General features: G+C 35.6%; 57 protein-coding genes and 1 CRISPR repeat array (1 of these 58 cut by a window edge). Of the genes, 22 read left to right on the top strand and 35 right to left on the bottom strand.

Annotated elements, in window-relative coordinates; genetic code table 11:
• The 5 genes from BLR62_RS09120 to BLR62_RS09100 all read left to right on the top strand — a co-directional run.
• A protein-coding gene (locus BLR62_RS09120) for a DUF1659 domain-containing protein (protein WP_090796077.1) crosses the window boundary here: on the top strand, nt 1-221 show its 3' portion. Its footprint begins 4 nt before the window's first position; the window shows 221 of its 225 coding nt (coding positions 5-225); its start codon lies off the left edge, out of view; its stop codon occupies nt 219-221.
• A 32-nt stretch (nt 222-253) separates the two neighbouring features.
• A complete protein-coding gene (locus BLR62_RS09115; protein WP_090796074.1) occupies nt 254-466 on the top strand; it encodes a DUF2922 domain-containing protein in 213 nt (70 codons plus the stop codon).
• Between the two features lie 71 nt (nt 467-537).
• A complete protein-coding gene (locus BLR62_RS09110) occupies nt 538-675 on the top strand; it encodes a YvrJ family protein (protein ID WP_090796073.1) in 138 nt (45 codons plus the stop codon).
• A gap of 104 nt (nt 676-779) precedes the next feature.
• Nucleotides 780-1,685 carry a homoserine O-acetyltransferase MetA gene (gene metA, locus BLR62_RS09105; RefSeq protein WP_090796071.1) on the top strand — a complete coding sequence of 302 codons (906 nt, stop codon included), beginning with the start codon at nt 780-782 and terminating at the stop codon, nt 1,683-1,685.
• Between the two features lie 179 nt (nt 1,686-1,864).
• Nucleotides 1,865-2,128 (top strand): hypothetical protein, encoded by a 264-nt coding sequence (locus tag BLR62_RS09100; RefSeq protein ID WP_090796069.1) that lies wholly within the window; start codon nt 1,865-1,867, stop codon nt 2,126-2,128.
• Nucleotides 2,129-2,179: 51 nt separating this feature from the next.
• Here BLR62_RS09100 and BLR62_RS09095 read toward each other — a convergent pair whose 3' ends face one another.
• Together BLR62_RS09095 and BLR62_RS09090 are read right to left on the bottom strand one after the other, a co-directional pair.
• Nucleotides 2,180-3,847 carry a glycoside hydrolase family 13 protein gene (locus BLR62_RS09095; protein WP_090796067.1) on the bottom strand — a complete coding sequence of 556 codons (1,668 nt, stop codon included), beginning with the start codon at nt 3,845-3,847 and terminating at the stop codon, nt 2,180-2,182.
• Nucleotides 3,848-3,862: 15 nt separating this feature from the next.
• The gene (locus BLR62_RS09090; protein WP_090796065.1) at nt 3,863-5,545 is read right to left on the bottom strand and encodes a glycoside hydrolase family 13 protein; all 1,683 of its coding nucleotides are present in this window, start codon (nt 5,543-5,545) and stop codon (nt 3,863-3,865) included.
• Between the two features lie 349 nt (nt 5,546-5,894).
• Here BLR62_RS09090 and BLR62_RS09085 point away from each other — a divergent pair, with 349 nt between their 5' ends.
• Nucleotides 5,895-7,181: a lysine N(6)-hydroxylase/L-ornithine N(5)-oxygenase family protein gene (locus BLR62_RS09085; protein ID WP_090796062.1), complete on the top strand. Its 1,287-nt coding sequence runs from the start codon at nt 5,895-5,897 to the stop codon at nt 7,179-7,181.
• Nucleotides 7,182-7,229: 48 nt separating this feature from the next.
• Here BLR62_RS09085 and BLR62_RS09080 read toward each other — a convergent pair whose 3' ends face one another.
• From BLR62_RS09080 to rlmN, 3 genes are all read right to left on the bottom strand, one after another.
• A complete protein-coding gene (locus BLR62_RS09080; RefSeq protein WP_090796059.1) occupies nt 7,230-7,748 on the bottom strand; it encodes a permease in 519 nt (172 codons plus the stop codon).
• On the bottom strand, nt 7,748-8,227 hold the full coding sequence (locus BLR62_RS09075) for a hypothetical protein (protein WP_090796058.1): 480 nt from the start codon (nt 8,225-8,227) through the stop codon (nt 7,748-7,750). The genes BLR62_RS09080 and BLR62_RS09075 overlap by 1 nt, the downstream gene beginning before the upstream one ends.
• A 137-nt stretch (nt 8,228-8,364) precedes the next feature.
• On the bottom strand, nt 8,365-9,429 hold the full coding sequence (gene rlmN / locus BLR62_RS09070; protein WP_090796055.1) for a dual-specificity RNA methyltransferase RlmN: 1,065 nt from the start codon (nt 9,427-9,429) through the stop codon (nt 8,365-8,367).
• A gap of 307 nt (nt 9,430-9,736) precedes the next feature.
• Here rlmN and BLR62_RS09065 point away from each other — a divergent pair, with 307 nt between their 5' ends.
• Nucleotides 9,737-9,937 carry a cold-shock protein gene (locus BLR62_RS09065; RefSeq protein ID WP_090796054.1) on the top strand — a complete coding sequence of 67 codons (201 nt, stop codon included), beginning with the start codon at nt 9,737-9,739 and terminating at the stop codon, nt 9,935-9,937.
• A 54-nt stretch (nt 9,938-9,991) separates the two neighbouring features.
• On the opposite strand, the gene BLR62_RS09060 is transcribed toward BLR62_RS09065, so the two are convergent.
• The gene (locus tag BLR62_RS09060) at nt 9,992-10,216 is read right to left on the bottom strand and encodes a hypothetical protein (RefSeq protein ID WP_090796051.1); all 225 of its coding nucleotides are present in this window, start codon (nt 10,214-10,216) and stop codon (nt 9,992-9,994) included.
• Between the two features lie 27 nt (nt 10,217-10,243).
• Nucleotides 10,244-11,218: a DUF4003 family protein gene (locus tag BLR62_RS09055; protein WP_090796050.1), complete on the bottom strand. Its 975-nt coding sequence runs from the start codon at nt 11,216-11,218 to the stop codon at nt 10,244-10,246.
• 118 nt (nt 11,219-11,336) lie between these two features.
• Here BLR62_RS09055 and BLR62_RS09050 point away from each other — a divergent pair, with 118 nt between their 5' ends.
• From BLR62_RS09050 to BLR62_RS09035, 4 genes are all read left to right on the top strand, one after another.
• Entirely contained in the window at nt 11,337-12,125 is a 789-nt protein-coding gene (locus tag BLR62_RS09050) for a Cof-type HAD-IIB family hydrolase (protein ID WP_090796047.1), read from the top strand.
• A gap of 15 nt (nt 12,126-12,140) precedes the next feature.
• A complete protein-coding gene (locus tag BLR62_RS09045; RefSeq protein WP_090796046.1) occupies nt 12,141-13,001 on the top strand; it encodes a Cof-type HAD-IIB family hydrolase in 861 nt (286 codons plus the stop codon).
• 86 nt (nt 13,002-13,087) lie between these two features.
• Entirely contained in the window at nt 13,088-13,192 is a 105-nt protein-coding gene (locus BLR62_RS09040; RefSeq protein WP_090796043.1) for a YjcZ family sporulation protein, read from the top strand.
• A 154-nt stretch (nt 13,193-13,346) separates the two neighbouring features.
• On the top strand, nt 13,347-13,721 hold the full coding sequence (locus BLR62_RS09035; RefSeq protein ID WP_090796042.1) for a response regulator: 375 nt from the start codon (nt 13,347-13,349) through the stop codon (nt 13,719-13,721).
• Between the two features lie 21 nt (nt 13,722-13,742).
• Here BLR62_RS09035 and BLR62_RS09030 read toward each other — a convergent pair whose 3' ends face one another.
• Nucleotides 13,743-14,192: a Dps family protein gene (locus BLR62_RS09030; protein ID WP_090796039.1), complete on the bottom strand. Its 450-nt coding sequence runs from the start codon at nt 14,190-14,192 to the stop codon at nt 13,743-13,745.
• Between the two features lie 259 nt (nt 14,193-14,451).
• Here BLR62_RS09030 and BLR62_RS09025 point away from each other — a divergent pair, with 259 nt between their 5' ends.
• Nucleotides 14,452-15,174 (top strand): ABC transporter ATP-binding protein, encoded by a 723-nt coding sequence (locus BLR62_RS09025; RefSeq protein ID WP_090796038.1) that lies wholly within the window; start codon nt 14,452-14,454, stop codon nt 15,172-15,174.
• Nucleotides 15,171-15,926, top strand: coding sequence for an ABC transporter permease (locus BLR62_RS09020; RefSeq protein WP_090796035.1), 756 nt, complete (start codon nt 15,171-15,173; stop codon nt 15,924-15,926). Before BLR62_RS09025 ends, BLR62_RS09020 begins: the two co-directional genes overlap by 4 nt.
• A gap of 32 nt (nt 15,927-15,958) precedes the next feature.
• On the opposite strand, the gene BLR62_RS09015 is transcribed toward BLR62_RS09020, so the two are convergent.
• From BLR62_RS09015 to BLR62_RS08980, 8 genes are all read right to left on the bottom strand, one after another.
• On the bottom strand, nt 15,959-16,534 hold the full coding sequence (locus BLR62_RS09015; protein ID WP_090796033.1) for a redoxin domain-containing protein: 576 nt from the start codon (nt 16,532-16,534) through the stop codon (nt 15,959-15,961).
• Nucleotides 16,535-16,546: 12 nt separating this feature from the next.
• Nucleotides 16,547-17,290 (bottom strand): cytochrome c biogenesis CcdA family protein, encoded by a 744-nt coding sequence (locus tag BLR62_RS09010; RefSeq protein WP_090796031.1) that lies wholly within the window; start codon nt 17,288-17,290, stop codon nt 16,547-16,549.
• Between the two features lie 28 nt (nt 17,291-17,318).
• Complete coding sequence (locus BLR62_RS09005) at nt 17,319-17,972, bottom strand: hypothetical protein (RefSeq protein ID WP_090796028.1); 654 nt, start codon at nt 17,970-17,972, stop codon at nt 17,319-17,321.
• 143 nt (nt 17,973-18,115) lie between these two features.
• The gene (locus BLR62_RS09000; protein WP_090796025.1) at nt 18,116-18,742 is read right to left on the bottom strand and encodes a class I SAM-dependent methyltransferase; all 627 of its coding nucleotides are present in this window, start codon (nt 18,740-18,742) and stop codon (nt 18,116-18,118) included.
• A 117-nt stretch (nt 18,743-18,859) separates the two neighbouring features.
• Nucleotides 18,860-19,243, bottom strand: coding sequence for a DUF302 domain-containing protein (locus BLR62_RS08995; RefSeq protein ID WP_090796023.1), 384 nt, complete (start codon nt 19,241-19,243; stop codon nt 18,860-18,862).
• Nucleotides 19,244-19,262: 19 nt separating this feature from the next.
• A complete protein-coding gene (locus BLR62_RS08990) occupies nt 19,263-19,562 on the bottom strand; it encodes a rhodanese-like domain-containing protein (protein ID WP_090796021.1) in 300 nt (99 codons plus the stop codon).
• A gap of 20 nt (nt 19,563-19,582) precedes the next feature.
• Nucleotides 19,583-19,846 carry a metal-sensitive transcriptional regulator gene (locus tag BLR62_RS08985; RefSeq protein ID WP_176759265.1) on the bottom strand — a complete coding sequence of 88 codons (264 nt, stop codon included), beginning with the start codon at nt 19,844-19,846 and terminating at the stop codon, nt 19,583-19,585.
• A 109-nt stretch (nt 19,847-19,955) separates the two neighbouring features.
• Nucleotides 19,956-22,709 (bottom strand): EAL domain-containing protein, encoded by a 2,754-nt coding sequence (locus BLR62_RS08980; protein WP_090796016.1) that lies wholly within the window; start codon nt 22,707-22,709, stop codon nt 19,956-19,958.
• A gap of 164 nt (nt 22,710-22,873) precedes the next feature.
• Between BLR62_RS08980 and BLR62_RS08975 the strand changes: the two genes are divergently transcribed.
• Nucleotides 22,874-23,209: a thioredoxin family protein gene (locus tag BLR62_RS08975; protein ID WP_090796014.1), complete on the top strand. Its 336-nt coding sequence runs from the start codon at nt 22,874-22,876 to the stop codon at nt 23,207-23,209.
• 442 nt (nt 23,210-23,651) lie between these two features.
• On the opposite strand, the gene BLR62_RS08970 is transcribed toward BLR62_RS08975, so the two are convergent.
• Complete coding sequence (locus tag BLR62_RS08970) at nt 23,652-24,350, bottom strand: CBS domain-containing protein (RefSeq protein WP_090796012.1); 699 nt, start codon at nt 24,348-24,350, stop codon at nt 23,652-23,654.
• A 27-nt stretch (nt 24,351-24,377) separates the two neighbouring features.
• Entirely contained in the window at nt 24,378-26,063 is a 1,686-nt protein-coding gene (locus tag BLR62_RS08965) for a methyl-accepting chemotaxis protein (RefSeq protein WP_090796010.1), read from the bottom strand.
• 199 nt (nt 26,064-26,262) lie between these two features.
• Between BLR62_RS08965 and BLR62_RS08960 the strand changes: the two genes are divergently transcribed.
• Together BLR62_RS08960 and BLR62_RS08955 are read left to right on the top strand one after the other, a co-directional pair.
• Nucleotides 26,263-26,742, top strand: a complete 480-nt coding sequence (locus BLR62_RS08960) for a PH domain-containing protein (protein ID WP_090796008.1) — start codon at nt 26,263-26,265, stop codon at nt 26,740-26,742.
• Nucleotides 26,732-28,219 carry a PH domain-containing protein gene (locus BLR62_RS08955; RefSeq protein ID WP_090796006.1) on the top strand — a complete coding sequence of 496 codons (1,488 nt, stop codon included), beginning with the start codon at nt 26,732-26,734 and terminating at the stop codon, nt 28,217-28,219. The genes BLR62_RS08960 and BLR62_RS08955 overlap by 11 nt, the downstream gene beginning before the upstream one ends.
• 40 nt (nt 28,220-28,259) lie before the next feature.
• Here BLR62_RS08955 and BLR62_RS08950 read toward each other — a convergent pair whose 3' ends face one another.
• Nucleotides 28,260-29,468: an EAL domain-containing protein gene (locus tag BLR62_RS08950; protein ID WP_090796004.1), complete on the bottom strand. Its 1,209-nt coding sequence runs from the start codon at nt 29,466-29,468 to the stop codon at nt 28,260-28,262.
• Nucleotides 29,469-29,636: 168 nt separating this feature from the next.
• Between BLR62_RS08950 and BLR62_RS08945 the strand changes: the two genes are divergently transcribed.
• Nucleotides 29,637-32,066: a bifunctional diguanylate cyclase/phosphodiesterase gene (locus BLR62_RS08945; RefSeq protein ID WP_090796001.1), complete on the top strand. Its 2,430-nt coding sequence runs from the start codon at nt 29,637-29,639 to the stop codon at nt 32,064-32,066.
• Nucleotides 32,067-32,423: 357 nt separating this feature from the next.
• On the opposite strand, the gene BLR62_RS08935 is transcribed toward BLR62_RS08945, so the two are convergent.
• The 9 genes from BLR62_RS08935 to BLR62_RS08895 all read right to left on the bottom strand — a co-directional run bounded on the left by BLR62_RS08935 (nt 32,424) and on the right by BLR62_RS08895 (nt 40,757).
• Nucleotides 32,424-33,053, bottom strand: coding sequence for a YczE/YyaS/YitT family protein (locus BLR62_RS08935; RefSeq protein WP_090795997.1), 630 nt, complete (start codon nt 33,051-33,053; stop codon nt 32,424-32,426).
• A 71-nt stretch (nt 33,054-33,124) separates the two neighbouring features.
• Nucleotides 33,125-34,546, bottom strand: a complete 1,422-nt coding sequence (locus BLR62_RS08930; RefSeq protein ID WP_090795995.1) for a 6-phospho-beta-glucosidase — start codon at nt 34,544-34,546, stop codon at nt 33,125-33,127.
• Nucleotides 34,547-34,631: 85 nt separating this feature from the next.
• Nucleotides 34,632-35,894 (bottom strand): PTS sugar transporter subunit IIC, encoded by a 1,263-nt coding sequence (locus tag BLR62_RS08925; protein WP_090795994.1) that lies wholly within the window; start codon nt 35,892-35,894, stop codon nt 34,632-34,634.
• A gap of 22 nt (nt 35,895-35,916) precedes the next feature.
• A complete protein-coding gene (locus BLR62_RS08920; protein ID WP_090796104.1) occupies nt 35,917-36,231 on the bottom strand; it encodes a PTS sugar transporter subunit IIB in 315 nt (104 codons plus the stop codon).
• A gap of 2 nt (nt 36,232-36,233) precedes the next feature.
• On the bottom strand, nt 36,234-36,557 hold the full coding sequence (locus BLR62_RS08915; protein WP_090795991.1) for a PTS lactose/cellobiose transporter subunit IIA: 324 nt from the start codon (nt 36,555-36,557) through the stop codon (nt 36,234-36,236).
• A gap of 214 nt (nt 36,558-36,771) precedes the next feature.
• On the bottom strand, nt 36,772-38,034 hold the full coding sequence (locus tag BLR62_RS08910; protein ID WP_090795990.1) for a PTS sugar transporter subunit IIC: 1,263 nt from the start codon (nt 38,032-38,034) through the stop codon (nt 36,772-36,774).
• Between the two features lie 22 nt (nt 38,035-38,056).
• A complete protein-coding gene (locus tag BLR62_RS08905; RefSeq protein ID WP_090796102.1) occupies nt 38,057-38,365 on the bottom strand; it encodes a PTS sugar transporter subunit IIB in 309 nt (102 codons plus the stop codon).
• Between the two features lie 2 nt (nt 38,366-38,367).
• The gene (locus BLR62_RS08900) at nt 38,368-38,691 is read right to left on the bottom strand and encodes a PTS lactose/cellobiose transporter subunit IIA (protein ID WP_176759264.1); all 324 of its coding nucleotides are present in this window, start codon (nt 38,689-38,691) and stop codon (nt 38,368-38,370) included.
• Nucleotides 38,692-38,834: 143 nt separating this feature from the next.
• On the bottom strand, nt 38,835-40,757 hold the full coding sequence (locus BLR62_RS08895; protein WP_090795986.1) for a BglG family transcription antiterminator: 1,923 nt from the start codon (nt 40,755-40,757) through the stop codon (nt 38,835-38,837).
• A 209-nt stretch (nt 40,758-40,966) separates the two neighbouring features.
• Between BLR62_RS08895 and guaC the strand changes: the two genes are divergently transcribed.
• Entirely contained in the window at nt 40,967-41,950 is a 984-nt protein-coding gene (guaC, locus tag BLR62_RS08890; RefSeq protein ID WP_090795983.1) for a GMP reductase, read from the top strand.
• Between the two features lie 32 nt (nt 41,951-41,982).
• Here guaC and BLR62_RS08885 read toward each other — a convergent pair whose 3' ends face one another.
• On the bottom strand, nt 41,983-43,467 hold the full coding sequence (locus BLR62_RS08885; RefSeq protein WP_090795982.1) for a methyl-accepting chemotaxis protein: 1,485 nt from the start codon (nt 43,465-43,467) through the stop codon (nt 41,983-41,985).
• Between the two features lie 215 nt (nt 43,468-43,682).
• On the opposite strand from BLR62_RS08885, the gene BLR62_RS08880 reads away from it, so the two are divergent.
• Both BLR62_RS08880 and BLR62_RS08875 read left to right on the top strand, forming a co-directional pair.
• The gene (locus BLR62_RS08880) at nt 43,683-44,348 is read left to right on the top strand and encodes a potassium channel family protein (protein WP_090795979.1); all 666 of its coding nucleotides are present in this window, start codon (nt 43,683-43,685) and stop codon (nt 44,346-44,348) included.
• 17 nt (nt 44,349-44,365) lie between these two features.
• The gene (locus tag BLR62_RS08875) at nt 44,366-45,679 is read left to right on the top strand and encodes a TrkH family potassium uptake protein (RefSeq protein WP_245719442.1); all 1,314 of its coding nucleotides are present in this window, start codon (nt 44,366-44,368) and stop codon (nt 45,677-45,679) included.
• 43 nt (nt 45,680-45,722) lie between these two features.
• On the opposite strand, the gene BLR62_RS08870 is transcribed toward BLR62_RS08875, so the two are convergent.
• The 6 genes from BLR62_RS08870 to cas9 all read right to left on the bottom strand — a co-directional run bounded on the left by BLR62_RS08870 (nt 45,723) and on the right by cas9 (nt 55,484).
• On the bottom strand, nt 45,723-46,454 hold the full coding sequence (locus tag BLR62_RS08870; RefSeq protein WP_090795975.1) for a YkgJ family cysteine cluster protein: 732 nt from the start codon (nt 46,452-46,454) through the stop codon (nt 45,723-45,725).
• 26 nt (nt 46,455-46,480) lie between these two features.
• The gene (locus BLR62_RS08865) at nt 46,481-47,074 is read right to left on the bottom strand and encodes a flavin reductase family protein (RefSeq protein WP_090796100.1); all 594 of its coding nucleotides are present in this window, start codon (nt 47,072-47,074) and stop codon (nt 46,481-46,483) included.
• A 540-nt stretch (nt 47,075-47,614) separates the two neighbouring features.
• A CRISPR array of direct repeats spans nt 47,615-50,028; the repeat unit is 36 nt; unit sequence GTCTCATTAATACCTAAAATCACAGAGTACTAAAAC.
• 16 nt (nt 50,029-50,044) lie between these two features.
• Nucleotides 50,045-51,061, bottom strand: a complete 1,017-nt coding sequence (locus tag BLR62_RS08860) for a hypothetical protein (RefSeq protein ID WP_090795972.1) — start codon at nt 51,059-51,061, stop codon at nt 50,045-50,047.
• A gap of 22 nt (nt 51,062-51,083) precedes the next feature.
• Nucleotides 51,084-51,377: a CRISPR-associated endonuclease Cas2 gene (cas2, locus tag BLR62_RS08855; RefSeq protein ID WP_090795969.1), complete on the bottom strand. Its 294-nt coding sequence runs from the start codon at nt 51,375-51,377 to the stop codon at nt 51,084-51,086.
• Nucleotides 51,378-51,396: 19 nt separating this feature from the next.
• Nucleotides 51,397-52,302 carry a type II CRISPR-associated endonuclease Cas1 gene (gene cas1, locus BLR62_RS08850; protein ID WP_090795967.1) on the bottom strand — a complete coding sequence of 302 codons (906 nt, stop codon included), beginning with the start codon at nt 52,300-52,302 and terminating at the stop codon, nt 51,397-51,399.
• 14 nt (nt 52,303-52,316) lie between these two features.
• Nucleotides 52,317-55,484: a type II CRISPR RNA-guided endonuclease Cas9 gene (gene cas9 / locus BLR62_RS08845; RefSeq protein ID WP_090795965.1), complete on the bottom strand. Its 3,168-nt coding sequence runs from the start codon at nt 55,482-55,484 to the stop codon at nt 52,317-52,319.
• 389 nt (nt 55,485-55,873) lie between these two features.
• Here cas9 and BLR62_RS08840 point away from each other — a divergent pair, with 389 nt between their 5' ends.
• Both BLR62_RS08840 and panF read left to right on the top strand, forming a co-directional pair.
• A complete protein-coding gene (locus BLR62_RS08840; RefSeq protein ID WP_090795962.1) occupies nt 55,874-56,146 on the top strand; it encodes a YhdT family protein in 273 nt (90 codons plus the stop codon).
• Nucleotides 56,143-57,576, top strand: coding sequence for a sodium/pantothenate symporter (gene panF / locus BLR62_RS08835; RefSeq protein ID WP_090795961.1), 1,434 nt, complete (start codon nt 56,143-56,145; stop codon nt 57,574-57,576). Before BLR62_RS08840 ends, panF begins: the two co-directional genes overlap by 4 nt.
• The last annotated feature ends 95 nt before the right edge of the window (nt 57,577-57,671 follow it).

Here is a 57,671-nt window from a genome sequence, read left to right as displayed (position 1 = left end):
CAACAGCACAACGTATTAATTCACGTTTACAATTAATTTTTTATGTCGGAACAGACGATGAAACGGGCGAGGCAATAACACAGACACGTTCATTCAACAATATCAAAACAGACGCCACAGCTAGTGATTTAATTCATGTCGCAACGATGCTTGTTTCTCTTCAGCAGCATCCGCTTCATGAGCTGCGACGAAATGATGTTGAGTTATTGACTGTTTCCTAATGTAAAAATCATTTTAAAATGGAGGTGAATAAATGAAAACACTAGAATTAAAATTTACAAATGAAGATAATCGAGTTGTTACAATTTCTTTACAAGACCCGGTTGAATCCATTGATCCTGAAACCATTCGTCAAGTCATGGATGACATGATAGAAGCGAATACATTCTTCTCTAATGGCGGAGACCTCGTTGAAAAACATAGCGCACGTATTGTTGAACGTTATGTAGAAGATATTGAATGGTAGGAATAAGGGGGCTCTTTTGCTCCCTTTTTCTATTTTTCTAAAACAAAGATCTTAAGAAAGGAGTTAGTATAATGGAAGAACATTGGATCGGTTTGTTAACAGATGTTGGATTCCCGGTGGTCGTTACCTTTTATTTACTCCACCGAATTGAAACCAAGCTTAATACATTAATTGCTTCAATCGTTGCCCTACCAGATAAGCTAAAATAAACATACCTCCATATTGTCAGAATAATCTTAATTTACATTGCTGGATTGAATCAAGAAGTCTATAATAGACGTTAAGATTATTTTGCCATTGGGGGGATCTATTCATGCCAATTAATGTACCAAAAACATTACCTGCTCGCTCTATTTTAGAAAGAGAGAATATATTTTTAATGGAAGAAAAACGTGCGACGACTCAAGACATTCGTCCACTCAATATATTAATATTGAATTTAATGCCAAATAAACAAGCAACCGAAACACAATTACTAAGACTGCTTAGTAATTCACCCCTGCAGGTGTCTGTTGATTTCATTCATACAGAAAGTTATCAACCTAAAAATGTTCCTAAAACTCACCTCGAGCAATTTTATTTAACATTTACAGATGTTAAGCACAAACGTTATGACGGCTTTATTATCACAGGTGCGCCTGTCGAACAGATGGAATTTGAAGATGTAGACTACTGGGATGAGTTAACAGAAATTATGGATTGGTCGAATCGTCATGTGACTTCCACACTTCATATTTGCTGGGGGGCTCAAGCAGCGCTTTATCATCATTACAATATTACAAAATCCGAGCGGGCTGATAAAATAAGCGGACTCTTTACACATGAATTAGTTGAGGCAACGAATAAGCTCGTTAGAGGGATTGATGATGAGTTTACCGTTCCACACTCAAGGCATACGGATGCTGATTACCAGTCCGTTGCCGATCATCCCGATTTACTCATACTCGATCATTCAGATGAGGCCGGTCCTTTTATTATTACTTCAAAAGATGAAAGGCATATTATGATTACAGGCCATATTGAATATGACGCTGATACTTTAGCCAAAGAGTATCAACGCGACCGTGATCGTGGACTAGATGTTCACATGCCGACAGATTATTTCCCGGAAAATAATTGCGATAATATCCCTAAGAATCGTTGGCGTTCAGAAGCTTATTTATTATTCTCGAATTGGCTGAATTACTTCGTTTATCAAGAGACACCATTTAAATGGTAGTCAAACAGCGCGAATATTAAACGATTTAAAAGCAATTCAAACCTTTTGACGATAGAGCTCTTATCATGTTTAAAAACCCTTATAAAACCGCTCTTTTACGCCTTTACACACACATATTCATATGCTATTTTTATAGTGGTATTTAAAGATGAGATAAAAAACATCAAAGTCAAGCTTTGATGACAAGGGAGGCAGTTAATATTTCTATTGAATTAGCTCCAAAAGGTGAAGGGTGTCGTTTAGTCGCAGCACAAGAAGCTGAAGGTGAGATTCAGTTAACCATACTAGATGAAAATTCAGGATTTGTTTATTTTCCTCTTGATCAATTAAATAAACAATCTGATTGTATTCAGCGTTATATCCATCCATTAATCCCAGATATAAAAAATGGACACTACCAGACCAAACTTGTTGATATGCAAGATGAAGAAATTTGCTGTTAATGTAATGTAAAAGGCTCGTCTCTTATAAGAGGCGAGCCTTTTTGTATCCATTTATTTTTCTGTAACGTGATACACTCTTGATTCATATGGTCGTAGTGATAGTTTAGGATCAAGTGCGTCATGTACTTGATAATTGCTCATTTTTAGATCCGTCAATTCAAATTGATCAGTTAAATCAAGTGTCGTATTCGTTCTAAACATATTCACAACAATTAAATACGTATCATTTTCAAATTGACGCGTATACGCAAACACCGTTTCATGATCTTTTTCAACAATATCATACTTTCCATAAACAAGTGTCTTCGTCTCTTTGCGAAGTGCAATCATTTGCTTATAATAATGATAAATCGAATCTGGATCATTTAAATTTTGTTCAACGTTAATATCAGGATAATTTGAATTCACCATAAGCCACGGATTACCTGTTGTAAAACCTGCTTGCGGCTCACTTGTCCACTGCATAGGAGTCCGTGAGTTATCTCGTGAATTTTTCCAAATGATTTTCATCACTTGGTCGTGTGATTTGCCTTTATTTATTTCTTTATGGTACATGTTTTTCGTCGCCACGTCATTATAATCATCAATTGAATCATAGCGAACATTCGTCATACCAATTTCTTGCCCTTGATAAATAAATGGCGTTCCTTGCATGAAGAAATACAAGGTTCCAAGCGCTTTAGCAGATGTCTTACGTAACTCTGCATCATTTCCCCAAGTTGAAACGGAACGAGGCTGATCATGGTTTTCTAAGAATAGAGCATTCCACCCTTTTCCTTCTAAACCTTTTTGCCATTTTGTTAACGCTTTTTTCAATGCATTAAGATCAATTCCACCATCTAAACTTGATCCCCATAAATCTAAGTGATCAAATTGGAAGACCATATCAAAATAGCCACCCTCTTCTCCGACCCACTCCTCGGCATCATCAACCGTCACGCCATTTGCTTCACCAACTGTCATTACATCGTAATTTTTAATCGTTTCATTCGCAAACTCAGTCAGAAACTCTCCTATACCTTCTTGATTCATATGGCCATCAAAAGACTCAACATAGTCCTCATTATTCGGGTTTGGCATATCTGGAAAACCGTCACGCTTTTTAATATGGGAAATTGCATCTACTCTAAAGCCATCAATCCCTTTATCTAACCACCAATTCACCATATCATACAAATCACGTCTCACATCTGGATTTTCCCAATTTAAATCCGGCTGTTTTTTTGAAAATACATGTAAATAATATTCACCTGTTTTTTCATCATATTGCCAAGCTGAACCGTTGAAAATTGACTCCCAATTATTCGGCTCTTTTCCATCTTTCCCTGGGTGCCAAATGTAATAATCACGATATGGATTGTCTTTTGATGAACGGGATTCAATAAACCACTCATGTTCATCTGATGTATGATTAATGACGAGGTCCATAATCAATTTCATGCCTCGATTATGTGTTTCTTCTAATAATCGATCAAAGTCTTCCATCGTCCCAAAATCAGGCATAATATCTTTGTAATCACTAATATCATAACCATTATCATCATTTGGCGACTGATAAATCGGACTCATCCAAATGACATCAATACCTAAATCTTTCAAATAATCTAACTTTTCGATAACACCATTGATATCTCCAATTCCGTCACCACTTGAGTCTTTAAAACTTCTTGGATAAACTTGATAAGCTACTGCTTCTTTCCACCATTTTTGTTTTGTCATGTTCTCATCCCCCGCTTACTTCTGTATTAAATACACTGATGCCTGGTAAGGCTCTAATTGATAGGTTTGATCACTCTGGATGATTGGCGTCGAGTCATTTGTAATCAATGGCTCTTCAGTTAGCTCAATCGATTCAGGTAATTCAAATTCAACTCGGTTGTCTGTAAAGTTACAAAGCACAACGAGCTCCTGTTCTTTATATACTCGCTTATAACAAAACAGCGATTCATGATCCTTTAATAAGTCTTCATACGTTCCCTCTACAATAATCTCGTGTTCTTTACGTAATTGTATCAGTTTTTGATAATAATAAAAGATTGAATCCGGTTGGTCTAAAACGAGATCAGCATTAATCGTTGTATAATTCGGATTGACTGGAATCCAAGGTGTACCTTCAGTAAAGCCCCCATTTTTATCATTCGACCAATGCATCGGTGTCCTTGCATTATCTCTTCCACGTTGATAGATCGCTTCCATCATTTCATTCTCTGTTAGCAATTTTCGAGACAATAAATCGTCATAGGCATTAAGTGTCTCAAGATCACGATAATCCTGAATGGAGTCAAAACGAACATTTGTCATCCCTAATTCTTCACCTTGGAAAATATATGGCGTGCCTTTTAACATGTGAAGGCATGTCGCAAGCATTTTTCCTGATTTCACGCGATAACGCTCGCGTTCATCACCAAAACGTGAAATCGCACGCGGCTGATCGTGATTGCTCCAATACAAACTATTCCACCCAACTTGATCAAGCCCTTTTTGCCATGAAGAAAAAATCTCTTTAAGTTCTGTCAATCGCCACTCTTCAGGTGAGAATTTTCCAAGCTCTCCTTCACCGAGGCCAACATGTTCAAAATGAAAGACCATGTCGAGCTCATCTCGGTCTTTTCCGGTATAGAGCTTCGCTTGTTCAACATTAGCTCCTGGCATCTCACCCACCGTAATGGTCTCATGTTTTGATAACACTTCTCGATTCATTTCTTGTAAGTAATCGTGTACTTTAGGACCATTTAAATAAAAAGGTGCACCATCACCGAAACCTGTTGCTTGAAGTTCACCATCAGGATATTCGGGATCTTTTGAAATCATATTAATAACGTCCATTCTAAAACCAGCGACGCCTTTATCTAACCAAAAGAGCATCATGTCATAAATGTCACGTCTTAATGATTCATTCTCCCAATTAAGATCAGGTTGTTTTTTACTAAACAAATGTAAATAATATTGTTCAGTTTGTTCATCATATTCCCATGTACTCCCTCCAAAGTGTGCGCCCCAATTTGTTGGCGGCTCACCATTTGGTTTAGGATCTTTCCATATATAATAATCACGATATGGATTATTTTTTGATGACTTAGATTCTATAAACCATTTATGCTCATCAGATGTATGATTCACAACAAGATCCATCATAATTTTAATGTTGAACTGATCTGCCACGTTAAGCATCTCATGAAAATCGTCCATTGTTCCAAAGTCATCCATAATAGCGTGATAATCACTTATATCATAACCATTATCATCATTTGGCGACTGATAAACCGGCGATAACCAAATGACATCAATTCCTAATCGATTAAGATAAGGCAATTTTTCTGTAATCCCTTTTATATCTCCAATACCATTTCCAGTTGTATCATTGAAACTTCTCGGATAAATTTGATAAACAACTGCATCTTTCCACCACTGTGTCACTTCTACCCCTCCATTACCTACGTTTATTTAACGACACTGAAATCTAACCTTTTCAACTTAATCCGTTGTTAGAGATGAGGTTAAGCGATTCCATTTTGCGATAAGGCGAACCATTCTTACCTTGTTTTAAAACATAATCAATACGTGCAATTATTCCCTTTTTAACAAAGTAAATTAATTTAATTAGAGCAAACGATTGCACAAACAATTTAAATTTATAATAGCACAGCTAGTATGACGTTGCAACTGTTTTCAATGCTTTTTTATTATCTTTTCTTTAGCATTAATGATTAGATATTTCACCTATTGGGTATAGTTTAGTTAAATTGAAGTTATGGAGGTAAGACATATGGACGCAACAGTTTATGATGTAATAGGGATCGGAATAGGCCCTTATAATTTAGGGTTGGCGGCTTTAGTTGATGAACAACCCGACATAAACGGACTGTTTTTCGAACAAACACCTCGATTCAAATGGCATCCTGGTATGTTAATTGAAGGAACAGATTTACAAGTCTCCTTTCTAGCAGACCTTGTCACATTTGCCAACCCTAAAAGTCATTACACATATTTAAATTATTTACATGAGACCAATCGATTGTATCCCTTTTTCTTTTATCATCAATTTGAAATTCCAAGAAAAGAATACGACCGATATGCCAGCTGGGTAAGTCATCAGCTTGATCACTGTTATTTCGGCGCGCGTGTAGTTGATGTCATGTATGATGAGGAAATCTATCATATAACTGTCAAATATAACGATGATTCTACCTATACATATAAAGCCAATCATGTTGTGATGGGGACAGGACATAAACCGAACACTATCATTGATCTAGAAGATATTCCTGTTGAAGATGTTCATCATTCGAGTCAATATCTTTTTCATAAGGACAAGACGGTTAAAGCCAAATCAATTACACTTGTCGGTTCTGGTCAAAGTGCTTCAGAAATTTTCTTAGACTTACTTCAGGAACAAAAAAATCACTCATTCTCGATTCATTGGTACACGAGGAGTCCAGGGCATTTTCAACTTGACCAGTCTAAGTTAGGACAAGAAATTTTCTCGCCAGACTATGTCGACTATTTTCATCAACTTGATTATAAAACCCGCCTTGATGCACTTGATGAGTTAAAGCCTTTACGAAATGGTGTACAGCAAGCGACATTACATGCGATTTATCATGAACTCTACCACCTAAGTATTGATGGGCAATTAGATACTATTCATATTCAACCTTTAACTTCTTTAGAAAATGTAGAAAAAAACGAGAGTGATTACACTGTGACATATAATCACTGGCAAAAAGATGAGACGATTAAAGATCAAACAGAAAAAATCATTTTAGCAACTGGATACAAACCGAACATACCTGATTGGTTTAATAAACGAATTAAACCCCTTATCCAGTATGAGTCCGACCGTCATTACAAAGTCGCAAAAGATCATCAATTACTTTTTAAAAACGGGGATCATTCCCACTTTTTCACCCAGACTGACCTCGTTCACTCCCACGGTAGTAGTGCAACAAACCTTGGATTAACAGTTGATCGTAACGTTCAGATTATTAACACGATCACAAATGAGCAGCGATACAAACGTCAAACTGGTGGTATATTCACACAATTTCAATGAAAAAAGGAGCGGGTTAACTAAAACCTGCTCCTTTTTACAAATAATTAATCACGTAATATCTTGTTTAATGAGTTCGTCTTTATCAAAAATACGCTCGAAAATGATCCCCATGATATAGAAGAAAACTAAACCGAAGCCAACATGAACAATTGTGTACCCCCAGCCAAATGAGGCAATTTCATAGAGAACAATTGGCAGCTTCGCAATGGTCCAAACTCCAAAGAAAAAAACAACGTATCGAATATTGGAGCCTTTTTTAAGCAACATAATCGCAATTGGAAAAGCAATATACAATGGACCGGCTGCTAATCCACCCAACAATAACGTAATAAATATACCCGTGAACTTGGAATCATCACCCATGTACTTCATTAACATCTCTTTATCAATCCATTGATCCATTAAACCCACTAACATTAGAATGGGTGGCAGGAGAGCCATCATGTCTACTAAGCTATCCCAAGTTAAAAAAACTGCATCTTGAGCTGTTTCTTGATTAAATAGATAAATAAAACCTAAAACTAAAAGTAATCCGATCAATGCTCTAAACCGTTTAAGTATCGCCATTAAAAAATCACCCACACAATCATTGCAAATAATACAGACATCAAGACCGCTGATCCGTTACGCATGTAAGCAAAACGACGTCCAAACAATTTTATCTCCATTGGTAAACTTGCAAAACCAACCGCTACAAGCGCCGCCATTAACGCTGAAACTTGTGGTAAGCCAGCCCCGTTTTGCACTAAAGTCTCTCCTAACGGAAACACAACAAAGCTTGGTAATAATGCAACAGATCCTATAACCGTTGATACCACAACACCAAGTGCACCTGATTGATCACCAATAAAAGATGAAATAAACTCAGGTGTTAAAATCGATAACGATAACCCGACAAACAATAGAATTGCCATGAGCTCCGGTAATAACTTACTAAACATGTTCCACGCTTTTTTGGCTGCGCGTTTTGTTTTCTCGCGATCAGTGAAAAACGATATGATCGATAACACTCCAATAACGGAGTAAAGAAAAAATGCTATATTCATGTAATCGTCCCTTCTAAATAATTATATACCCCTAACAGTATAATGAAGTGGCTTTTAGAATGTCAAATCATTCACCCATGCTCCTAATAAAAAAAGCGCCAAAATAGACGAGCTATCTTGGCACTTCATTTTATGAGTTAAGCATTTTTCTTCATTTGTTTACTTCTTAATTGACCACAAGCTGCATCAATATCAGAACCCTGCTCGACACGAACACCACAATTAATACCTTGGTTGAGTAATGTTTCATAAAAAGTTAAAATCGCTTGTTTTTCACTTCGATCATATTGATTATGTTCTTCTACTGGGTTATAAGGTATTAAATTCACGTATGATAAATGGCGCTTATCTTTTAATAATTTAGCTAATTGAATCGCTTCTTCTTTATGATCATTCACATCTTTTAATAGGATATACTCAAATGTAATCCGACGATTTGTTTTCTCTAAATAATAATCAACTGCATCCATTAATTTTTTAATCGGAAATGCTTTATTGATTTTCATAATGCGTGTTCTGAGTTCATCATTTGGTGCATGAATTGAAATAGCCAAATTCACTTGCATATCTTCATCGGCAAATTCTTTAATTTTATGAGCCAGACCACTTGTCGACACGGTAATATGACGTGCCCCAATTGATAAACCTTCTTGATGGTTAACAATTCTTAAGAAATCCATCGTGTGATCATAATTATCGAATGGCTCTCCAATTCCCATCACAACAATATGACTAACGCGTTCATCTTTTTGAACTTCATCCAAATGATGTTGGACTTTCATAATTTGTTCGACGATCTCGCCACTCGTTAAATCGCGATCTTTCGTTAATAAACCACTCGCACAGAATGTACAGCCAATATTACATCCCACCTGAGTTGTCACACAGACCGATAAGCCGTAAGAAAACCGCATGAGGACCGTTTCAATTAAATTGCCATCAGAGAGCTTAAATAGAAATTTAATTGTTCCATCTTCTGATTCTTGTTTAATCTCTTCTGTTAAACTTCCTATTGTAAAGTGTTCTTTCAATCGTTCTCTTGTTTCTTTATTTAAATTCGTCATCTCATCAAATGTTTTGACACGCTTTACATATAACCAATCCCAAACTTGCGTTGCTCTAAATTTTTTATCATTCTGAGAGACAAACCAATCTGACAACTGTTTCTTCGTTAATCCATAGATGGACTTTTTCTCTTCCATTAAAAATACTCCTCACTTGAAATTCATCGTTTGTACTGTTACCATAGTAACTGCTGTTGAATACTTAAGCAACAAATATAGCTAAAAAGTTCGTCTAATCTAAAAAAGTCAGAATTTTTTAAAGAAAAATTATTATTTTGATGAAATAGGGTTGCAATTAACAATTTCGCTTGTTATAATGAACTTAGCTATTTTGTTCGACAAAACACTTCAAGTAACTAGCAACGTGAAAGGTTTCGTTTTGAATGCTTGAGCAAGAATAGTAATACATTGTGTGGAAAATGTCCACACTAGGAGGAAAAGTAATATGGCACAAGGTACAGTAAAATGGTTTAACGCAGACAAAGGTTTTGGATTTATCGAAGTTGAAGGACAAGACGATGTATTCGTACACTTCTCAGCTATCCAAGGCGAAGGCTTTAAAACACTTGAAGAAGGTCAAGCAGTAACTTTCGATATCGAAGAAGGTAACCGTGGACCACAAGCAGCAAACGTTGAAAAAAACTAATAAAAGCTGATTATATTTAAAGAGAACGAGTTTTACTCGTTCTCTTTTTTACGTTTAAATATATTGTCGGCAATGATCGCAATAAGCACTCCCCTGTTTTGAATACACTTTCGATCCACATGTAGAGCAAATCACGACCTTTTCAGAACGATGATTTTGAAAGTTTTGATTTTGCCCCAGTCCTCTCCCTAATTGATTCAACACAATTAATGTGTATTTAAAAAACAACCACAGAGCGAATCCCGCAATCAAAAAGATCACACCGGCAACAAAAGGCATATACAATCCCCCCTACTATTAAGTAAATTAAGAATTTGAAGACGATTGATTTGAAGCAACCGTGCTAGCTGTTAATGCAGCAATAACAGCTATTTGTTGTGCTTGGACAAGTTGTCTGGATAATCGTAACACTTCATAATTCAAGTTAGACCCCTCTGACTGTTCATTTAAAAATAACTGGATAGCAAATGACTTTGATAAAGACTTTTGCTTACGCCATTCAATTCGCTCGTTTAACGCATTAATTCTATTTTCAATTTCATTGATCACATCCTGATCATGTCTAGATAAAGACAGTAAAGCAAGTGATGGGTACAACTCTGGTTTAACCTTCCATCCTCTTTCTTTCATCATTTGAAATAATTTAACCACATCTGAGGTCGAAACACGATCACCGCTTAACGCTAACAACTGACTTGTCCAAAATGTTTCGATACTCATCTTGAACCCTTGTTCCAATAATGTTTGGTAATGATTTTCCACCTCTTCTAAAATCGCCTCAACGGAATTGTCATTTCGCGCTAAGAGAAGGACATACGGATAAATGGATCGATCGACTAATATGGGATGCTCTTTTTTATGTTTTTGATAAAGTTCGAGCGCTTTATCAATTTGTGCATTTATTTCCGCCTCGTCTTCATCTAATAACAACAGTGCTGTAAAATAAGTTGATGTTTCTTTTTTAAATGCTGAATGAACCAATGAGTGATACGCTGAAAATAGTTGATCCACTTTTTGAATCGGATCATCATAGTTAGCGATTAATTGTGTCGTTAATATATAACGTTGAACACGTTGTAGTGTTGTAAAGAACCCTGCTCTCTTTTTTATCTTTTGACTGACTTGTTCAAATTGGTTAATATCCACTTTTTTATGTGCAAGTGCGTAACTAAAGGCCATCGTAAGAATCGTTTGACGATCAATGAACCGCCATTTCAAATGATTATATAGTTTCTTCATATTTGTATGATATAAATTAATTTCTGGATAGTTAACTGACATAATGAACCTTTCCTCTCTGTCTAAATCTTTTATTACAATTGGAATTCCCTTTGGTTACTCACTTTAATCATAAATATGATAAACTATTATAAGCACCTCAAAAAGGAGTTAAACAATCATGAGCCAACCGAAACTATTATTTTTAGACATTGACGGAACGATTTTAACACCTGATCACACAATTCAAGATTCAACAATAGAGGCAATCGAAAAAGTAAAAGCAAAAGGAATTGACGTCTTCTTAGCAACTGGACGTCCTTTACTTGAATTAAAAGATGTAAAAAATCAGTTAAACATACATTCAGCAATCGGATACAACGGGGCTTATGCCATTTATCAAGGAGAAGAAATTTACCAGGCTTTTATTCCTGAATCACTAGTCAATCACTATGTATCCTTAGCTAAAAAGCTAGACCATGAACTCGTATTATATACAAAGGATAAAAATTTGTTTACCAGTACAGAACCTGATCATGTAAACAAGTTCATTCAACACTTTCAAATTACCCATAATGATACATATAATCCAGATTATGCAAATGAGATATTAGGTATCACACTTTTAAATGTTCAAAAAGACGAGATCATTCATTACAAAACTCAACATTCAATCTTTTTCTCACAAGTTAATGTAGAAGGTCTTATGAACAATTATGATGTGATTCAAGCTAGTGTTAACAAAGGAAAGGCAATCGAATTTGTCCTTGATCGACTAGGGTTTACAGCTGAAGAGGCAATTGCATTTGGTGATGGTTTGAATGACCGCGAAATGCTATCAACAGTTAAATACGGATTTGCTATGGGCAATGCACACCCTGACTTATTTGACTTTGCCAATTATACAACGACTAGTGTTCAAAACGATGGCATTTATAACGGATTGAAAAAATTAAACGTGATCGACTAAGATAGGAGAATATAAATGATTGATTTAATTGCAACAGATTTAGATGGAACCTTACTTCAAACAAATGGAGACATTTCAGATGGCAACCGTGAAGCCATTCAATATGCACAATCAAAAGGTATCGAGGTAGTTGTAGCGACTGGACGATCTTTTGAGTCGGCTAAGCGCCCTCTTGACCGCGCCGGTCTAAATTGTCCGATTATTTGTCTAAACGGTGCGAATTCATATAATAAAGAAGGTGAGCAAGTACTCACCATCGACATGAATAAAGATTTAATTCAAGCCATTATTCAAACCGTTGAGAAAGAAAACGCCTATTTAGAATTGTATACCAATCATGGCATTTACTCGAAAGATTTAACGGACTTTAAAGATGTACTTATCAATATGTTATTGTCTAACCACCCAGAAGTAAGCCGAGAAGAGGTTGAAAAAAGAGCAAATCAACGCTTCCAAGAAGAGACGTTTATTTTTACAGAAGATCTTTCAAGTATATTAATGGATGAGCGTGTTCATATTTATAAAGCATTAGCCTTCTCAATTGAAGCAGATGCACTTGAACGTATTCGAAGATCATTAGACGGATCAGATGGACTGAAAATGACCTCTTCAGGCGTTGATAATATAGAGTTTAATCATCCAGAAGCGCAAAAAGGCATTACATTAAAAAAATGGATCCAACCAAAATCGATTGACCCGAAGAATGTGTTAGCTATTGGGGATAATTATAACGACTTGTCTATGCTTGAATGGGTAGGCTATAGTATCGCCATGGACAACGCTGACTTAGCCATCAAACAAAAGTGTTTCGACACAACCGCTTCAAATGATGAAGACGGAGTAAAACAAGCGATTTACAAATATATCAACAATTAGAAACCCATATTCAGATACACGCCCTATCGCATTGATTATAAAAACATATCTTACTAGTAAGAACCAGTCAAAGGTGGTGACGAGATATGTATGGTTGTCAAAAACCTTATTCAGGAGCCGGTACTAGTTTTACTTTAATTGTTGTTCTATTTATTTTATTGGTCATTGTAGGCGCATCTTTTTATGCATAAACAAATACCAAAAAGTAATTAATTTGTGAAAGTATTTGTCATTAACAGCCAATTGAAACCACCCTTAGCACTAAATTAAGATAAGAATGTCGCTTTTCATGTATAAATTTGATAAAATACGCCTGTATGTATTTAACATGAAAGGGGACTTTAAATGTACTCTGTATTAATTGTTGATGATTCTTCTTTCATGCGTAAATGGTTGATGTCGATTGTGGCTAAAGGTGGTTATATCATTTCTGGCGAAGCAAAGAACGGTTATGAAGCCATATTGCAATATCGTAAATTAAAGCCTGACCTCGTCCTTTTAGATATTCATATGCCTGAGCTTGCTGGAAATGAGGTTCTTAAACGGATTATGGCGATTGATCCGGATGCTAGCATTATTATGTGTTCAGCTATTGGATCTAGTTTTATTGTTGAGGAATGTTTATCTTTAGGAGCCAAAGACTTTGTACGCAAACCTAATTTTGGTGGTTTACTTGATAAGATGAATCAAATTATCCAAATGAAAAACCCTGATCATTAATCAGGGTTTTAATATTGCCATTTAGCCTAAATAAGCTTCTAGCATCCACATATGTTTTTCGACTTCTGTCTTATAACCGATGAACATGTCTTCTGTAATGTCATCTTCAGCCTCACCTGCTAATTCGATCCCTTTAGCTAAGTCCTCAGCAAGCGTACCGAAATCTTCTAGTACACTTTTTACCATATCGACTTGTTTAACATCTTTAGTGTACGGCACCTCTTTAACAGAAGAATTATCAAGAAATTCTTGTAACGTTGAGAATGGCTCGCCACCGATTGTTAGTAATCGTTCAGCAAATTCATCAAAATGCTCATTAACTTCATCATATAGTTCTTCAAATTTTTCGTGAAGTGTGAAGAAATTAGGCCCTTTCACAAACCAATGATGTTGATGCAATTTTGTAAATAATACCCCGTGTGTTGCGACTAATTTGTTTAAATGATCTTGTAATGCTGTTGATTCTGCCATAAGTAAATACCTCCATGTTTTTATGAATATTTTAGTTCTGTTGGTAATCTTCCCGATTAAAAATATGTTAAACCTAAAATCGTTACTTTATATTAATTATCAATAAGATACCCAACATCCCTTCGAATTATTTATAATAATTATAATATAATATATATTATTAATCAAGTGTTTTTACATATTTGTTTTTTAGTTATATTTCGACTAAAATATATACGAGCTGCTACTAAACGATACATTAATCTAGGAGTGATGCATCATGACACAACCAATCATTAAACTCAAGAATATTTCTTATAAGTTAGAGAATACACTTATTTTAAATAATATATCTGGAGCCATAGATACTGGTACGATGACGAGTTTCATTGGCCCCTCAGGATCTGGTAAGTCCACTCTTTTCAGGCTGTTAAACGGACTTAAAACAGCAAATTCAGGTCATATTTATATTCAAAACAAATCTATTGATACATTTGATCCGATTGAATTAAGGCAACTTGTTGGTATCGTTTTACAAGAAGCAATCATGATTAAAGGCACCGTCTATGATAACTTATCGATACCTACTCAATTAAAAGATGAGACCTTATCAGAAGAAAAAGCAAAGGAATTATTAACACTCGTCAACTTAGACCCATCAATACTTATGCAAGATGCACGCACTTTATCAGGTGGTCAAAAGCAAAAGGTGTCGATTGCTCGAACGTTGGTCAATCAACCCACCATTTTGTTATTAGATGAAATTACGTCATCTCTTGACCCCGTCTCACAAAAAGCGATCGAGTCACTCGTAAAAGATCTTCACTCAAGACTCGGTCTGACCATTCTTTGGATTACACACTCGATCGAACAAGCAAAAGAGGTTAGCGAATCAATATGGATTATGAAAGATGGACAAGTCATCGAAAAATCAACCAGTCATGAACTAGAGCAAACGACGAATCAAGATGTCTTATCATTTATTAAAGGAGAAAATCAATGACGATTCAAACCTTAACACTTACATTGTTATTCGTAATCATTCCATTAGCACTAGCTTATGGACTTAAACTTAATATCGAAAAGGATATACTCATAGCAACGATTCGATCGATTATTCAACTGTTTATCGTTGGTTATGTGCTGCAATATGTCTTTAATGCTGATCATCTTTTGTTCACATGGTTAATGGTGGCGCTTATTATTACAGCAGCCACACACAACGCACGAAAAAAAGGACACAAAATCAAAGGAATGACATGGAAACTCGTCTTAACCTATATAACAGTAGAAACCCTAACTCAAGGAATTTTGTTAGGGTTCAATATCACCCCGATGACACCGCAATATATTATTCCGATCAGTGGAATGGTCATTGGTAATGCGATGGTTCTCTCTATTTTATTTTTAAATCGCTTCACTGACGAAGTCGATAATCAATTCTCACAGATTGAGCTGATTTTATCATTAGGGGGGACACCAAAACAAGCGATTCATAGACAGCTAATGACATCGATTAAAGCAAGTACCATACCGACAATTGAAAATCAAAAAACAATTGGTCTTGTTCAATTACCTGGTATGATGAGCGGTCAAATTATTGCAGGGGCTGATCCGATTCAAGCCGTTCAGTTCCAATTGCTGATTGTCTTTTTACTTATGACAACAGCCGTTTTAACGAGTGTCATGATCGGATTTCTAGTTTACCCAACTCTTTTCAACGAAAAGATGCAATTAATTACAAAAGATCTCTAGTCGCATAAGCAACTAGAGATCTTTTTATATAACTATTCCATGACGGATAAGGATTCAACCATCTGTTCATAATTTAATGCACCTAGCGCTTTATGCTGAATCACACCATTTGAATCAATCATAAAGGTCGTTGGAACAGGTCTTATCTCGTAAAGCATTGCAATATCATTTGTATCATCCATCGGGATCGTAAAGGTCAATTCAAAATCCTCGATAAAGTCATCGACATCTTGGCGACTTGATTCTGTTGTCGTCAAGTTTACAGCTAGAATTTCAACATCCTCATTTTCATAGAAACGTTGCATATCTGGCATTTCCGCTCGACATGGCGGACACCATGTTCCCCAGAAGTTTAACATGACACGTTCGCCTCTGTAATCACTTAACTGAATGGTATCACCTGATAACGTCTCAAGTTCAAAGTTCGGGGCTGTATCACCAATGTTTAATCCTATTGAATCTGAATCAATAGCACCATCACCTTCAAGATCTGTTTCATCTGTTACTTCAAAATCATCTGCGGTCACATCGTCTCCTTCATCTAAGAAGTCATAAACAGCCCAACCAAATAAACCGAGCAAAACGGCCATAATAATCCATTTTTTCATTCTTCACACCACCTAACCTAGATTAGAAAACCATGTATTTTCAACAAAGCGCAATAGCATATTTGAAAAACGTGCTAAATAACCAGTAAACAATAAGACACCAAACAAAATAATCAAACCGCCACCAATCTTCGTAATCCGTTCACTATATTTTACGAGCCATTTTGCGTAGCCTAAAAAGAACGTTAAGACGAGAAACGGAATAGCAAAGCCGACAATATAAAAGCTCGTATAAAGTAGACCCTGCGCAGGACTTGTCGCAGCAAGAATTAAGATGGAAGCAAAAATAGGGCCAATACAAGGTGTCCATCCTGCAGAAAATCCCACACCAACAAAAAAGCTTCCGAGAAGTCCGATCGGCTTCTTCTTAAATTGGAGACGTTTTTCTTTCATAAGTGTTGGAATCGTTAACCAACCACCAACAATAAGCCCCATCAAAATTAAAAATATACCAGCAATTCTTTGTATAAGAACACCTGATTCACCCGCTAATAAGCCTTGAAGCCATTGACCAAGGAAGGATACCCCTACACCTAAACTAAAGAAAATTAATGATACGCCTAATAAGAAGAAAATCGCATGGATCAGTAACCTGCCTTGCAATTTATGATCGCGTTTTTCTTGCAAGTCTTTCACACTAACCCCAGTAATATAGGATAAATAAGCCGGGAAAATAGGCAAAGTACATGGTGATAAGAAAGATAGTAAGCCAGCACTTAAGGCTAGCCATATCGTAATATCTGTTGCTGCTTCCATTTTAAAAAACCTCTACTTTCTTGAATTGTTAAAGCTTACGTTTAACAACATAAATATAGACCAGACCGATTAAACCGATTAATACATAATATATAGATGAAACGTAAAAACCGAATAACACCATCGTATCAAATAGTGATGCAAACGCTTGGCCGAGTCCCCACACGATCACAATGACAGCCATAAAATGATGATCGAATACTTTAGGCCATATTACAATCGCCATTAACAACAATAAATGAATAGACAATTGAACAATGGACACATACTGCGTTGTTAAAATTAAAGAGCCAAACAAACTAAAAAAATGGGCTGATAAAATAAAACGAACAGATGTGTTTAAAAACTCACCACCATTATAGTTTCCTTGTTTAATATGACGATAAATAAAGATGAAAAGGACTGCTGTTGCCATATAAAAAGCTCTGGAATCACTTGGATAGGCAAGTACAGCGATTGGATCCGTGAAGACCAGTTCGATATGTAAAATCATCTTGCTTATGATCATCGCTATAATAAACGTAATAATGAGATCAACTAAATAATTTAAATGACGTTTTTTTAAATGCGTTTCAAAAGGACTGGTAAACCAAAAAAAGCCTACACCCAATCCTAAACTAACGACGGTAATAATAACGGTTGCTTGAATGACCAGTGGGCCGATCAGAATCGCTTCGGGCATGTTGACACCTCTTTAATTCTTCATAATTTATTATGTATGTGCGTTTATCATTATACCGTAATAGGTATAAATCTCAAATATATTGCTTGTAAAGAAAACACGGAGACGGTTCTCTTGTTTCATTCGAGAACCGTCTCCGTGTTTTATTTATGACACACTGCAATCCCTAAAGGATAGTGTGCTAAATGTTTTTCATCTTCTCTTTGAATCAATGCACCTTTTTGAACATAATAATCAATGGATTGAAACTCAAAATCATCAAATAAATGGTGAAATTCTTCTGGCGTGATTTGATGGACGTGAAAAGGTGAGCCACAAGGTTTCCCTCTTCCTTGTCCAAATGGCGTCGATAAAATCAAGCGTCCGCCTGGTTTTAATAATTGATACAAATTTGTTAAAAATGCACGTTCTGCCTCAACATGCTCATATGTTTCAAAGCTCATAATGGTATCGAACAGGCCAAATGATTTTAGCGATTCATAATCCGTCACATCCGCATAATGAAAAGATGATTTAGGATGATAATATGTTTTTTTGGCATAGCTTAAAACCTCTTGGTCAATATCCAGCCCCACAACTTCCTCAATCTGTTTCTTTTTCTTCTTCGCCACAATATGCGTACCGAACCCAGCACCAGAAGCTACGTCTAAAACACGTCCACTTTCAATAAAGGATACAGCGAAGTGGTATCTCGCAACATGCTCAATTAATAATTCATTCGTTATAGACATATTTTCTGGTATCACGCGTTCTCCTGTATCTTCAATCATACTTCTACCTCTTTTCAGTCACTTTTTTCACATACCGATAGAATTATAACGTATAAGCTAACCGTTGAGAAGGCACGCAACAAAAAGCACGCCCATACAATTCAGACGTGCTCATTTTTATTTTACCTCATCAATTAATTGAATCAGTATTGTTTCAATCTCTTTTGCGATCTCTTTAAGTTTTTCATCACCGATCATTTCAGCTTGTACTGTCGGACGAGGGAGGCCAATAGTGTTCACACCATCCACCTCATAAACAGCAATTTTACATGGTAAAAACAAATTGGCTAACGGATTTTGATCAATTAATTCTTTTGCCTTTTTTGGATTACAAACTTCTAAAATGAGCGATGATTGATCATGATCAATTCCCTTTTTCTTCAATGTTTCTTGAAGATCAAGTTCCCACAATACTCCAAATTGATAAGAAGCGATCGTGTCATGTAGCGCTTGTTGAACTTCTTCAACTGTTTTATTGGTCTTTACTGTGTACTCATACATCGTTAAAACTCCTTTTTATTTACTTTACTTTTGAACTTGGCCAAAGCATCATACCGCCTTCAACATTCGTCACGTCAAATCCTAACTGGTCAAGAAAATGAACAGCTCCTCTACTTCTAGCACCCGTCAGACAAATAATATAATAATGCTGATTCTTGTCCAATTTAGCAATCTGTTGTGGTAGGCTTCCAAGCGGTATATTAATGGCACCTGGCACATGGCCTTCATAATATTCAAATGGTTCTCGTACATCGATCAGTGCAAATGATTCAATACCACTCATTTGCTGATTTAACGTTATGGCATCAATTGATTTCATTTCTTTTATACCTCATGATTTTATTTTCTACTTTTTAATAATAATTCAATCGCTTCATCAATGGCCTCATCTTTTGCTTCTTCATCTTCCTTACTTTCAATCAAGCATTGTTGTAAGTTTTCTCTAACAACTAGTGCCGTAGTCTTATCAATTGCATTACGAACTGCTGACATTTGCATAACAACATCGCGACAAGATTGGTCTTCTTCCATCATTTTAACCAATCCTCGCACTTGGCCTTCCACACGTTTCATTCGATTGATTAATTTGCGATCATAACTCACGATCACCACTCCTCATCTTTCCCATTTCTTCATATAACAATAGGCTTGTTCAATGACCATTATATACCCCGAATGGTATAAGGTCAATCATTATACATGTTCACTCGGTTTAAATTATTCGTTTTAACTTATTAATCTCATTATTTAAAACATCTGGAGCGATCGGTTTAGCGAACCAATAGCCTTGAAGTAATTGACAATCCAATTGTCTTAATAACTCCACGTGCTCTTTTGACTCAATCCCTTCAGCGACAACCATCAGATTTAACGACTGGCTTAACTCCATGATCGCACTTACAATCGCCCGGTCATTATTATCCTCATCTATATGTTGGACAAATGAGCGGTCAATTTTCAATATATCAATTGGGAATTTTTTTAAATAAGATAAAGATGAATACCCAATCCCAAAATCATCGATCGAAATTTTAATCCTCAATTTTTTTAATCCTTGAAGAACAGGTAATGATACAGATAGATCCTTCATCAAAATGTTTTCCGTGATTTCAAATACAAGTCGGTCTGGTGGACAGTTTGTCTCATCTAGAATATGTTGGACCCGCTCTAAAAAGTCAGGTTCCTCTAACTGGCGATAGGATACATTGACAGACATATTATAGTCATAACCTAAATCATTCCATTGGCATAGTTGTACACATGCTTCTTTTATGACCCATTCACCAATCGAAACAATCCACCCTGTTTCTTCAGCAATTGGTATGAAACGATAGGGTGATATCACTCCATACTCTGGGTGAATCCAACGAATTAACGCTTCAAACCCATAAATCATTCGCTTATCTTGATCAATAATCGGTTGGTAATACAACTCGAACTGATCACGTTCTAAGGCGTGATAAAGTTCGTTTTGCAAGCTTAAATTCTCCATTTCATAGACAAGTGCATCTTCTACATAGATATGATATTGATGTTTACCATGCGCTCGAGCTTGTCTGAGAGCAACGTCTGCTTCAATCATCAGTTGATCTTGTGGCTGATTTAATATTAACGTTGCCCCAACACTAATCGTTGCCACAATCGATTCACCTTTAAAGTAGAAAGGTTCTCTAACAAGATCGAGTATTTGTTGCAAACGTACTTTCAACGCTTGATCACTTTCTAGATCTGTTAACACGATTGAAAACTCATCTTCACCTGTTCGAGCTAATATTTCATGATCAATCGCTGCATCCATTCGCTTACGAGTCTCAATTAAAACGAAATCACCTGCCGATTGACCATATACATTACAAATGTCTTTCATCTGGTCAAAATCAAAGACAATCAAGGCTGCACGTCGATCAGATGCGTTTTTAAATTCATTCAAAAGTTGTTTGAAATAAAAACGATTTGGAATTCGCATTAAGGAGTCATAGTTCAGCGCGTGATTTAAAGCCTGTTCAAACCCTTTTCGTTCTGTAATATCACGTGCACTCATCAATATTTTTAAATCTTGTCGATCATCATCATAAAATCGACTTCCTCTAAATTCAAACCACCGAGTACTTCCTGATTGATCAAACAATTGAATTTCAATCATTTCTTCATCATCTGTCCGCTGCACATAATCTAAAAATGCGTCAAATTCAAGCATAGATGAAGCGTCAAGATAATCGCTCATATCATTGATGCGATGAAGCGCACCCATATATAAAAGATGTGAAGGCGATATATATTCAATGTTTAACTGTTCATCTAAAAGGATAATCATTTCACTCGCATGTTCTGAAATTAACTTATACATGTGCTCTCGTTCTTTTATTTCATGTAAGTAATGAGACTTTTGAAGCGCAATCGCAATCAATGAATGATAACTCGAAAATGATTCACGATCTAATGGCATCTCTGTTACATGATGTGGGAAGAAGACAGCAAATAAGCCAATACATTCACCTGAATTTGATTGAATCGGTACTTTCCAAAAAGAACGGTATTTAGATATCAAAATATCCTTTAATGAAGCATCACCATTCCATTGACTTAAATCATCAACATGTGTGATCGTTCCTAATTCATTATTTACATCATTAGCGTCTTTAAAATGTTGTATTAATGTCTGAGGCAAATGTTTAGAATAGAAACAGTGATCTGTCCGTTCATTGTCCTCTTGATAATAAATTAAACAATCTGCTTGCAAGTGTTCAGCAATTAATTGAGCCATTTTAGGAAATAGCACCGTTTCGTCCTCTTCAGAAAGAATTTCTTTAAACATACTCAGCTCAGTATGGATTAATCGATGTTGTTCTTTCTGATCCGTTACATCATCTTGAATCCCAATATAGTATTCAAGTTGATTGTTTTCATCATAAATAGGTGTTACTTTCAGTTCATTCCAAAAAAACGACTCATCTTTGCGATAATTAGGGAGAATGGTTTCATAGGCTTCACCCTCTTGAATGGCTTGATTAAGGCTGTCTACATTTGATTTCCTAGCTGTATCTCGTTGTAAAAAACGTGGATTTTCCCCCACAATTTCTTCAAATGTATAGCCTGTCATCTTTTCAAAGCCTTTATTGACAAAGATAATTGGATTATCCGTTTGATTAGGATCTGTTAATATAACGCCTGAGGAGAGCTGTTCAATCATTCGCTTAAATTGATTATTTTCCTTTGATAGGTCAAGTAATCGTTCTTCTTTCTCTTTTCGTCTTTTAATTTCAGTTTGATAGCGTCTTACTAATTTATAAACCATTATATATAATAAAAATGCAGTCACACTTACAAAACCTAATCCTTTAATCGTCTGAATATCAAACAGACCAAACCATAAAATGTCGAACGTTTCAAACCATTGATCAGATAATAAAATCCATAAACTCGCTACAATGAAGTAACTTAAGGCAACCTGCAAAGCTTGTTTCATCTTACCCCCACCTTAATCATTAAAAGACATTTATAAACTCTATTTATTACTTAGTCAATATTCCCTAGCTATAGGTTTATAAACAAGTTTAGCTCAATCAGTTGCTATTTTTATAATACCCCCCTTATACTGTAATCAATACTAATATGAATGAGGGATAAATAATGTCAACTTTTGAAACATTAACAGATCAATTGAGTTTAGATACATTTATTGAACAACACGACTTGAGTTTCCTTTATATTTCTCGTCCGAATTGCAGTGTATGTGTGAGTCTGCTTCCTCAAATTGAGGAAGTCATGGCTGAATTCCCAGACGTTAAACCCGCCTATGTTAATACTGAAACGATCCCTGAAGTGGCAAGTCGATTTAATATTTTTACTGTTCCGGTTTTGATTTTGTTTGTTGAAGGCAAAGAATATTTACGTGAAGCAAGAATTGTTCCCGTTCAACCATTTAAAGAGAAAGTACAACAAATTGTTGAAGGTTACACATCTTAATCATTGTTAAAGAGTCTGAGGCAAAACAAAATGATGATCTTAAAACACAAACCGTTTAATCGAAGGATCACTGTAATCTGAAATAGACTCATGCTATTTCAGCAGAAATCTAAACATTTTGATTCCGCTTAGTCGTTTGCAATCAAGAGGTGTGTGTCCGACCACTCGCTTGCCGCGGGCGTAGCCTCAACTAACTTAGAAAAGAAACACACTTTTCTAAGTGGATTTTCGGCTGACGCTTTTCCCACAGGCGTCTCGTTGTCAGCACACATTGATTAAAGGTGCGTGATCATCTTTTAGGTAAGGTTTGTTTAAACGAATGAAATCAACAACAGGTTGCTATTAGATATGAAAACAAATAGCCGGACAAAAATAGTTAACATACTATTTTTGTCCGGCTATTACATTGACTTATTTACTTTTGTCTTAGACCCTTTAACGTCTAAGGAATATTGATGAGGTCATTGGGAGAGATCAAACCTAGTAACCGTTGATTTGACTTCCCTTCATCTGTAATGAGCAATGCATCTAAGCGTTCGTGCTTCCGTATACTTTTCATAAAGCAATCTTCCGCTTCATAAACAGTCGTTGATTTTGATATAAAACGATAATTCGCTCGCTCTTCTAATGATTTCATCACGTCATGTAAAGATGTTGCTAAAAGCCCCTCACAATCGCCATTAATGTTTTGCGCTAACCAATGGAGGATTTGTTTATCCGTCAATAATCCGATAAATTGTTTGCTCCGATATACAGGGAATTGAGTGAACTCAGTTTCTCGAATAATCGCAAGTATGTCTTTGACCGTTAAATCCAATTGAACCGTTTTTAAGGTCTTAGAAAAAGCAGGAATAACAAGCTTAGGTGCTGTTAACTCATTCGCAATACCTTCAATCGACTGAACCACCTTTTCATGTGGTTCAGCGATGACATAGTTCATCTCAGTCCGTTCATGTACAATCGCATTTCTTAATTCGGAATACTCTAACAAATCATTATGATAGCGATCAACAACTGCATTCGACTTTCGTAATCTTTGAACCGCCCTATGAAACGGAATATATCTCGAATCTTGAATTTCTTGATCAAAGTATTTTTCTATTTTATTAAAAGCGACTAAAAAACGTTCAGACTGACTCATTTACACCCATCTCCTCATAACTTGCGCTTAAGACAATTTAAAACGATTCACTTCAGCTTCTAGTTGATCTGCTAATTGTTTAAGTCCCTCAGCTGAGTTTGTGATCTCTTCCATAGAACTTAACGACTCTTCAGAAGAAGCAGCTGTTTCTTCTACACCGGCTGCAGATTCTTCTGAAACAGAAGCAATATCTTCAATTGCTCGATGCATCTCATCCGTATTTTTTACAACATGATTTAATTCATTCGAAATATTAGCTAGTTGAGCTGTAATCGCATCATACGATTGATGCATGTCATTAAATAATTCTCCGGTTTTGTCAATTTGCTCTGACCCTTGATTAACATGCTGATAACCTGTTTCTAACGCTTCTGCCACAGAATCTGAACCTTCTTGAATACGATCAGATATTTGAGTGATTTCATTGATCGATGTCGCCACTTGTTCTGCTAGTTTACGCACTTCATCTGCCACAACAGCAAATCCTTTACCATCTTCACCAGCTCGAGCCGCTTCGATCGCCGCGTTTAATGCAAGTAAATTCGTTTGCTCTGCAATATCTGACACCACTTCAACAAGTTTTGATATTTGCTTTGATTCTTGATCTAATAAACGTACTTTCTCAACCGCATTTTTAACAATCGTATGAACATCATTCATTGTTTGGACTGAATTATTCATCGATTGAGCGCCTTCTTCTGATAATTTAGAGACTTGTATTGCTTCTTCATTTGTGTTTTTTGCAACATGATCTGCTTCTTTAATCTTCGTTAGGAATGCGTCCATCGTTTCCGTTAATGTGGTTGCATGATTGGCCTGTGACTCGGCACCATCTGATAACTCTTCCATGGTTGTTGCAATCTGCTTGCTTCCTTCTTTAACTTCTTGAGATGACGAACTTAACGTATTGGCTTGAGTTAAGACATCTTTTGTTGCCTTATTGATTTGTTCTAATACACCTTTAACATTTGAGCGCATCGTATTAGTTGCTTGATACAACATGCCGATTTCATCTTTTCGCTTCGTTGTGAGTGCTTCACCCGTCAAGTCACCATTTGCAACTTGATCAAGCTCTGTTGCCACTTGATTTAAAGGTCGACCTATATTTCGCCCCATAATTAAACCGATCAGAATGGCGATTACAGTTGCAATAGCAAGTGTTACGATAACGATTAATAGATTCATGTTATAAGCCTGGGTATTCTCATCGCTCAAGGCTTCAATCTGTTCATTGCTTAACTCATTTAATACAGCAAGCTGTTCACTAGCAGGTGTGTAATGAGTACCTCCATCTCTAATGCCAGATTGAGCAGCTGAATATTGTCCATTATTTAGCAGTCGAATATTATTATTCACAATATCTTCAAAAGCAGCCCATTCTTCTTGAAAAACATTGAATTCAGCCTCTTCTTCTGAAGTGAGTGGTGCTTCTTGATAACTTTCTATGTATTCATCAATTAATGCCATATTATCTAGAGCGACCTCTGTATAGGATGCATCACGTTCTAATGTTGCTGTTACCATATTGACACGCGTATTCTCGGCAAGCCTTGTCATTTCATTCAAATCATTAAGCGGTTCTACGCGGTCTTCATACATTTCTGTTGCATTTTGATTAATCACAGATAATGACATGATCGCAACCACACCCGTTACAATTAATACAATAACCATAGCGATTGATGACGCCATTAACTTACCTGTTATTTTCATGTTGCTCCCCCCTATTAAATACAAGTCGAATTTATTAATATTCTAACACTCTATGCAAAATTAGGGAATATACTTTAAATAAATTGTCGAATGACTTTTTTACTAGAATTTATAAATTCTTCAATAAAAAATTGGCTAGTCAAAACCTTTCAATTCATCTATAATTGAGTTGGATAAAATTACAAGGAGGTTTCAAGAAATGCGTGAAGAACCAGAACAAAGAATTGAGCGCACAGCGATTAACGTATGGCGTACACACGGACTGATCACTGCAATTATTTTACTCATACTCGTCGGGGCAGTATTTGCTGTAAGCTATTGGTTTGAATGGCCTTATTGGATCAGTGCAATCGGACTTGGCGTGACACTAGTCATAGCTATTATTCATTTAGGACTCATCCCACCCATTAGATGGAGACGCTGGCGCTATCAATTGTACGACCAAGAAATTTATATTCAGCACGGCATTATTATTGTTAAACGCACACTCGTTCCAATGATTCGTGTGCAACATGTTGACACAAAGCAAGGACCTATTTTAAAAAAGTTTAATTTATCGACACTTCAAGTCTCAACAGCGGCAACAACACACTCTATTCCAGCTCTAACTGTTAAAGAAGCAGAGAGGTTGCGCGATCAAATATCAATACTTGCTAGGGTGGACCAAGATGACATTTGAACCGAAAAGACTACATATATCAGCGATTTTATTTATTGCACTTAAGACGATCAAAGAATCCATCGTGATTATCTTTTCACTGATTTTTATTATTGGACGTATTGATTTTTTTAATTATGTCATACTTGGTATGGCTTTAATGGTGGCCGGGATCATTTTATTCAGTTGGTTAAAGTGGTTACGGTTTAAATACGCCCTTGATGAAGATGGATTAAAAATTGAACAAGGCATTATCATCAGGCATCACCGAAGTATTTCAAAGCATCGTATTCAATCGATTAATTTTAGTCAAACGATTATCCATCGTATGTTCGGCTTAACTGAGGTGCAAATCGAAACAGCCGGAAGCGATATGGAAGTTGATGCGAAATTAAGTGCCCTCACACAAACAGAAGCGAAGCAACTAAGGAAAGCTTTAAAATCTTCAAATGCTGAACAAGCGATTGATGAAACAACGGAAGATGCGCAATATGATTATGATTATGCGCTTAAGAATAATCTTCCGCGGTTTGAAATTAGTTATAAACGATTATTTATCTTCGGCTCAACATCAGGTGGATTTGGTCTCATCTTTGCTGTTGTTCTTTTCATCATGAACGAAGCAGAAGTCTTTGTCCCTGATGACATTTATGAAACGACAACGAATTGGTTATTTGCTCAAGCCGTCACAACGCTCATTATTCTGATTGTTCTCTTTTTACTTTTCACATGGTTAATTGGGGTTTTAGGATCAGTCGTCAAGTATGGAGATTTTACGATTATCCGCTACAGTGATGAACTTTATATCACGCGTGGTTTATGGGAGAAAAAACAATTAACGATCCCTTTAAAACGGATTCAAGCAATCGGCTTTAAACAAAATCCGCTTAGACTCCCATTCGATCTTGGCTTTGTTTATGTGGAAATTGCAGGTGGTGAAGTCGAAACTGGTCAAAATAATCGCACCATCGTTTTTCCACTGCTTAGACGAAAAGAGTTAACATCATTTTTTGAAAGCTTAGTACCAGAGTATGCGACTAACTTTGATGAGATAAAACCCATCTCAAAACGATTATTCGCCTTTTACAGTGGGATCGTAACGCTCATTTTAGTATTACCCATTGGTGCCTTATTGTATTTCGTTCCAAATTTATGGTGGATCGGACTGATTGTTTACGGTTTAGCTATTTTATATAGTTATTTCACCTATAAAATGATGGGATTCTATCAAATAGACAATCAACTCTGTATGCAGTCATTCCTACTCGGTTCTAAACAAATCATCTTTATGAAAAAGCGACGTATTCAAGCTTTTGAGAAAAGACAAAGTTTACTTCAAAAACGGATCAATATTGCATCAATTCAAGCTTCAATTATGAATAACTTTATCGGTCAACATTACAGCGTAAGTGGTCTAACTGAGACACAAATCGGTAACTTAAGCGATTGGTATTCTTACCAAGATGAATATAAGTTAGAAGATATTGACCAGCCATAATAAAGAGATCACAACAACTGTTGTGATCTCTTTTTATTAATTAAAGCATTAAATAATCATGTTCATATAGAAATGTGTAGCTAAAATCAATAAATATAAAGTAATCAGAAGTAATGGGAAAGCTCAATGTTCGAACGCGTTCCCTAGTTTCAATATCTGCATAGAGATCAGAAAGCATCGCACGATTCCACAGGCGCATTTGCATCATATTTTCAATAAAGTATGGACGAAAAGCCCAATTAGATCCAATAAATTGATTATCTAATTGCCACTCACCAGAAACACGTGAATAGTTACCCGAAACTTGCTTGCCATTTGCATAACAAACATAAATTCTGAAACTCTCTTGGTCAAATGCTTTAGCCACGCTCGCAACAAAACCATTCACATCTTTAACACCTTGCCATTTATCTGTTAATTGCTTTAACTCATTTTCCCAAGACACAACTTGTTTTAATCGTTGTTCAACTAATTGCATGTCCCTGCTAACATAATGGTCAATCACTTCTGATATATTTACTTTTAATTCTGGATCATTGATAGAATCACGTTCAGATGCTAAATAATCACCTTGGTAATAACGTCCTCCATGTTTCCAAGCGTAATATTGAAGAAACTCATCCTCAATTTTTTCAAATAAGAGCGACGCTCCAATTCGTTCAGCTAACTGTTCAAACGTATACATAATGTCATCATACCCATCTGCATCATAACTTCCAATGACACGGGTATTGATCGTTAGTAAGTTCGGCTCTAATTGACGGATCAAGTCTAAATGAGCCGTCTTACTTCCTAGCTGACTAATTGCCAGCTGAATACCTGTATTTTTATAGTAAAGCAATAAATGATACAAATCATCATAATACTGCGTAAGATCTTCTTCTCGTATTTCTACAACAATTTGATTAAATCGAACACCAAGTTGAGTAAACTCACTCAACAGATCAACGAGCGGTTCACCATCCTGAATCAATAATTCTTCAGCTGTTCGGTTTATGACTAAAAATAGTGACGGGTCACCTTTTAGAAATGGTAAAACGGCTTCTAAAGTTGTTTGATCAATCTCTAACTTGTATTCACTTGGCACATCCTCATCTAAAAAGAATTCAGATAATGAGATATAACCATTCTCTGTCTCAAGTCGACTGTATAGTTCATAACCAATGATTTGATGCGAAACAGCGCTTATAATCGGTTGAAATCCGGGTTTGATCTTTGTTTTATTTTCTATAATCTCAAGTGCTTCCATGCTGACCCCTCCTGCTGGACGCCTTTTTCTATCTATGTATCATTATATCATGTTTTTTCAAATGGTGACTAGCTTGATTTCCTATGGTCATCTGTTACTAATGATAGTATAATGACCATAACCTACATCATTCTTAAGTAAGTAGACTAAAGTTGGAGTGTTTATTTTATGACGATCTATGATTTGAATCCGTTCTCAGAAATTGATTACTATCAATTTTTTCAACATTACAAAGCCCCGATCTATATATTAACAACAGATTCAGACTATACACAGATAACAATTGCCCAATTGAATCAAGCGGCATTTGAACAAAGCGGCTATAAAAACAAAGAATTAAACAAAAAACCGATTGATTTTTTATTAGACCTCCCAAAAGACGATCTCTTAATGTGGAAAAAACAATTGGAGCACACACACCAAGTGAGAACGTCTGGAACACTAAAACACAAAGATAAATACACAACAGCTGTATCCATCCATGCGCACCTTCTTCAAATTGAAAGCGAAACAAACTACATAATTCTCACAATGCGTGATTTAACACAAGACATGAAACTTGATCCAAAACCATCTCAACGCATGTTGGAATATGAATCATTATTTTATAATAGTCCTTATACGATTTTTACATTAGACAATAATGGTTATTTAACAACTATAAATCCAGCTGGTGTAAAACTTTTAGGTTTCACGGCAAAAGATATGAAGGGTGAGCACTATTTATCTTTTATCGCACCATCTGACCATGACAAAGCAATAGAAGCTTTTCAACACGTGAACAAAGGATATATAAAAGAGATTGAGTTAAACGGATTTAGCTCAAGACAACAGAAAAAATTACTCAATATTACGGCTGTTCCAATTATTATTAATGGTCAAATAAATGGGTTAATCGGAATGATTGAAGATATTACGCAAGAGAGAATTGTCCATGAATTACTTGAAGAAAGCAAACAACAATTTCAAGTATTATTTGATAATAATATTGATTCTGTCTCAACATTTGACTTATCCGGTTCATTCATTGATGCAAATCAAGCAACAGAAACATTAACAGGTTACAGCAAAAATGAATTAATTGGACAAAATTATTTGAATTTGATCGCAGAGGATGTTTTGGAGACATCACAGGAAAAATTTAAATTGAGCTTAAATGGCGAGGCTATTCAACATGAAACCAAAATCATTCATAAAAAAGGACATATCTTACATCTGCATTTAACGATTGTTCCCATCACTTTAGACAATCAAGTTAAAGGGATTCACTGTATAGCTAAAGACATTACAGAAAATAAACAATTAACGGATCAGCTTAATCACATGGCTTATCATGATCACTTAACAACACTGCCTAATCAGCTCGCCTTAGTGAATGATTTCAATCAATTATTAACGCACTTTAAAGATAAGCAACACGCTATCTTATTTTTAGACTTAGACCGATTTAAAGTAATAAACGATTCGCTAGGCCACACGAAGGGAGACCTTTTGTTAAAACAAGTCGCCGATCGAATTAAAACGACTTTAACAGCATCTGCGAAAGCATATCGTTACGGTGGAGATGAATTTGTCATCGTTTTAGAAAATACCGATCAGTTTCAAGCTGAAAATTACGCCAATCAATTACTTACGAGAATGAGTGAACCTTATTCAATCGATCATTTGGAGATTGTGAATACACCATCAATTGGTATTAGCCTCTATCCAGAAGATGCAACCGACCAAGACAACTTAATTAAGAAAGCCGATCATGCGATGTATTATGCAAAAGGGCTTGGTAAGAAAAATTTTCAATTTTATCAAACAGATATGCTCACGCACTCAAAAGGTAACATCAAAATTGAAAATGAACTGAGAAAAGCGATTGAAAAAGATGAGTTCTATCTTTTATATCAACCTCAATTCGATTCGCGCACACATAAAATGACTGGGGTCGAGGCTCTAATCAGATGGTCAAATGAAGCTTATGGTGAATTGACACCGAATGAATTCATACCTTTAGCTGAAGAGACAGGATTAATTCTTCCAATCGGTGAGTGGGTCATTAATGAGGCGTGTGAACAGGTGCAAAAATGGATTCAGAAGGGGCATGAAGCTGTTTCAATATCTGTCAATTTATCAATTCGTCAGTTTTATCAAGCCAATTTAATTACAATGATTGAGAATATATTAAAAAAGACAAACGTACCTCCACATTGTCTTGTGATTGAAATTACAGAATCAATGGCAATGGATGCTATAAGTGCTCAAAAGATTTTAGATCAACTAAAAACGATTGGTGTTGAAATATCAATCGATGACTTTGGTACAGGTTATAGCTCACTTAGTTATTTAAAACGATTTCCAATTGATTATTTGAAAATTGATCAATCATTTGTACAAGACATGTCCACTGATATAGACGATCGTGATATTATTGAATCGATTATTTTATTAGGGCATAAACTAAATATGAGACTTGTAGCTGAAGGTGTAGAAACGATAAAGCATGCGAATCTTCTTACAGATATGGGAAGCGACCTCCTTCAAGGCTATTACTTTAGTAAGCCGATCACACCTGAATTAATCGAAACTTACTATTTATCGCAATCATGAGATGTATAAACCTTGACACATACGATATAATGTATAAGGAGCTCGTTTTGACGAATGATGTCGATTATTCATTAAATTTATACGAGAAATTGGAAGGTGTAGCTTATGTCTGATTTTGCTATTCTCACTGCTATCGTGTTTTTTAGCATCGCTACCTCAATCAGTTTATACATGTTTATAAAAGGTTTAGGAAAATTTTATTTATTGATTGCAGCTGTTAACTTGCTGTTAATTTACTTCCTATTGATTCTATCAAATCCTACAACAGAGGATTCACTACTTTATTTATTTAACTTTTAAAATAAGGCGCGAGCATGAGCTCACGCCTTATTTTTTCAAATTTCTTATCTTTTTAAATTAACCGATCACATCATAACGTTTCAGCAATGGTTCAGATACACGACGATTAAAAAATGCCACGCCATTTCCAAGTGACACCGCGATAATTAGTGTGCCAATATTCACTACAGCACCAAATAAAAAACCAATAATAACGGCCAAAATATCAACGCCCATTCGAGCTTTGGCAAATGACACCTTATCTTTTGTAAAAGCCATAATAATTAATGGTAACGCATCATACGGCGCAACTCCAAGTTGTGCGGTAATATAGAGGCTCAATCCTAAACTGGCCAATATTATTCCAATCGCCAACATAATCAGCCGAATAACAAGCGGGATCGATTCAATCGGTAATTGTTCATAGCTATAAACGGTAAAGTCAGCAATATAACCAAGTGCTGTCATATTCACAAGTGTACCGATCCCAATTAAATGTCGACCATATAATAAAATTACGATAAATAATAGACTATTAAAAACAAGCTGATAATTGCCAAACGACCACCCTAGCGTCGAACTCACACCTAGATTCATCGTCGCAAATGGATCGGTTCCCAGTTCAGCTATGATAAAGACTCCTATCGCAAAACCTAGTAATATATTTCCTAGTATCATCATAAGTAATTTTAACTGTAATTTAGACATCGATCGTTTCCTTTCACCATTTGAATTTAAAAAGTATGCTAAGGTTTAACTTAGCATACTTTTTTAATAGATTACAATTTTTCACCATTTGTTTCGATAACTTTTTTATACCAATCAAACGATTTCTTCTTATACCGCTTACCTGTTCCGTTCCCATGGTTATCACGATCCACATAAATGAAACCGTAGCGTTTCTTCATTTCACCTGTTCCAGCGCTAACAATATCAATGCAACCCCAAGATGTATAGCCTAATAAATCTACACCATCTTTAACAGCTTCGATCATTTCTTTTAAATGTTCACGCATATACTCAATCCGATAGTCATCTTCAACTGTCCCATCTTTCAATTCATCCTTAGCACCCAGTCCATTTTCCACAATGAATAATGGTTTCTGGTAGCGATCATATAAGTTATTCATCGTGACACGTAGACCTAATGGGTCAATCTGCCAGCCCCATTCAGATGCTTTAAGGTGTGGATTTTTTAATGATTTAAACGCATTCCCTGATGTAGCACCTTTGTACATTTCTGGGTCTGCACTCGTTAATCGAGATGAATAATAAGAAAATGAAATGAAATCAACTGGATATTGTTTTAAGATTTCCTCATCACCTTGCTCCATCTCAATTTCGACACCTAACTCTTTAAACATGCGATCTGTGTATGAAGGATACTCTCCTCTAGATTGAACATCAATGAAGAAATATTGCTTTCGGTTCTCTTCAACAGCTTTCATCATGTCTTCAGGATGACAAGAATAGGGATAAACTTCTCCTGCTGCTAGCATACACCCTATCATGAAATTCTCTCCATTAATTTCTTTAGCAGCTTTAGTCGCTAAACTTGATGCAACGAGTTGATGGTGAGCCGCTTGGAATTTTACTTGATCTTCGTTTTCATCTTCTTCAATAACTAACCCACCACCGAAAAAAGGTATATGGAGTAACATATTGATTTCATTGAATGTTAACCAATATTTCACTTTGTCTTTATAACGTTCAAGAACAACTTTTGCGTAACGTTCATAGAACTCGATTAGTTTACGATTTCTCCAACCGCCATATTCAGTTGTTAAGTATAGCGGTGTATCAAAGTGATTTAACGTAACTAAAGGTTCAATGCCATATTTTTGACACTCATCAAATAAATCATCATAAAATGCAAGCCCCGCTTCATTTGGTTCCTTTTCATCACCATTAGGAAAAATGCGTGGCCACGAGATCGACGTTCGAAAAACTTTAAAGCCCATCTCAGCCATCAATTTAATATCTTCCTTATACGTATGATAAAAATCAATTGCCTCATGGCTTGGATAGTGGTCATACGTTGTATTAAGTGCTACTTTAGGATTCCATAAAGCTTCTCTTCTTTTTTCACCAGATGGTAAAATATCAACTAATGCAAGTCCTTTACCATCTTCTTTATACGCGCCCTCTGCTTGATTGGCTGCAATAGCCCCGCCCCAAAGGAAATCTTTTGGTAATGCCATCAAAAACGCCTCCTTATATAAATTTAATACACACAGTATACAGGATGTAACGAGTGTCCTCACACCCGTTACATCAATCTTTCATTTATTCAGCTGACTTTTCTTGTTCCAATGCTTGTTTATCTAAGACTCTAAAGAACGGATAATAAATTAAGCCTGTCACAATGATCATAATAATTTGAACAATTAATAATACAACTCCACCTTGTACTACTGCATTAAAGAATGTTGGTGTACCTAACGGTAGATGCGCACCCGCTGTTCGAGCTATAATACCTGTTGACATTAAAAAGTAAGGAATCGTTACAGATACAAGTGGAGCTACTACAAATGGAACAGCCAAATAAGGATTTAATACAATGGGTAATCCAAATAATAATGGTTCGTTAATTCCGAAAAATGAACCTGGTAACGCGATTTTACCAAGGGTTTTATATCGTTTACTTCTAGCTAGAAAGGCCATAATAATCGCAAGACCAAGCGTTGCTCCAGAACCACCTAGCATCATAAAGACGTGTGCAAAACCTGTATTCACAATGTTTGGCAATTCTTCACCAGCTGCTAAAGCATCTAAGTTCTCAACACCAAGCGGCATCCAAATACTCAAATAGATTGGAAGGACTACTAACATCCCGTGGATACCTAATAACCATAATCCGTGTACGACAAGTGTAAAGGCAATGAGTGACCAGAATCCCCCACCTAAGTTTTGCATCGGTGCTTGGATAAAGGAATATACAAACTCATGCATGTTGCCAAATGGTGTGAATGTAAACAAGAAACTGATGATCGTAAAGAATATAACGATAATGATAGCAGGCACAAGACCAATAAACGTTTTCGATACAGTTGGCGGAACACCAGCCGGCATTTTAATCGTCAGCCCTTTATTGACAATCAGAACATACAGTCTAGCACTGACTAAACCAACAATAATCGCAACGAATAAACCTTGAGCACCTAAAAACTGAAACGGTAAAACAGGATCTTCTTCTAACATCGTCGTGGGGGTTAACACTAAAAATGACATTAATGCAATAAGACCCGCAGATGAACCTTCTTTTTCAAATGATCCGGCAAGCTTAAATGCAATAAAGAATACAGCATAAAGCGCTACCATTTCCGTCGTATATTGAGCAGGTATCTCTAATAAACCTTTAATACCTATATTCGTAATAAAGTTTTGGTAAGGCTCAATTGCCATTTCACTTAAAAGTGTTGAAAATGCACCAATAATTAAAACTGCAACAACGGACATTAAACCGTCTGAAACAGCCTTCAAATAACGGTTGGAACTGATCTTTCCGGCTACTTTTTGTAATTTTTGCTGAAAACCTGTGTTTGACATATATGTTTCCTCCTCTATCTATTTATGCATTTGAAATTAAATCTAAAGCCCAATTTAATACTTTTTCACCATTCATCGTTCCGTAATCCAAACTATCAATGACTTCTACTGGGATACCATTATCTCCACCATATTGTTTCGTGTAATCTTCCTGTAAGTAAGAGACTTGTGGCCCTAATAACAACACGTCCGCTTCTTCAATATGACTCTTGATATCACCACCTGATGATGCTTCAATTTTAATCTCTTCATCTTTCGCTTCTGCTGCTTTTTTCATTTTATCGACTAACATACTTGTCGACATTCCGGCTGCACATACTAATAAAATATTTTTCATCATTAATTCTCTCCCTCTAATTGATTGATTTTTTCATTTAAATGAATCACTTCTAATGCTAAATCACGAACCGTCATCGCATTCATTAAATGATCCTGTGCATGAACCATTAAAAGAGAAATATCCGTTTTTTCTCCCCTTGTTTCTGCTTGAATTAAATCTGTTTGCACACGGTGAGCTTGATTTAGCTCTTCATTTGCTTGTTCTATGAAATCATGTGTTTCTTTTTCATTCCCTTTTTTTGCTTCAGACATTGCTTTCATTGCTGCACTTCTCGCGTTACCGCCGTGCATAATGATTCCCATAACGACTTCCTGGTTCTCCATTAACTTTCCCCCTCACACATTAATGATCTATCTTTCATACTCTTACTTTATAATTTAAACGCTTACATCTAAAGAGACTGTTTTTCCATTTACTACGGAAGAAAACTAGAGTGAGTCACTTTCCACTTCTTGAGGAAAAGACTTATTATAAAATCTTTTAAATCATATAAAAAGACAGAACCTCTAATCATTAAGGCTCTGTCTTTTGTATTTATTATTCGGCTGATTTTTCTTGCTCTACAGCTTGTCTATCTAAAACTCTAAAGAATGGATAATAGATTAAGCCTGTCACAATGATCATAAGAATTTGGACAATTAATAATACAAATCCCCCCTGTACTACAGCGTTAAAGAACGCCGGAGTACCTAACGGTAAGTGTGCACCCGCTACTTTTGAAATGATTCCCGTTGACATTAGGAAGTAAGGAATGGTTACTGATGCAATTGGTGCTGCTACAAAGGGAATGGCAAGATACGGGTTTAGAACAATTGGTAAACCGAAAATAAGGGGTTCATTAATTCCGAATATTGAACCTGGGAGCGCAATTTTACCAAGCGTCTTATACCGTTTGCTTCGTGCCCAAAATGCCATAATAATCGCAAGACCAAGCGTTGCTCCAGAACCACCAAGCATCATAAAGACGTGTGCAAAACCTGTATTCACAATGTTTGGTAATTCTTCACCAGCTGCTAAAGCATCTAAGTTCTCAACACCAAGCGGCATCCAAATACTCAAATAGATTGGAAGGACTACTAACATCCCGTGGATACCTAATAACCATAATCCGTGTACGACAAGTGTAAAGGCAATGAGTGACCAGAATCCCCCACCTAAGTTTTGCATCGGTGCTTGGATAAAGGAATATACAAACTCATGCATGTTGCCAAACGGTGTGAAGGTAAATAAGAAACTGATGATCGTAAAGAATACAACGATAATGATAGCAGGCACAAGACCAATAAATGTTTTCGATACAGTTGGCGGAACACCCGCGGGCATTTTAATCGTGATCCCTTTATTGACAATCAGAACATACAGTCTAGCACTGACTAAACCAACAATAATCGCAACGAACAACCCTTGAGCACCTAAAAACTGAAACGGTAAAACAGGATCTTGTTCTAACATCGTCGTGGGGGTTAATACTAAAAATGACATTAATGCGATAAGGCCTGCAGATGATCCTTCTTTTTCAAATGATCCTGCGAGTTTAAATGCAATAAAGAACACAGCGTAAAGCGCTACCATTTCTGTTGTATATTGAGCAGGAATTTCTAAAAAGTCTTTTATACCGATATTCGTAATGAAATCCTGGTATGGATCAAACGCCATACCGCTCAGTAACGTGGAAAATGCACCAATAATTAAAACAGCTACAACGGACATTAAACCATCTGAAACAGCCTTCAGATAACGATTTGAACTAATCTTTCCAGCGACTTTTTGTAATTTTTGTTGGAAATTCGTATTAGCCATTTTTATGACCTCCTTAAAGTTGTTAATTAATCAACTCAAGTGCCCAATTCAAAACCTTCTCTCCATTCATCGTTCCGTAATCCAAACTATCAATCACTTCAACTGGAATACCATTATCACCACCATATTGTTTCGTGTAATCTTCCTGTAAATAAGATACTTGCGGTCCTAACAACAACACGTCCGCTTCTTCAATATGACTCTTGATATCACCACCTGATGATGCTTCAATTTTAATCTCTTCATCTTTCGCTTCTGCTGCTTTTTTCATTTTATCGACTAACATACTTGTCGACATTCCGGCTGCGCAAACTAATAAAATATTTTTCATCATTAATTCTCTCCCTCTAATTGATTGATTTTTTCATTTAAATGAATCACTTCTAATGCTAAATCACGAACCGTCATCGCATTCATTAAATGATCCTGTGCATGCACCATTAGGAGTGAAACATCTGATCCTTCTCCTTTTGTTTCTCTTTGAATCAGATCCGTTTGAATTTTATGAGCATTAGTTAGGGCTTCATTTGATTCTTCGATTAACTGTTGGGCTTGTTTCATATTTCCTCTTTTAGCTTCCGTCATTGCTTTCATTGCTGCACTTCTTGCATTACCACCATGCATGATAATCCCCATTATAACCTCCTGATCATTCAAACGATTGACCCCCTTTCAATTAATAACTATCATCTTATACTTATATTCTAATAATAAAGCGCTTACATTTACAGTTAACCTTTTTCCTTGAGCTGTGGAAAGAAATTAGTCGAAGAACATCAAAAAAAGAATGTAGACAATCACTACATCCTTTTCAATAGTTCTTTAACTTCCTTTTTATCATTTGTTTGCAATAATTCATCAATTAATTTCCGATTATCCATAAAGCGAATTAATGTGTTGTACATAGGCTCTAAACTTTGACTATTTTCATCTGCTACATGTAATAAACAGATAAATTGAACTGGATTGCCGCACCAATCAATCGGCTCTTTTAATGTTGCTACTGTCCAAAATGTTTTATCTGACTTTGCTTCTAGAGGATGCGGGATGGCTACCAAATTGCCATAACTTGTCGATGCCGCCTTTTCTCTCGCCATAACGGATTCAATTAGCCCGTGTTCTGTATAGCCTTTATTTATTAATTCTTCACCTAAAAATGTAATCACTTCACTTGGTTTTTGGAATGATAGATTTAAATAGATAAGATCATCAATTAAATATTGATCGACAATAGAAGAATAGTTGTAATCAATCATATCTTGAATATCATCAATCTCTGAATCACCTAAAAGCGTACTAATCACAACATGAGGTATGTCAATTGAATCTGGTAAAGGAACCGTACTGACAATAAAATCAATTGTCTCTTTATTATAATTTGATAAATTGTGTAATTCTGTTGTCCCTACAATTGTTAGCTGATTTCCAAACTTCGCTTTCATTTTATAAAGTAATAATTGTGAACTCCCAAGACCTGTTGTACAAACAATTAAGCAACGTTTTGGTTTTGTTTGTAATTTTGTCCGTTCAATAGCTGCGCCGAAATGGAGAGCAATATATCCAATTTCATGCTCATCGACCTCAATGCCATAATCTTCTTCCACAACTTTAGAGGCTGTGACACCAGCTTCAAATGCAACGGGATAATTCACCTTAATCGCTTCGATCATCGGATTTCGTATGGTCATTTGATGTTTGTACCGATGGATCGCTGGCTTAAGGTGAATAGCGATCCCCGCATACAGTTCTTTATCTTCTGTTATGCCTAATTTCATCTGCGATTCAACACGTTTTACCATTTTATCAACTGTCGCTAAAATGGAATCATCTAAATGTTGCTTTAACTCCTTATTTTCTTCATTTAAAAATAACTTAGTACCTAATAAATGCATCGCAACATAAGAAATCTCTACAACGGGAAATTGTATTGACAAAGCATTTTCGATTTCTTTTATGATCGATTGAGCAACCTTGTATTCACGTTTACTCTTAATATCATCCTCGTCTGCGCGCATTAATTGAACGTATTGCCCACTTTCAATTCTTCTACAGGCAATTGCAATGTGTACGACCAAATTATTCAAGGCAATATCTGATAAGTTCAACTCCACTGCCTTCAATTGATTAAGAACAATCGATTTGATCACTTCCATTTGGTCAACTGGTAATAACCAATCCTCTTGGTTAGATTCAGGTGATGTGATCGTTGTGCGATTAAAGAGTAATTCTGAAATCGCATATCGAATTTGCTTCTCATTTCCAGATAACACTAAACCGTAGTTCGGTCTCTTACATAATTGCAAGTTATATTTTTTTAAAATAACTTTGACGTCTTTCAAATCATTTTGCAATGTCGAACGACTTACAAATAGTTCATCAGCTAAATCATCTATTTTTAAATAGTTACTTGTTAATAGGAAACGTTTAGCTAAATAATGAACACGATCTTCAGGTTCAACTGGCACTGATTCCTCAGATTCAAGCATTATCTTAATAAATCCTTTAAACTGTGATTCATCAATTACTTCTAGCTGGTACCCTTGGCCTCGAATCGATTCAATAGATGCACCAGCGTCTTGATTTTTCAGAAGATGATCAATTTCCTTCAAATCATTGCGTACTGTTCTTGAAGTGACTTGAATATACTTGGCGAGTTCACTACCTGTAATCGGTTGATCTTCTCCCATTAGCTTTTTCAATAAATGTTGTTGTCTTGTGTTCATTCAATGTCACTCCCTCTCTTATCTATCATTCTACTTTACTATGTGAAGCGTTTACAATACTAGATGAGTTTAATTCTTTTCCTCTATTAACGGAAAACAATTAACGATCGTTTTTTCTTTGACAGATCGATTTTTATCGTGTATATTACAAATTGGTCGAACGATTTTATAAAAATATTAAAAAATATTCGTATTTAGAGGTGTTATAAATGGAAAATGTATTTGATTATGAAGATATCCAACTCATTCCCGCAAAATGTATTGTAAATAGTCGTTCTGAGTGTGACACAGAAGTTACTTTAGGGGGACATACATTTCGTTTGCCAGTCGTCCCTGCCAATATGCAAACGATTATTGATGAAAGAATCGCTCACTTTTTAGCTAAAAATGGCTACTTTTATATCATGCACCGGTTTGAGCCCGAAACACGTGAGCAGTTTATTCGTGATATGCACAAAGAAGAATTGATTGCTTCTATTAGCGTTGGTGTTAAACCTGAAGAATATGATTTCATTCGTCATTTAGCTGAAGAACAATTGATACCAGAATTTATTACGATCGATATTGCACATGGACATTCAAATGCAGTCATGGAAATGATCACTTTTATTAAAGAACAAATCCCTTCAAGTTTTGTGATCGCAGGGAATGTTGGAACACCAGAAGCTGTGCGTGAACTTGAACATGCAGGAGCTGATGCAACGAAAGTGGGAATTGGACCTGGTAAAGTATGTATTACGAAAGTTAAAACAGGGTTTGGAACAGGTGGTTGGCAATTAGCTGCACTCAGATGGTGTGCTAAAGCTGCAAGCAAGCCTGTTATTGCTGACGGTGGAATTCGAACGCATGGAGACATTGCAAAATCCATTCGCTTTGGCGCCTCAATGGTTATGATCGGTTCACTTTTTGCTGGGCATGAAGAATCACCAGGTGAAACCGTTGAAGTCAATGGTCAATTATATAAAGAATATTTCGGTTCTGCGTCTGAATTTCAAAAAGGCGAGAAAAAGAACGTCGAAGGTAAGAAAATGCACGTGGAATATCGTGGACCTCTTCAAGATACGTTAACTGAAATTGAACAAGACTTACAATCATCCATTTCATACGCTGGTGGCCAGTCATTAATGGCAATTCGTAACGTGGACTATGTTGTCGTTAAAAACTCTATATTTAATGGAGACAAAGTGTATTAATCACAAAAAAGCCGATCAAAAGATCGGCTTTTTTATTCCACAACACTCTCTAATTGTTTTGCAATCGTATTCAATTGATTCACATCATCTGAAATGGTTCCAATTGCGTGTGTTTGTTGTTCAATTGATGCTGTCACTTCTTCTGTTGTGGATGCATTTTCTTCTGAAACAGCTGATAGTGACTGCATAATATCAATCATTTCATCCGTTTTCACTTTCATTTCTTTACCCGTTTCCGAAACAGATTGGATGACTGATTCTACGTGTTGTAGTGTGTTTGATAAAGAATCAAATTTTTGATTTGTTTCATTTAAGCTATCTTGTTGTTCATCCGCAAGTGATTTTACTTGAGAAACAGTCGCGACTGTGTCATCCGTTTGCATTGTTAATTCCTTAATAATATCTTCAATATCTTTATTAAAGCGAGTTGACTCTTCGGCTAGTTTTCGAATTTCATCGGCTACAACCGCAAATCCTTTACCACTCTCTCCAGCTCTTGCCGCTTCAATGGAGGCGTTTAGCGCGAGTAAATTCGTTTGGTCGGCAATACTTGCAATTTCCCCACTTGCTTTTTCAATCTCACTTACTCTCTCACTCGTCATTCGAATTTTCTCATCAATAGTTATGATCGATTCAATGCTTTCGTTCGTATTCTCAGTTAAACTCGACATTTTTTCTGAAGATGATGCTCTTAGTTCTCTTGCTTTATTTGTTGATTCGGTTAAATCGGTTAAATATGTTTCATTTGTTGTTAATAACTTGCCTAATTCACCGACATGTTCCGCCCCAGATTCAGTATCCTCTGCTTGATTCGATGTACTTTTTGCTATCTCATCTACAGCTAATTGAATTTCCTCAGACGATTTTACAAGGGAATCACTCGTTTTTTCTAAAGATCGCGTCCCTTCTGTTAATTGAGCGACTGAACGTTTAGCTTCTTCAACAACCGTTTGAACGCGATCTGTTTGATGATTAGCTTCTTCTGCCTTTTCACTTACATTGTGAACCAATGCCTCTCCACTTGCTGAAACGAAATACGCTGCACTTACACTCATTAAATAGATCACAAATAAAACAGATAGATCAAAGATATTCGAAAGGTCAACGGTTTCTAGTAATAGTATGGCAACAAGCGACAAAACACCAAGCACTCCTGATAATACAATAACTTTTCGATTTAAATACAACATCGAAATAATTAAATACAAATAAACAACGCTAAAGGCAGTAATCGCAGGTAAAATCGCAATAACTAAAAAGGCAATAATATATGATAGAGTAACAATCGCATATTTTGTCCATCCTCTCGACCCGAAAAAGTGATAAACACTATAAAGAGACAAGGCGACGAGTAATGTCGTACCTATGTAAATAGCAAGCGCTGAAAATGTGATAAATTCCATCTGTTGGAATATAATAAGGACTGGATAAGACAAAATAATTAAACTCGTCAGTAAAATTGTTAGCGATTTAGACGCCTTTAATTCAAAATAATCTTTGTTTTCTATGTTTGACATGATGGTGTTCCCCGCTTTTCTAATATTTTAGTCATAGTCTTTAATACCCTTATAGGTAAAATTCAAAACCTATTAGAAAAGTCTTCAATTATTTAATTTTATAAACGTACGATCGATTATCTTTCAGCTATTGACTTTCAAGACAAACAGGAGTAAATTACTTGTAGTTAAGGGAATTCACAGTAGTAATTCACCTCGAGATAGGGGGCAAAAAAATGGCTAAGCCAAAACAATTAGCGATCATCGGACTCGGACAATTCGGAACGGGTGTTGCTAAATCACTTATTCAAAAAGGACACGATGTACTCGTGATCGATAAAAATGAACGTCTCGTTAATGAATTTCGAGATACAGCGACACATGCCGTTGCTTGTGATGCGACAGATGACAAAGAATTAAAAGCACTCGGAATCAAAAATTTCGATTATGTTATCGTCGCAATTGGTGAGAATATTCAAGCGAGTATTCTAACAACACTTATTTTAAAAGATTTTGACGTCAAAAACGTCTGGGTCAAATCAACTAATGATTACCATACAAAAATACTTGAAAAAATTGATGCTGATTTAGTCATTCACCCTGAACAAGATACAGCATCAAGGCTCGTTAGACAGCTTATTAACGGCCATTTATTGGACTATATCGAATTATCCAATGATTACAGTATCGTAGAGATTAAACCCTCAAAACAATTATGCGGAGAGACGATCGCAACGATTGATTTAAGAGGTAAATACGGCATCACCTTAATCGGTCTTAAATACGAGGGACAAATTGACATTAACCCTTCACCCGATTATGAGCTGTGTAAACAAAATGTCTTAATTCTATTAGGGCATAAAAAAGATATTGCACGATTTAAAAAAGCGGTGATTTTATGAAAAACTTGTTGTATACAATGAAAAAACACGAGCTTTCACCCCCGCAAGTCTTGGCTGCTGGGTTCTTTGTTATCATTCTTATTGGCACATTATTATTAAAACTGCCCATTTCCACAACCGAGTACCTTTCATGGTTAGATGCTTTATTTACAGCTACATCAGCCGTCACCGTTACTGGATTAGTCGTTGTTGATACAGGTGGTGCCTTCACTCATTTTGGTCAAATCATTTTAATGGTTTTGATACAAATCGGTGGACTAGGGTTGATGACATTCGCTGTCATGAGCATTTTGTTACTCGGAAAACGAATAGGATTAAAGGAGCGTCTTCTCATCCAAGAGTCACTGAACCAAAACTCGATGGGGGGCGTTGTTCGCTTAATCAAAGCTTTATTTTTCTTTGCTGTGGGAACTGAGTTGATTGCAACGGTTATTCTATCGTTTAAGTGGGTACCTGAATACGGATTCGCTCAAGGTGTATTCAACAGTTTATTTCACGCTATTTCAGCCTTTAATAACGCTGGATTTAGTCTCTGGTCAGACAGTTTATCGGGTTATGCAACAAGTCCTGTTGTTAACTTAACCATCACGTTCTTATTTATCACAGGCGGGATTGGCTTTACCGTTTTGTATGAATTATTTGAACGAAAATCATTTCGGCATTATGCACTGCATACTAAAGTTATGCTTGTTGGGACATTCTTCATTAATGTGATCGCCATCTTTAGTTTTTTCTTACTTGAATTTCAAAACCCAGAAACACTGGGTGCTTTATCTTCAGGTGATCAATTTTGGACAAGTTATTTTCAAGCTATCACACCACGAACTGCTGGTTTTAATACATTGGATTATAGTACTATGAATGAATCGACGTTATTATTTACGGTTTTTCTCATGTTTATTGGAGCCGGTAGTGCTTCGACAGGAAGCGGTATTAAGGTCACAACATTCGTCATCATTTTGGCAGCCGTTTATGCTTACTTACGAGGACGTAATGAAGTGCGTATGTTTAAAAGACGTGTGCCCTTAGAAATCGTTCACCGCTCATTATCAATTATCATTATGAGCTTGTTTTTTGTCTTTTTCTCAATATTTATCTTATCGCTAACAGAAAACCTACCGATTATCGCTTTAATTTTTGAATCTTTCTCTGCATTTGGAACGGTCGGATTGTCTGTCGGCATCACAGATCAACTGTCCACGATTGGAAAACTGGTTATTATGGTCTTAATGTTTATCGGACGTGTTGGGCCATTAACAATTGCCTTTGCACTCGCCAAAACATCTGCACCAAAAATATCGTATCCTAAAGGACGTATCTTCACTGGATGATAAAAAGCATGGCTTCATATTCTATTATGAAGCCATGCTTTATTTAACTAAAAATATCTGCGCTTATCCAGTTGATTAAGTAATCTTCTTTAAATAAATCAGTTGGATAATCGACTGTTGTCTCTTCCCCATCTTCATATAACCACTGAAGAAATGTATTAAACGCTTCAAAGTATGGGTGATATAAAAAGTCAAAACTAACTGTTTCATTCGGCATCCGTTCATTCTCACAAATTTTCGGATCTAAGTAATTCACATATGTTCGACACGGAATCGGACGCACTTCATAAGCGAGACACGCATTGGTTTCCAGGTCAAGTAACGGACAAGGCAAATCGAGTTGACGATACTTTGCTTTAAAGGCATCGTGTTCCTTAAAATCAATAGAGCGTGCAACCATCAACTTTTCTTTTTGATCATGCTCATATTGTTTTAAATTGTTGATGATTTTATTTTTTCGTGCTGGTGGCATATCGTGAATCGCTTGTATAATTAACTTCGCTTCCAATTCAGTTACGATAATAGGAAAGTAACAACAAAAGGCACACCCCATTTGACAGGTTGGCGTCATATTCATAAATTGATCCATCTTATCCATTTCAACACTGACTTGATTTAATAAGGCTTGAAATGATTTCATCAACTTCTCATCAGCTGATCCATCACTCTCGTCCCAATGTTCGATAATGGAGAAAAAACGTTCATCGTCTATCTCATAGTGTTGTGATAATTGGTGACATTTTTCTTCTACTTCATTTAAAGTTGGAAAAGCCATTTATATAATACTCCTATCTATTTATCTTATAAAGGCCGTTTAATTTCAAACGCCTCTCCGATCTTAGCATAGTCATTCCCTGCTAATCGGCTAATGGGATCGAGTTGATCCCTATCAATTCGACCACTTTCGTATAATTCTGAATTTATATGATAACGTACGACCTCACCTAACAACAAATCGGTCGTTGGCAATTCGATATGATCATACAACTTACATTCCATACGGATCTTCGCTTCTTTTACACCTGGTGTGTTAATTAAATCACTCGGTATTTCTGTCAGAGCTGCCTTTTTCACTTCACTCTCTGTATAGGGCAATGTTGCAGATGTATGGTTCATTTTCTCAACCCACGTTTCATCCACAATATGTACAACAAATTCTTTTTGTAAAATGCTATTTTGAGCTGTATGCTTGATCACTTGATCTTTTCGTTGAACCGCAATTGAAATCATCGGCGGCTCGCTAGATACAACATTAAAAAAACTATACGGCGCGCCGTTTAAAACCCCATCTTCACTTAGGGATGTTACAAATGCAATCGGTCTTGGTATAACACTTCCGATTAGAAACTTATAATTCTCTTTTCCTGATAAATGACTTGGATTAATAGCTTGCATCATGTACACCCACCCCTTCATAAATGTAACTCCATTCATATAGTGTAATCTAAAAAACAACCAAATACCAACAATCTATTTGATCATTGACAAAGGTTGATCGATTCATCCAGCTTTCAAAGAGGATATTATCAAAGTTTGATATAAAATTTTGCGGATGCGAGTAGATGAGAGGAGAAGAAAAAAATGATATATATTAAGAACAAGTCCATATCCAATGGTTGCATAATCGAATCAAGCAAGAAAAATATAAGCGAAATAATCATGACTAAAACACCTAAAAAAATGAAAATATGCCCAAATAAACGAGTGAACTCCTCTCTATCATGCTTTTCTTTCTTAAAACCAATGACTAAATCCGCCATTTGATATCTTTGAATCAGATAGCCCAAGATAAAAAAATTAAACCAAACAGTCCAAATATAAAATAAGGCAATTCATCACACCCTCTCATACTCTGAAAAATCTACACTACTTGAAAAATGCCTACACGTGTATAGTAATAAAACCTGTTGAGCTTGGTAACTAATAATCAATCATGTCTCATTAATACCTAAAATCACAGAGTACTAAAACACGGTACGTTAGCGCTTATGTAGAGCGCAAGTCTCATTAATACCTAAAATCACAGAGTACTAAAACACGAATATAAGCAAAAGACTCTGTCACAATGTCTCATTAATACCTAAAATCACAGAGTACTAAAACTGTATTTCTGTTTAGGTTGATTACGTTCACGTCTCATTAATACCTAAAATCACAGAGTACTAAAACTTGGTTTGTAATAGAATCCCTTCGTCTCCAGTCTCATTAATACCTAAAATCACAGAGTACTAAAACCTTCTTTATCGTCAACCGAGTAATGCCATGGGTCTCATTAATACCTAAAATCACAGAGTACTAAAACTATTATGTAAGTATTTAATTGTTTCGACTAGTCTCATTAATACCTAAAATCACAGAGTACTAAAACCTGTGATATCTGATTCGCTGATTGTTGTTGGTCTCATTAATACCTAAAATCACAGAGTACTAAAACCACGTACACTTTTTCTACCCATTTTGTCATGTCTCATTAATACCTAAAATCACAGAGTACTAAAACCGTAAGCCTTATCGTTATCTTTCTTACTTAGTCTCATTAATACCTAAAATCACAGAGTACTAAAACGCCCTTTAGCGATTAAGTAGCCATTTTCACGGTCTCATTAATACCTAAAATCACAGAGTACTAAAACGTTACAATTGCTTTCTTCCGGGGAAATTTCGTCTCATTAATACCTAAAATCACAGAGTACTAAAACAGGCTTATTTCAGAGACTTCTTCGGCGGTGGTCTCATTAATACCTAAAATCACAGAGTACTAAAACTCTGATTATCTGCAAGAAATGCGCCATGCGGTCTCATTAATACCTAAAATCACAGAGTACTAAAACTTGTTAGTTCCGATTATCCATAGGCCAGAGTCTCATTAATACCTAAAATCACAGAGTACTAAAACGCAGATGATAACTGGCGACTGGTCAGGTGCGTCTCATTAATACCTAAAATCACAGAGTACTAAAACTGATTTCGGGCGGAAGCCCGTAGCGAAGGCGTCTCATTAATACCTAAAATCACAGAGTACTAAAACTCTTTTCGTAGCTGAATCTCTGATCTTAACGTCTCATTAATACCTAAAATCACAGAGTACTAAAACCCATGTCTGTATACGTGATTTGGTCTTTTAGTCTCATTAATACCTAAAATCACAGAGTACTAAAACACACTCGGTGAACGATATGCTCATTATAGTGTCTCATTAATACCTAAAATCACAGAGTACTAAAACTGACCCGAATCTACCAATATCTTATGAAAGGTCTCATTAATACCTAAAATCACAGAGTACTAAAACGCATTTCCTCAATAACAACCGACTGTTCTCGTCTCATTAATACCTAAAATCACAGAGTACTAAAACTGACATCGCTCACTTCCACCCAGCTCCAACGTCTCATTAATACCTAAAATCACAGAGTACTAAAACTCATCATGCGTTTGATGTAAATAGTTACGCGTCTCATTAATACCTAAAATCACAGAGTACTAAAACTTACAAGGAATGGGTGATCATGTCATTGCAGTCTCATTAATACCTAAAATCACAGAGTACTAAAACAAATTGAATTATGTAGAACCCCCTATACTAGTCTCATTAATACCTAAAATCACAGAGTACTAAAACCATGTCGGCGACTCAAAAGAGGGTTGGACGGTCTCATTAATACCTAAAATCACAGAGTACTAAAACACCGACTGGACCACTCATGCCTAAAGCTCCAGTCTCATTAATACCTAAAATCACAGAGTACTAAAACAAATTCTAGCTTCTAAATAAAGCGGTGGATGTCTCATTAATACCTAAAATCACAGAGTACTAAAACCTTTTCTAACTGCTTTTAAAGAAGCAAAACGTCTCATTAATACCTAAAATCACAGAGTACTAAAACTGTTTTCAACTAAGAAAAGGTGCGTCCCAGTCTCATTAATACCTAAAATCACAGAGTACTAAAACATCCGCAAGAGAGTTTAAAACAAGCTGAATGTCTCATTAATACCTAAAATCACAGAGTACTAAAACCCAAATATGAACGAGCTTGATAATAAGTACGTCTCATTAATACCTAAAATCACAGAGTACTAAAACCAAGTTTCTTTCATTATCCGTCCTAGATGAGTCTCATTAATACCTAAAATCACAGAGTACTAAAACTCAATAGCGAAGAGATTCAAGATAAAATAAGGTCTCATTAATACCTAAAATCACAGAGTACTAAAACGCATATTATGATAATTAAAACCTATATCTTGTCTCATTAATACCTAAAATCACAGAGTACTAAAACAAATCCAGTTTAATATCTTCTAATCGTTCTGTCTCATTAATACCTAAAATCACAGAGTACTAAAACCTCTAATGAAAATATATCATAAATTTTCATAAATGAACATGATGTACTTATATACCGGAGCTTCAATCTCCTGCTCCTGTAATTCAAAAGTGAATCTTAATTTTAGTTTGTACATTATGAACGAGAATACATACAGATCAATTGATTTAAACAAATGGATATCTGCGTCTTGATAATTTGACACAAGTGGATATATTTCGATTAAATCAATATACTTGTGTACAATCTTCACTAAACTTTCTATTAATTCATCTTGTTCATAAATAGTAGGAGCTTCCCATTCCATATCATTTATTAATTGTTGATTAAACAGTTGTTGATTGCGCGAAAAATAATTTAGTCCTCTATATTGACTAGATAAAAAAAGCTTTGATTTGGTAAGCACAATAATTGGAACATCAGCTGATAAGTGATTTAACAATTCACGCATTTCTTTTTGTTCACCAGGACTTAAATAATTTTCAGGATAAGTAAAATAAATGATTGTTGGTGTGCTAACTGTTTCTTTAATATGATCTGTTAAAATTGGCAATATTTTATTATTTTGTCTTAATACTATATTGCAACTCGTTTCATCTGTTTCATCTTCCATATTTATCGAAATCAATTTCATCAAGCTATCAAAGTTAAATGGGTTAGTACGTAAAGGAAGATCTAATGGTACTCGTTCAACCAAGTCATCTAATAATGAGTTTATTGTATTTAAATAACCCTCGGCTTCAACATCTTGTTTTAACTCGTTTTTTATCTTTGATTTTAATAATGCCTTTGATCCTAACTTCAATTCTTCAATAACCTGTTCATTTGATAAATGAATTATTTGATAATGTTTAGTAGATAATTCTTCATACTCTTCATCAATATCATAAACCTTTAGATTGTCCTTTAATTTCGATCGAGGTTGAAAATATTGCAGTAAATTATCCAATAAAGAATATTCATCTGTTGTGCTGTTAGTATAAATTGATGAGTATCCATTTATATTTAAATCATACTGCAGTTGTTCTTCTCTTATGTGCCATTGGAATTCCATTTTAATCCTCCACGTATATGATTTAAAACTCAATGGTTCGATTTTCTCCTAAAAGCGCAATGTTTTTATCTTCATTTCCTACTAAAATCTTCATTTTTTCAAACTGCTTTTCTGTAATAATAATTGCTCTTACGTGTCCCTCTTTTGGTAAATAACGTTTCACTAAATTGATTGATCCTTGTGCAGCTTCTTTATTAATACAAGATTTAATATAGATTGAATATTGGAGCATGAGAAACCCTTGACTTATGAGCTCTTTACGGAATTTTGAGTACGTTCTTCTTTGCTTTTTCGTTTCAACAGGTAAATCAAACATGATCATGACTCTCACGAACCTAAGACTCATATATTCTTAAATTATTTATAGATGGTAGTTTTAATTTGTTTGAATCACCTGTTTCAAAAAATTCCAAAATTGAGTCAATAGTCAATTCAATCGCACGAATTACTGTTTGTATTTTTTGATTTATCTCTACTTTTGCATGTAACAAATTAATCAGATTTAAACGATACTGTTTTGTTAAATACTCTTCAGGAGGGAATCGCAAAACATAGTAGTCTACTATTTGACGAAATGGTTCAATAATATCGGAGGCTAAGTTGTGCGGATTTCTAGCTCCTTTATGATGAATACCCAATCCTGAAATCAGTCCTTTAGCAACGACTGTACGAGCAATTGCTGAATGAAGAATGGAATACCCATAGTTTAGTGCAGCATTTTCAATAAATGTATCATCACTTCTAGAGTAATCGCTTTCAAAAAAGCTATTAAAGTAAACTCTTGCAGCCTGACCTTCCATATTTTCTTTATCTCCTGGGGTTATTACATCCGCTAAGTCTCTTACTTTTTTGATTCGATCAAAATCAACACTAACTCTTTGCATAACTATAGATTGATTTATTAATTTCCTGTGTATAATTTGTTGCCACAATTTATCTTTAGTTTCTTCTTGCCAAGCCAGCTGGCGCATCATCTGCTGATGATGCGTTGCATGACCTGATACTGGTTGAACGACACATTCCGGGAGATATTTCTGATTACATAATACTACTAAAATATTATGCTTAGACATTTCAATCATTAATCGGCTTGTCAACTTACATGTTAAGTCTTCTATAACAATCGCAAATATATCTTTTAAAGGAACTCGAACATCATCATCAGACCGTCTGACACGTAAATTATCCAACTGCAGAGAAAGTTGATCGACTTGATTTACGTGAATAATACGCCACCCCATTATTAGCCTCCTAATTATTTTGAGTATTTCATTTTTAGTTTTTCATTTTCATTTATAAAATATTGTCCAAGGACATCCACATTGAACTTTTGAAAATCAGTAACACTTTTTTTTATAGTTGGGGCTATTCGATCATTTTTAATTTTTTCTTTTTTACAATAATCTTTATAATTATACTTGATTGTATTTAATTCAACCCTATTTGTTGAATCATTGTTCACCCCAATCAATCGATAATATTCTCCTTCTAAACGTAAAACATCATTTTTGTATAAGCTAAATAAAAATTTGAAACTTTCATCAATCTTTTTTGATTTCAACTTATTTTGATAATCTTCAATATTAATGACATACTCATTACCTTGCTCCTTCAGATCGTTATATCTAACAGTAACAAATTTATATTGACTTCCATTACTATAAACATCCATCCGGTATGGTTTTAATGATTTCTTAACAACTTTCTTATCATAAACAGGGTATTTATAAGATTGATCTCTATGTTCTTTTAATTTAGATTCGTAATATTTCAAACTTTTGACGATGGGGCCATTCCCTTTTTTACTATACTTTTTTAAATAGCCCCCCTCTTCTTGCCAGTACTGATGAAGTGGATTTTTTGCTTCTGAATATTTTTCAATAATTGATTCAAGTTTCTTAAATGTTTGGGGATCATGATGATACATTAAAAATTGTGACGGATCTTTTTTGTATTTTTTCACTAAATTTTCTGCATCTTTTGAATTTTTATCATAGATATTTTTTAATTTGTTAATTACATACTCTTCGTCATTACGCTTACGAGTTGAGTATAATGTATCGTCCATTAACTGACGATTTGGCTTCATATCAACTCTGTGCGAGTATTTGTAATCCGAATAATTTTTAATTTGTTTTACTTTATTGATTTTCTCAGTAAAGAAAGCATTGAACTCTCCCTCTTGTAAGATTTCCCCTGTTTCGACATCTACCATGTGCCCCTGATTAAATATTAAGTTTTGAGACTTAAATACTTCTTTAGTTTCAAAAATATGATTAGCCATCGCACAAATTAGAGCGTCTTCAGCATGGTGTTTGAAATCGGCTCCACGATCTTTATTTAAATCCCATAGTTTTCTAAGGTAGTTTGTGAATGAGCCGTTAATTGATTTAACTTTTACAGACTTTTCATTTGCAGTAAAGAACGTTTTTAAAGTTGTCATAATTTCACGAGTAGCATAACGAGTGTCTACTAAATTACGGTTAATAAACTCTTGCTGAACGTCATATTTATTGATATCTCGCTCTTCTAGTAAATACTCTTTTTTCTTCTTTGACATTTTGTTTGGTGACTTAGCTAATTGAAGCACTGAACTCTTATAATGATCATATGAAATCACACCTCTTCCACTGGATAGATATTGAAATGGTGTTTGATTAGATTTCTTCTGATTTTCATCTTTATAAACAAGTACTTTATTATTCATTGAATCATCGAATGAGACAGATCGAGGGATAATATGATCGATTTCAAATAGATAAGGTTTATTAACTAAAGTATTTATTTTAATTGAATTATTTGAATACATACATAAGCCGTCCTGTAAATGCCATAGTTTCAACATATTAAACAAACCCTTTGAAGCATCAACATCAAGCGCTTCTAGTTTTTCTCTTATCTCTTTATTCATTTTTTCATTTTTGTTTTGTAGATCATTTAAAAATTTCTTTCTATCATCACTATTTTTTTCTCTCGCTAATTCAATTACAATCTCAGATGGATAACCATATTTTTTGATAATGGCATTTATAACGCGGATTGTTTGTGTAAATGCACGTTTAACGACTGGGGATAATATAAAATCATCGATTTGCTTAGTGGGAATGTAAGTACGTCCCTCAAAATTAACTTTTTTAGGTTTCAAACCTTGCTCAGTTATTATTTCCATTTGATTTTTTGAGGTTTCTAATAATTCAGGTAATAATAAATGAATCATTTTTAAGCTCAAACTGTGCGTTTGGGTATAATTAAGTTGAGCTATCTGCAACAAATCTGATTTTGGTATCTTTAATTCAAGTTTCTCTAAACTATCAAATTTATCAGATGGCGATTGATACATTGTTACAATTTCAGCGATTTCGTCAAGCTGATCAACATTTTCTAATAGCTGACTACTATCATTAATAGACTTTATATCATGATAGACCTTCAGTGTTGTAAAGGTTGGTTTACCATTTTTAGTGATTCGATACCCTTTTATATCGTGTTCCTCAATATCCAACGACTTAGCGACACGTTTCAAGGTCGGGTTTTTGTATTTTTTGAAAACTTGATCAATTAAATGAATTTTTTCATCATATGTGAGTTTGGTATTTTCTTCACGATTCAGTGACAAATTATTTAAATCATTCAATAAGTTAAACAACTGTGCGGAGTAAGATTCTTTAACGGCTCTTAACTCCTCAGGGAAATAGCTACATCGCCCCATCATTTGTTGATACCATTTTTCGATATCTTCATCCCAACCAAAAGGACTCCCTTTTCCTGGCCCCTCATAATACTCTCTTCTTGTTTTTAACAATTCTATGTACTTATCGATAAAGTCTGTCGTAATCTCATTGTGGTGTTTTTGCTGTGTATCTAACAATTTCTTCGCTTCTTTTACATAGTCCTCCGTTTTAAAACGATTGGAGTGACCTCTTATCTCCCCTTTTTCTTTAAATCGATCGAGTTGGAGTTCGCATACATATCGATCTTTTAATAATTTCTCATTTTTTAAAATTTGATCTTTTGTGGATAATTCATTACCTGAACTATCGTCTTCTTCTACTTCGATGTTGTGAATACCTCGGCGCTTGGCTAAGTGAATAAGAGCAATGGCGATCTCATCTTTTGTTAGAGGGTGATAGAGTCCCTTAGATCTTATCGTATAGGGCTTTGTTGATGTTGGTATTTCTCTTGACTGAATAATGTTACTTTGTTGGAGTAATTCTTTGAGGCGGTCTAAGCGGTGTTGTCTACGGCGTAACAAACGGCGAGTCGAACGGAATGATCTTCTTCCCTCATTGTTTGATGGATCTGCTTCTGGAAATAGACGCACGCCAGCATCAATTACATTTCGATCTTTATCAATCAATCCCCATCCAACCGAACCAATTCCTATATCTAATCCTAAAATGAAAAAATCGTTTTTATTTGACATAGTTCATTCCTCCTCTACATTTCTCCTTATATTATACTATTTACCTTTAGTGTTTTCTATCATTTTACAAAAAAACAATAAATTTTCTTGTTGTTTTTATCACTTGACATAGAAAAATCCCCTTTCAATTGAAAGGGGATTTTAGATCCTAAAAAGGATCAATTCCGGCATGTAGCCTTATTTTAGTAGGTTCCATGCTCTTAGGTATTAATACAGCCCGTCGGCTATATTTGAGACAAATTAATAATATCACGCTTACATAATATGAGTCAACCTTTTTAACTATTTATTTACCATAATATTAGTCTATCCTATTATTTGCTTTTTCTGATTTATAAAAATAGTGTATAATGCTAACAGTTATCAATCATCAGAATGGAGGTTTAAACATGGAACAACAAGATTACCGATTTAAGATCGCACATCGTGAAGCCTTGATTGGCGTTGGACTTGCCTTATTTAATTTTGTTTGGTGGTTCGGCTTTGCTTATGGTTTGGGCAGTCAAGATGTGAGCGATTATCAATATGTGTTTGGTTTTCCTGCATGGTTTTTTTATAGTGCCATCGTCGGTGTCGTCATCATGGCGGTTCTTGTCTTTATTGTCGTCAAATTCTTTTTTGTGGATGTTCCATTTGATGAAGAGGTGGAGGATGCGTCATGAACATACAAGCAACGATTACGTTATTTAGTTCTGTAATTGCTATTTTTTTTATTGGATTTATCTTTAGTCGTAAAAAAACGAATGATGCTAGTTTTATCCATGATTATTATTTAGGTGGAAGAAGTCTTGGTGGCTTCGTTTTAGCGATGACGATGACTGCCACTTATGGTAGCGCTAGTAGTTTTATAGGTGGGCCTGGTGTTGCCTACAACGAAGGTTTAGGCTGGGTATTACTAGCTGTTACACAAGTCGCAACAGGGTATTTCACTTTAATGATCTTAGGAAAAAAGTTCGCGATTGTTACAAAGCGTTATAAGGCGGTCACGATGGTCGATTTTCTTAAAGAACGTTATCAATCGAAAGCCGTCGTCTTACTTGCTGCGTTTAGTATTGTTATCTTTCTTTTCTCAGCAATGGCTGCCCAATGGATAGGTGGTGCAAGATTGATTGAGTCGTTAACGGGACTTTCATATCACGGTGCGCTATTTATTTTTGTTGTAACAGTCTTATTATACGTGACCTTCGGAGGATTTCGTGCCGTGACCTTAACGGATTCGATCCAAGGAAGCATCATGTTTATTGGAACATTAGTGCTCCTTATTGCTGTTGTCATTTCTGGTGGCGGGGTCACGTCAATCATGAATGATTTAAGAGAGATTAACCCAAACTTAATTACACCTTATGGGTCTGAAGGGCAGCTAACTGCAAGCTATGTGTCGTCATATTGGATCTTAGTTGGAGTTGGGGTTGTGGCGCTCCCTCAAATTGCTGTTCGGGCCATGAGTTATAAAAGCACAAAATCATTCCATCGTGCACTGATTATTGGAACGATTGTAGTTGGTTTTATTATGTTAAATATGCATTTAATCGGTGTTTTTGCCCGTCCAATCCTACCAGGAATTGAAGTTGGTGATACAGTCATGCCTGAAATTGCCGCCCATGTGTTACCACCTTGGTTAGCAGGCTTAATTCTCGCCGCACCACTCGCTGCGATTATGTCGACAGTTGACTCATTACTTTTACTTGTTAGCTCGACGATTGTGAAGGATGTCTATATTAACTATATTAATCCTGACGCTTCTCGACAATTTTTGAAAAAAATGAGTATGACCATTACCGCTTTACTAGGGATTGTTGTATTCTCAATGGCCGTTCAACCACCAGAACTCATTATTTGGTTAAATTTATTTGCGATTGGTGGTATGGAATCAGCATTCATGTGGCCAATTATCATGGGGCTCTACTGGAATAAAGGGAATAAATACGGTGCTTTAGCATCGATGATCGCTGGTATTATTTCTTACATGATCCTCGATACAGCAGGGTTTGAGCCATTAGGTATGCATCATGTTGTGACATCGATTGTGATTGCGTTTATTTTTTATGTCACCTTTAGTTTGTTCTTTCAAAAGCGCATTCGTTCTGCATAACCTACAAAAAAGCCGACCTCTCATAAGAAAGGTCGGTTTTTTTAATGTATTCAATCCTGGTTGAATACAATCTTTTGCGGCGCAGCACCGTTGCC

The organism is Pelagirhabdus alkalitolerans (assembly GCF_900096905.1).
Taxonomy (GTDB): Bacteria; Bacillota; Bacilli; order Bacillales; family Amphibacillaceae; genus Pelagirhabdus; species Pelagirhabdus alkalitolerans.
This window is presented reverse-complemented; position numbering and strand designations above follow the sequence as displayed.

What these genes read in the sequence shown, in the direction of transcription:
- BLR62_RS09095 (WP_090796067.1), bottom strand. Translation starts at nt 3,847, where the DNA reads ATGACAAAACAAAAATGGTGGAAAGAAGCAGTAGCTTATCAAGTTTAT.
- cas1 (WP_090795967.1), bottom strand. Translation starts at nt 52,302, where the DNA reads ATGGGGTGGCGTATTATTCACGTAAATCAAGTCGATCAACTTTCTCTG.
- BLR62_RS09015 (WP_090796033.1), bottom strand. Translation starts at nt 16,534, where the DNA reads ATGAAAAAATGGATTATTATGGCCGTTTTGCTCGGTTTATTTGGTTGG.
- rlmN (WP_090796055.1), bottom strand. Translation starts at nt 9,429, where the DNA reads ATGGAAGAGAAAAAGTCCATCTATGGATTAACGAAGAAACAGTTGTCA.
- BLR62_RS08905 (WP_090796102.1), bottom strand. Translation starts at nt 38,365, where the DNA reads ATGAAAAATATTTTATTAGTTTGCGCAGCCGGAATGTCGACAAGTATG.
- BLR62_RS08970 (WP_090796012.1), bottom strand. Translation starts at nt 24,350, where the DNA reads ATGAGTCAGTCTGAACGTTTTTTAGTCGCTTTTAATAAAATAGAAAAA.
- cas2 (WP_090795969.1), bottom strand. Translation starts at nt 51,377, where the DNA reads ATGTTTGATTTACCTGTTGAAACGAAAAAGCAAAGAAGAACGTACTCA.
- BLR62_RS08840 (WP_090795962.1), top strand. Translation starts at nt 55,874, where the DNA reads ATGGAACAACAAGATTACCGATTTAAGATCGCACATCGTGAAGCCTTG.
- BLR62_RS08975 (WP_090796014.1), top strand. Translation starts at nt 22,874, where the DNA reads ATGTCAACTTTTGAAACATTAACAGATCAATTGAGTTTAGATACATTT.
- BLR62_RS08950 (WP_090796004.1), bottom strand. Translation starts at nt 29,468, where the DNA reads ATGGAAGCACTTGAGATTATAGAAAATAAAACAAAGATCAAACCCGGA.
- BLR62_RS08870 (WP_090795975.1), bottom strand. Translation starts at nt 46,454, where the DNA reads ATGGCTTTTCCAACTTTAAATGAAGTAGAAGAAAAATGTCACCAATTA.
- BLR62_RS08945 (WP_090796001.1), top strand. Translation starts at nt 29,637, where the DNA reads ATGACGATCTATGATTTGAATCCGTTCTCAGAAATTGATTACTATCAA.
- BLR62_RS08930 (WP_090795995.1), bottom strand. Translation starts at nt 34,546, where the DNA reads ATGGCATTACCAAAAGATTTCCTTTGGGGCGGGGCTATTGCAGCCAAT.
- BLR62_RS08995 (WP_090796023.1), bottom strand. Translation starts at nt 19,243, where the DNA reads ATGTATGAGTACACAGTAAAGACCAATAAAACAGTTGAAGAAGTTCAA.
- BLR62_RS09010 (WP_090796031.1), bottom strand. Translation starts at nt 17,290, where the DNA reads ATGGAAGCAGCAACAGATATTACGATATGGCTAGCCTTAAGTGCTGGC.
- BLR62_RS09025 (WP_090796038.1), top strand. Translation starts at nt 14,452, where the DNA reads ATGACACAACCAATCATTAAACTCAAGAATATTTCTTATAAGTTAGAG.
- BLR62_RS08865 (WP_090796100.1), bottom strand. Translation starts at nt 47,074, where the DNA reads ATGCAAGCTATTAATCCAAGTCATTTATCAGGAAAAGAGAATTATAAG.
- BLR62_RS08920 (WP_090796104.1), bottom strand. Translation starts at nt 36,231, where the DNA reads ATGAAAAATATTTTATTAGTATGTGCAGCCGGAATGTCGACAAGTATG.
- BLR62_RS09060 (WP_090796051.1), bottom strand. Translation starts at nt 10,216, where the DNA reads ATGCCTTTTGTTGCCGGTGTGATCTTTTTGATTGCGGGATTCGCTCTG.
- BLR62_RS09065 (WP_090796054.1), top strand. Translation starts at nt 9,737, where the DNA reads ATGGCACAAGGTACAGTAAAATGGTTTAACGCAGACAAAGGTTTTGGA.
- metA (WP_090796071.1), top strand. Translation starts at nt 780, where the DNA reads ATGCCAATTAATGTACCAAAAACATTACCTGCTCGCTCTATTTTAGAA.
- guaC (WP_090795983.1), top strand. Translation starts at nt 40,967, where the DNA reads ATGGAAAATGTATTTGATTATGAAGATATCCAACTCATTCCCGCAAAA.
- BLR62_RS09115 (WP_090796074.1), top strand. Translation starts at nt 254, where the DNA reads ATGAAAACACTAGAATTAAAATTTACAAATGAAGATAATCGAGTTGTT.
- BLR62_RS08885 (WP_090795982.1), bottom strand. Translation starts at nt 43,467, where the DNA reads ATGTCAAACATAGAAAACAAAGATTATTTTGAATTAAAGGCGTCTAAA.
- BLR62_RS09020 (WP_090796035.1), top strand. Translation starts at nt 15,171, where the DNA reads ATGACGATTCAAACCTTAACACTTACATTGTTATTCGTAATCATTCCA.
- BLR62_RS08915 (WP_090795991.1), bottom strand. Translation starts at nt 36,557, where the DNA reads ATGGAGAACCAGGAAGTCGTTATGGGAATCATTATGCACGGCGGTAAC.
- BLR62_RS08925 (WP_090795994.1), bottom strand. Translation starts at nt 35,894, where the DNA reads ATGTCAAACACAGGTTTTCAGCAAAAATTACAAAAAGTAGCCGGAAAG.
- BLR62_RS08960 (WP_090796008.1), top strand. Translation starts at nt 26,263, where the DNA reads ATGCGTGAAGAACCAGAACAAAGAATTGAGCGCACAGCGATTAACGTA.
- BLR62_RS08935 (WP_090795997.1), bottom strand. Translation starts at nt 33,053, where the DNA reads ATGTCTAAATTACAGTTAAAATTACTTATGATGATACTAGGAAATATA.
- BLR62_RS08875 (WP_245719442.1), top strand. Translation starts at nt 44,366, where the DNA reads ATGAAAAAACACGAGCTTTCACCCCCGCAAGTCTTGGCTGCTGGGTTC.
- BLR62_RS09100 (WP_090796069.1), top strand. Translation starts at nt 1,865, where the DNA reads ATGACAAGGGAGGCAGTTAATATTTCTATTGAATTAGCTCCAAAAGGT.
- BLR62_RS09005 (WP_090796028.1), bottom strand. Translation starts at nt 17,972, where the DNA reads ATGCCCGAAGCGATTCTGATCGGCCCACTGGTCATTCAAGCAACCGTT.
- BLR62_RS09055 (WP_090796050.1), bottom strand. Translation starts at nt 11,218, where the DNA reads ATGTCAGTTAACTATCCAGAAATTAATTTATATCATACAAATATGAAG.
- BLR62_RS08910 (WP_090795990.1), bottom strand. Translation starts at nt 38,034, where the DNA reads ATGGCTAATACGAATTTCCAACAAAAATTACAAAAAGTCGCTGGAAAG.
- panF (WP_090795961.1), top strand. Translation starts at nt 56,143, where the DNA reads ATGAACATACAAGCAACGATTACGTTATTTAGTTCTGTAATTGCTATT.
- BLR62_RS09035 (WP_090796042.1), top strand. Translation starts at nt 13,347, where the DNA reads ATGTACTCTGTATTAATTGTTGATGATTCTTCTTTCATGCGTAAATGG.
- BLR62_RS08980 (WP_090796016.1), bottom strand. Translation starts at nt 22,709, where the DNA reads ATGAAACAAGCTTTGCAGGTTGCCTTAAGTTACTTCATTGTAGCGAGT.
- BLR62_RS08880 (WP_090795979.1), top strand. Translation starts at nt 43,683, where the DNA reads ATGGCTAAGCCAAAACAATTAGCGATCATCGGACTCGGACAATTCGGA.
- BLR62_RS09030 (WP_090796039.1), bottom strand. Translation starts at nt 14,192, where the DNA reads ATGGCAGAATCAACAGCATTACAAGATCATTTAAACAAATTAGTCGCA.
- BLR62_RS08860 (WP_090795972.1), bottom strand. Translation starts at nt 51,061, where the DNA reads ATGGAATTCCAATGGCACATAAGAGAAGAACAACTGCAGTATGATTTA.
- cas9 (WP_090795965.1), bottom strand. Translation starts at nt 55,484, where the DNA reads ATGTCAAATAAAAACGATTTTTTCATTTTAGGATTAGATATAGGAATT.
- BLR62_RS09080 (WP_090796059.1), bottom strand. Translation starts at nt 7,748, where the DNA reads ATGGCGATACTTAAACGGTTTAGAGCATTGATCGGATTACTTTTAGTT.
- BLR62_RS09075 (WP_090796058.1), bottom strand. Translation starts at nt 8,227, where the DNA reads ATGAATATAGCATTTTTTCTTTACTCCGTTATTGGAGTGTTATCGATC.
- BLR62_RS09110 (WP_090796073.1), top strand. Translation starts at nt 538, where the DNA reads ATGGAAGAACATTGGATCGGTTTGTTAACAGATGTTGGATTCCCGGTG.
- BLR62_RS09040 (WP_090796043.1), top strand. Translation starts at nt 13,088, where the DNA reads ATGTATGGTTGTCAAAAACCTTATTCAGGAGCCGGTACTAGTTTTACT.
- BLR62_RS08990 (WP_090796021.1), bottom strand. Translation starts at nt 19,562, where the DNA reads ATGAAATCAATTGATGCCATAACGTTAAATCAGCAAATGAGTGGTATT.
- BLR62_RS08955 (WP_090796006.1), top strand. Translation starts at nt 26,732, where the DNA reads ATGACATTTGAACCGAAAAGACTACATATATCAGCGATTTTATTTATT.
- BLR62_RS09000 (WP_090796025.1), bottom strand. Translation starts at nt 18,742, where the DNA reads ATGATTGAAGATACAGGAGAACGCGTGATACCAGAAAATATGTCTATA.
- BLR62_RS08895 (WP_090795986.1), bottom strand. Translation starts at nt 40,757, where the DNA reads ATGAACACAAGACAACAACATTTATTGAAAAAGCTAATGGGAGAAGAT.
- BLR62_RS08965 (WP_090796010.1), bottom strand. Translation starts at nt 26,063, where the DNA reads ATGAAAATAACAGGTAAGTTAATGGCGTCATCAATCGCTATGGTTATT.
- BLR62_RS09045 (WP_090796046.1), top strand. Translation starts at nt 12,141, where the DNA reads ATGATTGATTTAATTGCAACAGATTTAGATGGAACCTTACTTCAAACA.
- BLR62_RS09050 (WP_090796047.1), top strand. Translation starts at nt 11,337, where the DNA reads ATGAGCCAACCGAAACTATTATTTTTAGACATTGACGGAACGATTTTA.
- BLR62_RS09085 (WP_090796062.1), top strand. Translation starts at nt 5,895, where the DNA reads ATGGACGCAACAGTTTATGATGTAATAGGGATCGGAATAGGCCCTTAT.